We start from the raw sequence: 57251 nt of genomic DNA, 5'->3' as shown, positions 1-57251 counted from the left end.
TCCATTGCAGAAATTGAATGTGCAAGCGATGCATGCCACCGCTGATTTTGGGATAGATTTCGGGTGTCTGCACTTCGATCTGCAGGAGGGAAACGGGTTGTCTCGGGTTGAGTGGTGTTCCAAAGCGTCCATGTTCCGCGCTTTGGAAACTCCAATCGAGGGATTCCCGCAGAAAAAGCAGGATGACTGCGGCACTGTCTTCTAGCAGGTCGAAGTGGGCACGCCAGCGTTGCATCTGTGCGACGCGAAAGGCCGGCTCCTGTTGCTCCCAAAAAGCCAGCAAGGGTAGATCGGCGCCGCTGAGGCCGCCAGCCACGGCCTGGCGTCCCCGCGCCAGTTGCAACAGTTCTTGGTGTCGCAAGCCCTCGGCGAAGTTTTGCGGGCCACTACGCAAGGCCTGCTGCTGTGCGTGCAGCCGATCTTCCCAGGCGCTCAGCGCGCCTTGATCGACCAGCTGCGACTCCTTCCATGCATGCAAGGCCTGGATCATGCGGTCCAGCTCGAGAAGCAGATCCACGCGCAACTCGGGTCGCTGGCAAAAATCGAGGAGTTCCAGAAAGGTCCGTAGCAGGGCGCGCAGGCTCTCTGGCGCTGAAAAATCCTGATCCAGACAGTGGAACAGAGTTTCCAGGCGTAGCAAAGACCTTGTCCTCTCTTGTAGAGCAGTCTCGTATCGTGCCATCACAATTTTCTTTCCAAATTTCTTGTTCGAGAGTGCCACAAGCCTCGTCCCGAAGCAAAAAGCCTTATGGGTGCAGGGCTTGCCACCAGCGTTGCAAATCGAGTTGTAAATCGGCTGGTGATTTCCCGTTGGGAAGGATCCAGGTAGCAACCAGACGGCGTTCTTCGGGATGGATCTGTTGCGCGATCGCGGCCTGCGCCGTCTTCAGATCCCAACCCCGCTGCGCCAAGCGTTCGATCTGCAGCGAGACGGGGCAATCGATCAGCAACACTCCGTCTAGAAGCTCTGCGTAACGGTTCTCCACCAAGAGGGGTACGACCCAGAGAATGGTCGCCGCGGGGTCCTGGTTGCCAATCGCGGTGCTTTCCGCCAGAAAGCGTTCCCGGATTTTCGGGTGTAATAGTTCTTCGAGCCACTGTTTGGCTTGGATGTCGGAGAAAATGATTTGACGCAGCTGCGCGCGATCCAGACTGCCATCCGCATGCAGGATGCGCGCACCAAAATGCTTGGCAATCCGTTCGAGATTGGGATGACCAGGAGCCACCAGCTCGCGCGCAAACAAATCAGCATCCAGAATTTTCGCCCCCAGCAACTGGAGAAAATCCGCAGCGAGGCTCTTACCGCAGGCAATACCGCCCGTCACGCCGATACGACGGCTCATCCCGGAGCGGCCAGATGCAGGAATTGCTCGATCACGGCTTGCGGCCAGAGCAGCAGGATCGCTCCACCCAGAGCGAGGTAGGGACCAAAGGGAATGGCGTAATCGCGGCCCTTGCCGATGCCAAGGAAGACGATCGCCACCAGTCCCCCGCTCAGGGCGGCGATGAACAGCGCCAGAAACATATCCTGCCAGCCCAGCCAGGCGCCAATCATGCCCAGCAGCTTGAAATCGCCATGCCCCATGCCCTCCCGTCCGCTCAGACGCAGATAGATTTCTGCCAGACCGCGCAGCAGTCCGTAGCCAAGCAGTAGGCCGAGGAGGGCGTCGAGGGGGCGGGTCAGTGCGAAATCCGGACTGAAAAAGGCCGTGGCGTTGACGAGCAGGCCGAGGAGCATGCCCGGTTTGGTGATGCGATCAGGGAGAAGGTGGGTCTCGAGGTCGATGAGCGTCAGGGCGAGCAAGGCCCAGAGCAGAATCAGTGCGGGCAGGAGTTGTCCACGCCAGCCGAGGACCGCTGCGGCGAGGAGCGCCAGCAACGCGGCAGCAAGCTCGACCAGGGGATAGCGCCAGGAGATGCGGGCCTGACAGTAGCGACAATGACCACGCAGGAGCAGCCAGCTGAGCAGGGGGATATTGTCCCAGGGACGCAACGCATGCCCACAGCTCGGGCAATGGGAGCCGGGGAATGCGATCGACTCCTGCCGCGGCAGGCGATGGATGACCACGTTCAGAAAACTGCCGACCAGAAGGCCGATGATGGCGACGAGTGTCCAGGCCAGAGGCTCAAGTATTGTCGGCATGTGGGCCTCTCTTTTCGCAGAGTTGCAGACGCAGGGCCAGCGAGCGTTGGCCGATGCCCAGGTTTTGGGCGCAGATCGTCACATCGTTCCGGGCAGCCGCGAGCTGCGCGCGCAGAAATTCCTGCTCGGCGCTCTGCAGTCGCTCTGCCAGGGGGGAAAGACGCGCCATGCTGGGCATCTGCGCGGGACGGATCGTGCCCTCCGCGCTCAGATCCTGCAGCGTAATCTCCGCCCCTGCATGGAGGGCGAAGGCGCGTTCCAGGAGGTTTTCCAGCTCCCGTACATTCCCGGGAAAGGGTTGTTGCGCAAGCCAGTGGAGAGCACCTGCTTCCATACTCGGTGGGGCCTTCCCCTGGCGTTGGGCGATTTTGCGCAAGAGGGCAGCGACAAGCAGAGGAATATCTCCCTGGCGCTGCCGTAGAGGGGGAATCTGCAGGGGTACCACATGAATGCGGTAGTAGAGGTCCGCGCGGAAGGTGCCAGCATGGACCATCTCTTGCAGATTCCGATGGGTGGCGGTGATCAGACGGATATCGACAGGAACTTCGCTGCTCGCACCGATCGGTCGAATACTGCGCTCCTGCAGGGCGCGTAACAGCTTCACCTGCATCGCCATAGGGACGTCACCGATTTCGTCGAGAAACAGGGTGCCGCTATCGGCGGCAAGAAAGAGGCCTTCGCGCTTCTGGTTGGCGCCGGTGAATGCCCCCTTCTCGCTGCCGAACAACTCGCTTTCCAGCAGTCCTTCCGGAATGGCCGCGCAGTTCACCGCAATAAAGGGTTTGTCGCGGCGTGGCCCCGCGTCGTGTATGGCGCGCGCACTGAGCTCTTTGCCAGTACCTGATTCGCCCGTCAGGAAGACCGGTGCATTACTGCGGGCCAAGAGTTGGATCTGCTGGCGCAAGGCGCGCATCGCTTCGCTGTCGCCTACCAGGCGTTCGATCCCGTTGTTGGCTCCGTCGGGCGTCAGCACGGCCAGCGCCCGTGCCTGTTCGACCAGGCGGCGCAGACGTTTGAGGTCGATAGGCTTGGTCATGAAGTCGAAGGCGCCGGCCTGCATGGCTTCCACCGCACCCTCCGTGGAGGAATAGGCGGTGATGACGGCAACGGGAACTTGCGGTGCATGGCGGTGAATATGCCGGACGAAGTCCAGCCCACTGCCGTCCGGTAAACGCAGGTCAGTCAGGCACAACGCGTAGCTATGCAGTTCGAGGGCCTCGCGTGCGCCGCGCAGATCGTGCGCAACCTGCACGGAAAAGCCCATCTCCGCGAGGGTGATATCGAGTAGTTCTGTAATCGTCTGTTCATCATCCAGGACTAGCGCCCAGGAAGCGGCCTTCTCATTCATAACGGTGTACCCAGATTCCACTCCCGCAGCCGGAACCAGAATTCCGCACCACCGTTACGATGATTCTGGACGCCAATATCCCCGTGGTTGGCACGGAGCAATTCGCGCACCAAAGGCAGGCCCAGTCCTGTGCCTTGGGATTCCGTCGTGAAAAAGGGTTCAAAAATACGCTCCAGGTTTTCTTCGGGAATACCCGGGCCGTGATCGCGCACGCGGATTTCCAGTTCTTCCGGGTCACGGAAAGCCGCAACCGAAATATCCACTTGCCGGATATGGTTTTCGCCTTGCCCGTAGCGCGCCGCATTCACCAGCAAATTGGCGAAAATTTGCTGAAGTTGCTCTGAATCACAGCTGGCCAGGGGAAGACTATTGGGGATATCGAGTTTCACCTGAAGATCTCTTAGCAACGGATCCTCGCGTAGTTGATTCAGGACTACCGGCAACCAGGCGCTGAGAGCAATGGGTTCCGGGTGGGCCGCCCGCGGGCGCGCCATTTCCAGCACGGAGTCGACGATGCGGTTCAGACGCTGCGACTCACGATCGATGATGCTCAGCAGGCGGCTTTCACTCTCCTTCAGTGCCCGTTCCCCCAACAGTTGTGCGGCATGGCGAATGGCGCTGAGCGGATTGCGAATCTCATGCGCAATGTTCGCCGCGAGCCGCCCCAGTGCCGCCATCTGTATTTCCCGTTGTCGTTCCCAAAGAATCGTTGCATCGCGTAATGTTAGGATCGTATATGGGGTATTCGGAAGTGGAATACTCTGCACCCAAAAACTCCGTTTGCCGCCATCCGCTGCGGAAAGAACCAGTTCCTTCTCGCTCTGCGGCGCTTTGGCGTAGAGGAAGTCTGCCAGCTCCGGGCGCAACAGATCGAGCGCTTCCGGGAATCCAGAATCCTGCGGCAGGTTGATCATGGCGCGGGCAACGGGATTGCTGAATAACGTGCGATGCTGCCGGTCGAGGACCAGAATCCCGACATCACTTTGTTGAATGATTTCTTGATTCAGAGCGTTTAAATCGAGAATTTCCTGTTCTCTGGCGGCATTCCAGATGGCCGCACGCTCGCGATTACGCACGAGGTTGTCGGCAAGAAAGGCAACGGTGAGCAGAGCAACCAGATACATCAGCGTGCGGCTAGAAAACCATTCAATCTCCTGCCAGCCGCTGAGCAAAAAAATGAACAGGATCAGGATCCAGACAAAGGCGAGGGCCGCTTTGCCGCGCAACTGATAGGCATTGGCAATGAGCAGCAACAGAGGAAGTATAACGAGGGTTCCGGATAACCCGCCAGTGAGGGCAAAAAGGGTCAGAACCAACGCCATATCGATGCTGCTGATAAAAAGCTTCTTTCTTTCCTGCCAGAAACCTGGCCACAACTGCAATGTGAAGAGAATACCCAGACTCCAGAGGAGGGCGATGACGCTGGTATCGCGAACCGCAGCGCTTGGCCCGGCAGGCTCGAGGATCAGGGTCTTGCTGGATAGCGTACTGATCAGGACGAGAGCGGTACTTACCAGAAGGCGCGAAAGGGCGAGGCCCCAAACCCCCATCGTGAGGCGATGCTGGTTGTCAGCTTGCATGGTACCGTCAGAGGTTGGTGACGCGAAGGACTTCTTCAAGACTGGTTATGCCTTCTTTGACCCGCAATAGTCCGGATTGGCGCATGCTGAGAATGCCTTCCGCCGCGGCCTGGCGGGACAGGTCCATTGCCGATCCCCCTCGCAGAATGACCTCGCGCATGGCCTCGCTGATAGGCATGACCTGATACAGGCCCATACGGCCGCGATAGCCGCCGTTGCACTGCTCGCAGCCGACCGGCCCCATGGGTTGCAGACCGGGGAGATCCTCGGCGGTGAAGCCGGCTTCCAACAGCGCGGCCTCCGGGACTTTTTCGGGCTTTTTACAGGCGACACAAAGCTTCCGCACCAGGCGCTGTGCCATGACCAGATGCACGCTGCCAGCGATGTTGTAGGTCGGAATCCCCATGTTTTCCAGTCGGGTGAGGCTTTGCGGCGCGTCATTGGTGTGCAGGGTGGCGAGCACCAGGTGTCCGGTCTGGGCCGCCTTTACCGCAGTCTCGGCGGTTTCCAGATCGCGGACTTCACCGACCATGATCACATCGGGGTCCTGACGCAGAAACGAGCGCAGCGCCGCGGCAAAGTTGAGCCCGATGCGTTCGTTGATGTTCACCTGGTTGATGCCGTAGACGGGGATTTCTACCGGGTCCTCCGCCGTGCTGATGTTGACATCGCCGGTGTTGAGAATGTTGAGCGCAGTGTACAGGGTCGTGGTTTTGCCGGATCCGGTCGGACCGGTAACGAGGATCATCCCGTAGGGCCGGTGGATGGCATCGTCGAAGGCACGCAATTGTTGCGGCAGGAAACCCAGCGCTTCGATGGGCACCTTGGAGCTGGCCGGATCGAGCAGACGCAGGACAATGGTCTCGCCGAAATTGGTCGGCAGGAAAGAGACGCGGAAATCGATGATTCTTGCCGGGGGAACGCGAACCCGCAGGCGTCCGTCCTGGGGCAGGCGCCGCTCGGAAATGTCGAGACGACAAAGGATCTTCAAGCGAGAGGTGATGCCATCGCGCAGGCCGATCGGGGGGTGGAGCATGTCCTGCAGCACGCCATCGAGGCGATAGCGCACACGAATATCCCGTTCGTAGGGCTCGATGTGAATATCCGATACGCCCTTTTGGATTGCATCGAGGAGGAGCTGCTGGACAAAGCGCACAACGGGGGCATCCTCTCCGCGGGCATCGCCGGCCAGATCAAATTCATCCTGCTCTTGCTGAGCGTCATCGGGGGCGAAGAATTCTTCCAGCTGATTCTTGAATCCGCCGGAGAATTCCGCAACCGCCTTGGCCAGCTTGTCGGCCTCGACCAGGATGGGATTGATCTGCAGGCCGCCAGCGTTGAAGCGGATGTCTTCGGTCGCCTTGACATCGGTGGGGTCGGCCATCGCCAGATACAGCGTATCGCGATGCAGAGAAATGGGAAGGACCTGATGGCGCTCCAGAAGCGCGCGGTCGATGCGATGAATGACGGTTTCGTCCAGTTGTATGGCCGCCAGATCGAGCATCGGCATCTTGTAGCGTTCGGCGAGATATTCCACCAAGGCGCTTGCCGAGATAGCTTTCTTTTCGACCAGAAAAGGAAGCAACGGCTGCTTGCCGCGCGCGGGATCGTTCAGCAGGGCACGGAGAGCGCTCTCATCCGCCAGGCCTGCCCCCACCAGTCCACGCAAAAGGGGGGTCAAGGTTATCGCTTCGGGGTTTGCAGCCATGTCCGCAGGATTTCCTCCACAGCTCCGGCGTTTGGCAACTGACCGGTCCAGATACGAAAACTTTCCGCCCCCTGCTCCACCAGCATGCCCAGGCCGTCCACACAACGCAGCCCATGAACCTTGGCCGCCACCAGCAAGGGGGTCTGCAAGGGTTTATAGACGATATCACAAACAATGCCGGATGCAGGCATCTGCTGCAGATCGATTTCCGGGTGACCTTCGCCACGCAGACCCCGACTACTGGTATTCACCAGTAGTTGGATGCTGCGCAAGTGTGGTTGGATGGCCGTGCGGGAAAGAGCCAGCGGACGGATGGGTAGGGTCGGAAACTCGGTTGCCAGGGCCTCGGCGCGGGCCAGAGTGCGGTTGGCCAGGTAGATGGGAGTGGCGCCTTCCCCCGCCAGGGCGTGGAGAATGGCCCGCGCCGCCCCGCCCGCCCCAATCACCAGGCTGGGGCCGCTGATCGTGCCGGCATGGCGGCGCAGGGAGCGGGCAAAACCGGTGACATCGGTGTTTTCGCCGAGAATGCGCCCGTGCTCGAAGAGCAGGGTGTTGACGGCACCGATGGCAGCAGCCCGCGGCGAGAGCTCATCGACGAATGGCAGCAGCGCCTCTTTGTGCGGAATAGTGACATTGATGCCGCGCACTCCGAGCGCCTGTAGCCCGCGAAGGGCAGTGGGCAGATGCTCTGTAGCGACGGGAAAAGGCGCGTACAGAAAATCCAATCCCAGTTGTTCGGCAAACTGCCGCTGCATCCAGGGGGACAGACTGTGCTGCACGGGATCGCCAATAATGCCGCAGACCATGGCTCCACCACTGGGCGTCAGCATAGTTGCTCCCGCAAGTGCAGAACCTGGGACCAGTTTCTCCCTGGATACAAGCTACCGAGAACGACCGCCTCCCGTTGCCCGGTAACCCCGTGCAGATCAATCGGACGGCCGAGCAGACACTGTCCGCCCAGCCAGGCGAAGGCCAGGGCTTCCATGGCAGCACTGGGGATTCCACTCGCCTGTTCACCCATTTCCACCGCCACATCCGGCAGCGCGGTCTGCAAGTTCGCAAGCAGGGTACGGTTGCAGGCGCCACCGCCAAAAACCAGCATCCGTGCCGCCGACGGCAGCCAGCGCTGCGCCGCCTGGGCGATGCTGCGGGCGGTCAAGGCGCAGAGGCTCGCGAGAAAGTCCGCTTTCCCGCTTTGCCAAACCGACCATTGTGCCTCTATCCAGCGGGCATTGAAGAGCTCCCGTCCGGTGCTCTTGGGTGGTGGCCGTTGAAAGTAGTCGAGGGCAAGCCACTCCCGTAGCATGTTCTCCTGCACTCGACCCTGTGCCGCCCAGGCGCCGTCGGCGTCATAGCGCAGTTTTCCGTCGCTCAGGAGTTGCACTGCGGCATCGATCAGGACATTGCCGGGACCAGTATCGAAGGCGCGGATCCTCCCTTCACTGCCCCGTGCAGGAATCCAGGTCAGGTTGGCCATGCCTCCGAGATTCAGGACCAGCAGGGGCCGCTCCGTGGCGAGCAGCGCGCCATGAAAGGGGGGTACCAGGGGCGCGCCCTGTCCACCGGCTGCGAGGTCGGCACGGCGAAAGTCATGGGCCACGCTGCAGCCGGTTGCCTGTGCGAGCTCATAGGCAGAGCCGATCTGCCAGGTGTAGCCGTCGGGTCCATCGGGCTGGTGGGCGACGGTTTGCCCATGCAGGGCAAGCAGATCGAATTGCACCCCAGAGGCAAGAATTTGCTGCGCAAATTCGCCATGCAATCGCCCAATCTCCCGATCAATGGCTAGGAGCGGGCGCGCGGCGTCACCCTCCTGCAGGCGAAACAGGCGCTCCTGCAATGCTGGCGGATAGGGGGAGTGCCAATGACCGCGGAACTCCCCCGCACTCAGGGCCGAAAATTCCAGGAGAGCGGCGTCGATGCCATCGGCACTGGTGCCGGACATCATCCCCAGGATCCGCAAGAGCGCTCCCTGATCAGTCGTGCTCGTGTCCGTGCGGACCATGCACGTGGCCGTGCGCGAGCTCCTCGGCGCTGGCGGCGCGTACATCGAGCACCTTGACGGCAAAATGCAGGTTCATGCCGGCCAGGGGATGATTGAGGTCTACGGTGATGTCTTCCCCCTCCATCTCGATCACTGTGGCGATCCGTACGCCCTCGTCGGTGTCGACCTCGAACTGCGCGCCGACCTCGAGTTCTTCGGGATCGTCAAAATCTTCCTTGCCCACGACGTCGACCAGGTCTTCGTCCCAATCGCCGTAGCCATCTTCCGGGCTCACGTCCGCCTCGACCTGATCGCCAACCTGATGACCATTGAGGGCGCGTTCCAGCCCCGGCACGATGTCGCCATGGCCATGCAGGTAGACCAAAGGCTCGTCGCCTTCGGAGCTATCGAGGATTTCACCGTCCTCGTCGGTCAGGGTGTAGTCCAGGGTGACAACGCAGTCCTTGGCGATCTTCATGGCGCAGCTTCCTTCGTGGGTGGATTTTCCAACGGCAGTGTAGCCGTTGCCGCTGGGCTGCGCAAAAGCTTGTCATCCCAGGGAATACGTTCATCGAGGATGGCGCGAAAATCCGCGATCCACGCAGTATCGGCATTGAGACAGGAGATATAATGCAGTTGTTCGCCCCCCGCATGGAGAAAGATCTCCTTGCCGCCGATGGCGATCTCTTCCAGCGTTTCCAGGCAGTCGGTCACAAATCCGGGGCAGAGGCAGTCCACCCGGCCGACGCCGGCCTTGCCCAGTTCCTGCAGCGTGACCGAGGTGTAGGGTTCGAGCCAGCGCGCCGGACCAAAACGGCTTTGAAAGGTCTGTATCCATTGCTCTGGTTGCAGTCCCAAGGCGTTAATCAGCAGTTCCGTGGTCCTTTCGCATTCCGCGCGATAGGGGTCGCCGAGGGCGACATTACGCGCCGGCAGGCCATGGAAGGACAGCAGCAGACGATCTGGACGGCCGTTCTGTTCCCAGTGCGCGCGCACTGAGCGGGCAAGGGCATCGATATAGCGGGGATGCTGGTGCCAGTCGCGCAGAAAGACCAGTTCGGGAAGATTGCGCCAGTTGCGCAGTTCGGCGCTTACGGCATCGAAGATCGCTGCCGTGGTGGTGGCGGAATACTGTGGGTACAGCGGCACCACGACGATCTTTTCGCAGCCGGCATCGCGCAGGGCACGCAGTCCCGTGGCCACGGAAGGTTGCCCATAGCGCATGGCCAGACGCACCAGGACAGTGCCCGGCTGGCGGGAATCATATTGTTGCTGCAAGCCCGCGGCCAGATTCTGGCTATGCACGAGCAGTGGCGAACCTTCATCCAGCCAGATACTGCGGTAGGCGCGCGCCGAGCGGGCCGGTCGCGTCAACAGGATGGGGCCGTTGAGGATGGGCCACCAGAGGATGCGCGGGATCTCCACCACCCGGGGGTCGCTGAGAAACTCGCGGAGGTAGCGTCGTACGGCCGGGGTAGTGGGCGCCTCAGGGGTACCCAGATTGACCAAGAGAATACCAATCATACGGATTCCTTCAGAGTGAGGCAGACCGGGGCATGGTCCGAGGGGCGTTCTGCCGCCCGCGCGGCGCGGTCGATGTGCACTTCCTGCAGACGGGGTAAGAGGGTTTTGCTGCCCAGGAGCAGATCGATGCGTAGACCAATGTCACGGCGAAAGCCGGCAGCGCGATAATCCCACCAGCTCCAGGCGCGCGTTTCTGGATGCTGGTGGCGAAAGAGGTCGATGAGTCCCAGATCGAAAAGTCGCTGCAGGGCGGTGCGTTCGGCCGGCGAGCAGAGGATGTCCTCGCCCCAGGCAACGGGATCGTGGACGTCCAGGTCAGTGGGGGCGATGTTGAAGTCACCGAGCAGCAGCAGATTGGGCGATTGCTGCAACTCCTCGCGCAGCAGCCCTTCCAGGCGCGCGAGCCAGGCGAGTTTGTAGCGATATTTGTCGCTGTCGACGGCCTGGCCATTGGGCACGTAGACATCGATGATGCGCAAATCGCCGATGCTGGCAGCACAGATGCGTGCCTGGCCGTCACTGCCATCCGGCCAATCGCAACGCGGATCCTGCAGCGGCAAACGACTGAGGATGGCGACGCCATTGTAGGTGCTTTGTCCGTGGTACAGGCTCTGATAGCCGATCTCCTGCAGCGCTAGCACGGGAAACCGTTCATCGGTGAGTTTGGTTTCCTGCAGGCAAAGTACGTCTGCTTCTTCCGCCTGTAGCCAGTCGAGCACCTGCGGCAGGCGTACCTTCAGGGAGTTGACGTTCCAGCTGGCAATTTTCACGCGGACAGGCTCATTGTGGGGTGGTTTCGGCGACACTGGGGCGGTCGCGCAGGGATTGATACCAGCGGTGCAGGTCGGCATAGGGGACGAGCAGCTCGGGGGCGCGCAGATCGACGTAGCCAATGGCAGCAATCGCCGCGATTCGGCCCAGATCGAGAGGGCTGTCCGGGCTCCAATCCCGGCTTTGCGTCTGCAGAAAGGCGAGACCATCCTGTACCTTGCCGCGCTGCTTCTTCAGTAGACCCGGATCCTGACAATCCTTGCTGCGACGATGCTCCTGCACCCAGGCAATGGTGGCGTCCATGATACCGTCGGCCAGGGCCTCCAGGCGCAGGCAGCGGATCTTCTCCATGGGATCGCTGGGGAGCAGGGGCGGTTGCGGATGCAATAGCTCCAAGTACTGCAGAATGACCGCGGAATCATAGATCGCCTCGCCGTCGTTGCAGAGCAGGATGGGGATCTTGCCCAGCGGATTTTGTTCCTTGCCGGCATGTTCCGGATCGCGCAGATCGACAATTTCGATCTCGCATGGGAGATTCTTTTCCCGCAGGGCGATGTGGACCTTGCGGGCGTAGGGGCTGGTGGGCGTGCTGAGGAGTCGCATGGCAGGGTTCCTTTGCGCAATGGGCTTGACCCTATGATGACCAATGCCCGCCAGCAAGCCAAGTGCGCGGCCCTTCCTCAGTTCGGCCGGCGGTGTTGACCAACTGCTCTGTGATGGTTCGGCGTATGTCGCCGGGCGCTACGATATCGTTCGCCGAGTCGTTTGGCATCAGGAATCAGGGCGCGTGCGCCGTGGTTTCGGGCATGGCGAATGCTGTGCTGCACGATCTGCGCTGCCGAACGTAGGCGAAATTGGACCGCGAGATCTGCCTGTGCCAAATACAGAATACTCGCACCAAATTGCCACACGCTGGCGACTGTGCGGGTATGCTGGCGGATGCGTCGCAGTGCCGTGGGCGCGCTGCATAACCCTTGTCTACCCTTTCCCCAGGCTTCTATAGCCAGAGTGAAGGTGTGCCAAAGTACAAAGCCCTGCTGCGAGCTAACGGCGAGGATCCGTGGACAACGTTGCAGGGTATCGGCGCTGTCACCGGTCCACAGGCCCATGGTGGCGCGCATGACCTGAATGAACAGCCACATGTTGAGCTGCCGCTCGGGCGACAAACGGTCCTCCGCCTCTTGAAAGAGACCCAGACCAAACTGCGATTTTCCTTCTTTGATGGCAATGAGCCCCAGATAACCCAATGCAGCCTCAAAGGGGCGTTCGCCAGTAGCAAATTGTAAAAGCCCCGACCATTCCTCAGACGATAAATCAACAGACTGGCGCAGATGCACCTTGGCTGCGGCCTGATTTCCCTGCCAGAACTCGGTCCAGCCCTGGGCATACAGTCCAACCGCTCGCGCGGCGGCAGTCGGGATGTCATCGTATTGCGCGTCCAGAATAGTTTTTGCGGACTGGAAGGCACCGCTGATATTCTGCTGGGAGCTTGCGGCGATCCATTGCCCAAAATGCAGGCCCAGTAGAATGCTATCCTGGCAGTCGAGTTGTTGGGTGATTTCCCTCAATTCCTGGGCGGCCAGAAGAACTTCCTCGGCGCTATAACCCAAGAGGGCACGCAACGAAAAATAACGATCGGCAAGAAGTTCGCGCCGAGTTGCCAGCGCCACACTACTGCAGACGAGACCATTTTGCGTGAGATTGATACATTCCCTATAGGCGCCGAGGAATAGAGCCGTGCGACTGGCTTTTGCGTAGTACTCGCCAGCGCGGGGTTCCTGCCCGCTGGCACGCAAGTGCTTGGCAATGATCGCCGGGTTCGTTTTTTCCTGACCAATCAAATAGGCAGCCCATTTGCCATGGAGATTTCTTTTTTCCTTATCAGTGAGCAAGTTTTGTGCGCCCTGCCGCACTAATTCATGGCGAAATTGCCAAAATCCGCTTGGCAGTCTCTCCAATAAGTCATGCCGGAGAAGATGCTCGAATATTGTTGGGAGGCTGGTGTCCGGCTCAGCCAGAAACGCGAGTTGTTGAGGAAGAAAGGCGTCTTCGATGATGCTGGCGCATTGCAGTAAGCGCCGTGCCGATGGATTCAGGCCTCCAAGAGATACTTGAATCACCGCTTCCGTCGTATCTGGCATGGGTGCTGCAGCGCCTTGCGTACGCGCCAGACTGTCGAGATACAAGGGCAAGCCACGCGCTATCCGAATCCAGGTGTCGCGGACAGATGTTAGCAAGTTATCATCGCTCAGGCCCTGCAGCAAACGTTCAGCATCTTCGTCTCGTAGGGGGTTGAGCTGCCACAGTGTACTGTTGGGCCCCGCTGCGAAGCTCGGCGCTGGTCCGCGAGAAGTAATGAGTAAAATCAGGGGGAGTTGTTGCAGATTGCTGAGGAATTTTTCTATCAAAGTCAGAGAGCTGGCATCCGCCCAGTGAACATCTTCCATGACAACCAAACGTGGTCCCGGTACCAGCTTGGCGATGAGATCCAGCGCGCTTTCTTCCAGCAGGTGACGGTAGGCCGATAAATTCACCTCTTCGCTAGTTGGTGCGGTATCGATCTCCAGCCATTGGCTCCACAGCTCCAGTAACAAGGGATCGACTGGTTCCATGATTCGGCCGATATTTTCCTGTAAATGGCGTCGTGCGGTCTGGGGATCCAGACTGTCCAATGCGAGGAGTTGGCGCAAGGTCACGGCCAGTGGCTTGAGAGGAAGATCCTGAAAAATTTCCCGACACTGATACTGTAGGATTGGATAGCTTGAGTTGGCCGATTGCAGTGCTTGTCTGACCAGAGAGCTTTTGCCGATACCTGGGGGGCCGACCAGCCAAAAGGCCTGGCCAGTGCCAGAGCTCAGGCAACTTTGGATCTGTTGCGCGAGCCTTTCCAGAATCTGTGGGTGAGCAATTGCTTTATTCGCGGCTAATGACGTTGGCGAGTTGCTGACCGTCTCCTGGGGTAGCAAATTCTGGAGGCCAGCGCTGAGGATCAGCCGGTCCTGGGTATTCGCCGATCGGGCAATATCCCGAAGTTCCTGAAAGATTTGTCCTGCAAGGCCAGTGCTGTCAGAGCCAAGCACCGGTCCATGGGTAATGACAAAAAGCGCAGCGCCTTGGGGGCATTGTTCCTGAATGGCGCGCACGGCGCGGAGGGCGACCTGCGGCCCCTCATTTGGTGTTTCTGCACCAAAAATCAGTTCCAGCACGCCATCACTGGCAATTCGCCAGCTCCCTCGCAAATGCTGTGCGACTTGTCGTGCGGCGTTCTGATAGAGTTCCAGGTGTTCCTCTACCCTTACTTCGTTGCTGACCGCCGGCGTTGTGGCGGGGAAGACGCCGAGCACCGTGACCAGGCGGCGCTGGACCGTGGGCGTTGTGGAACTGTTTGGGCTGGCGACGGGAGCAGCCGTACCGCTTTGGCAAAGGCGCGTATACAGAGCAGTCAAGCTCTCGCTGGGCTTCTGACCAAGTTGTGTCACTTTGGCTTCGCGAAAGGCCTCGTAATGGTAGATGGCCTGCTGGGCCTGCCCTTCCACTACCAGAAGACGCATCAGCCAGAATTGCGCCCGGTCAGAGAGTGGAACGGCATCGATCCAGGATCGTACCCGTTGTCGAGCGGTTTCTAGTTGATTTTGGGTCAGTAAATGGTCGAGGAGGGTATCGTAGTAGGCTGCCAGCTTCTGCTGACTTTTCTGGCGCTGCTCCGTTACCCAACGCGCAAAAGGGCTACCAGATTCGAGTTCTTCTCCTGCGAGAAACTCTCCCTGATATTGTTGAATGCCTTGTTCGCAGGACGAAAAATCGTCGCTATCGCCAGTGATGAATGATAGGAAATCGATTTGACAGGGAACATTCGGGCACCAGCGTAGCGACTGCCCCTTACTCTGAAAAAATACTACATCTGGGAGCAACCTGTTGACCTGGAATATTGCCTGCCGCAACAGGTTGCGGCTTTGCGATTCTGTTTCCGACTGACAGACTGTGCGCGCTAGCTCGCCTCGGTTGGCCCCGTCTGTCTGTAAAGAGAGGAAAACCAGCAGGTTGCGGGCCGATCGGTAGGGAGAGGTAACGGTTTTTTCATTCCATGAGAGCCGGAAGCCACCAAAAAATTCCAGGGAGAGAGAATCTGTCATCGGCGTTGGTATCACTTCAGAAACCTTCCAAGCAGGATAAGAAAAATGGAATTAACGGTCAATTAACGCTCGATTCCGGGCGCTCTTGTTACACTCGGACAAATTTGTAAACCAAGTAATACGTTAGTGTATTAGCAAAATCTAAAGGATGAATTGCCAATGAACAAAATCTACCGGATTGTTTTCAGCCGTGTCCTGGGTTGTTTGCGGGTGACGTCAGAACTGGCGCGGGGCGGGCGTGCTGGACAGGGCAGCACGTCTGCCGTGTCGATGCATTCTGCCCCCAGCGAGAAGGTACTGCTGGCATGCCTGCGTGCGGCTCTGCCCATGATCGCACTGGGTGCCTGTAGCGCAATGCCGGCCATAACCGACGCTGCGACGGCAAAAACCGTCAGTTCGAGTATCAGCAACCTCACCATTACCGGCAGCAATACCAGTCAGGTTCGCTTGATTCCCGGTGGCACCATCTCCGGAACCCTCGCCAACCAGGGGACCATCAGCGGCGCTTCGGCAGCCATCAGTCAGGTCGCGTCTACCGGTGGTATCGGGACGCTGAGCAACGTCGGGACCATCTCAGGTAGCAAGTATGGGGTGCTCAATGGCGGTAGTATCGGCGTCCTGCAAAATAGCGGCGGTCTGATTCAGGGCGGTATCGTTGGGGTCTCCAACAATAGCAGCACCAGTCAGATAGGTACGCTACTCAATCAGGGTGTGATCGATGGTAAACACTACGGCATTTTCAACTCTGGAGCCATCTCCAGCCTGACCAATGCCGGAACCATATCGGCATCTGGCAATTCTGCAAAAGCGGCTCTGGCCGATTACGGTACTATTGGGACTCTGCTCAATCAGGGTCATATCAGCTCTCCGAGCAGTGTAGCAGTTTCTGTGAAGGGTAGCATTGGCACCTTCACCAATACGGGCACCATCAGCGGCTCATCTTTTATGATCATTACCATCGCCCCTGGAGCGAGTATCGGGCAGCTCGTCAACTCTGGGCTGATCGGCCTCGGAACCGCCGCGGCGGGCGGGATCTACGTGAACGGGAGCGTGGGAAATCTCAGCAATAGTGGGACGATTAATTGCAATATCACTGATCAATTCTTCATTGGAACGCTCAGTAACAACTCTGGGGGTACCATCACTGGCGGCTTCGATACTGGTGGGGCAGGTTTTGTGGGGACTCTCAACAATGGCGGATTGATCCAAAACGGCGTGGCAATTAATACGAGTTCTCGTTCTGCCGGTGCGCCCGCAGGCGCTAGTGCGGTTCTCAATAATACCGGAACTATCATGGGGGGAACGACTACCCCCGCCATCAGCATTTCTGGGCGCCCGGTTACGGCTTATCTGGGAAGTGGCAGCGACATCATTGGCACCGTCAACGCCGGCACTACGGCCAGCACCTTTTTGTTGAGTGGTGCGCAAAGCTGGAGTTCTGGCTCTCCCATCATCGCGCCCGACAGTACCCTGACCATTGCGCCAGGAGGCGATGTGGCCGTGGACGATACCTGGAGTGTGGCGACGGTGAATAATCAGGGTACCTTGGCGGTGGGCGTGTTCGCAACGCCGACGGGGGGCGGCATTAGCCCGGCGAGCCAAACCATTGTCGGAGACTATGCTCAGAGCGCTGGCGGCACCCTGCAAATGGCCATCACACCCGCCGATACCACGGCAGGCACGGACTATAGCCAACTGATCGTAACGGGAACCGCCAATCTGGCGGGAACCCTGGATGTCGTTCCCGGCGGCACGGCTTCGGCGTATACCGTTGGGGCGAGCTATGATCTGATCCATGCTGGTAGCCTAGTTGGTAGTTTTGGCACGGTCACCGGCATGGCGGCATTGGCGAATTATGTCTCGCCGCAGATGAGTTACAGCGGCACCGACGCAACACTGACGATGGCAGCGGTAGGAACGCCAACGCCAACGCCAACGCCAACGCCAACGCCAACGCCAACGCCAACGCCAACGCCAACGCCAACGCCAACGCCAACGCCAACGCCAACGCCAACGCCAACGCCAACGCCAACGCCAACGCCAACGCCAACGCCAACGCCAACGCCAACGCCAACGCCAACGCCAACGCCAACGCCAACGCCAACGCCAACGCCAACGCCAACGCCAACGCCAACGCCAACGCCAACGCCAACGCCAACGCCAACGCCAACGCCAACGCCAACGCCAACGCCAACGCCAACGCCAACGCCAACGCCAACGCCGACGCCGACGCCGACGCCGACGCCGACGCCAACGCCGACGCCAACGCCAACGCCAACGCCAACGCCAGCACCGGCACCGGCACCGGCACCGGCACCGGCGAGTGGTGCTAGCCTCAGTAAAGCAAATCTGTTCTACCAGGGGCGGGTGGTTGCGGCTTCGACCTTTGCCGTCAACATGGGAGTCAACGCCGAGATCAGCACCCTGCTCGACGGTGCCGGCCAAGTAGACGGTCGCCAAGGTCCGCGCTTTACCGAAACCCGCATCGGCGCCTGGGTGAAGGGCTTTGGTGGAGTGGGTCGCTCCGATGGCGCATCCATGGAGAACTACGGCGCAGTGGCTGGTTACGGGCTGGCGTTGAACCCCCATCTGGTTGTGGGCGCCGCTCTAGTCGGCGCCGGTACCGGAGCCAGTACCTTCTACCAGCGGGCCACGACCAATAGTTTTGGTGGCTTCGCCTATGCCATCGATACTCTGGGTCAGCTGCGGATCTCCGCAAGTTTGGGTGCGGGCTACCTGCACCAAAACAGTACCCGCGGCCTGTACAGCCCGAGTAATGATCTGGTCGAAACCGCTACCGGCACCACCAATGGTTGGTACTTTGGTACCGGCCTGCAAGGGCAGTATTTGATCCCGTTGGGGCAGAATTTTCTTATGCCCTATGGTCGGATCAACTATGTCCATACCCAGTTGAATGGCTTTACCGAAACCGGAGCGGGGCAACTCGTCAATCTCAACATCGAGTACGGCGGTCTCAACACCAATGTGGCGGCCTTTAGTGGTGGGCTGCGTGCGGGTACCGATGTGGATCTGGGTGACATGACCCTGATCCCCTGGGTCTCGCTCGGTGGCACCGCGTACGCGGGCACGCTGCATGTTGCCCAGGCGGAAACGGTCGGCCTGCTCAGTACCTCGGAGATTGGCCTGGTGGCTCCCAACGGTGCTCTGGATACCGGGGCCGGGGTGACGTTGCAGGGACGTAGTACCCCGTGGTCTGTCAAATTTGCCTACAACGGTCAGTTTGCCGGAGATACCCACTGGAATCAGTTTGACCTGTTAGCCAACTACCGCTGGTAGTATTGCGATCCAGTTCGTGGACGGCGCCAATAGGCGCCGTTTGAAAGCGGGTTTTTCGATCAGATTAGGATAATATATGTCATCTATAGCTGAAATTATAAGACTTTTTTGGAAAGAAAGTGACCTATAAAATGAAGGACTTTCATTGTATCAGCGGATTGCCACGCTCTGGCTCGACTTTGCTGGCCGCTTTGCTGTCTCAGCACCCTGATGTGCATGCTGGTATGAGTAGTCCAGTGCTAGACATGTTAGAAACTCTTTTAGTGACTATGAGCGGGCGGAGCGAGTATTCTGTTTTTGTCGATGATGAGCGCCGAGAAAAAATCTTACGTGGTGTCGCTCACTCATATTACGAAGATGTCGAGAAACCCTGCATTGTCGATACCAATAGAGCCTGGAATTCCCAGCTTGCGCTCCTTGGGCGGATTTTTCCTGGAGCCAAAGTGGTGGCCTGTGTCAGGCAAGTGCCATGGATTCTGGATAGCATTGAACGACTGGTGAGAAAAAACTGCTTGCAACCGTCGCTGATTTTTAATTACCAGACTGGTGGCAACGTTTACTCTCGAGTCGAGGGGTTGGCTGGAGCAAATGGTTTTGTTGGCTTTTCGTATAATTCATTGAAAGAGGCCTATTTTAGTCCGGAAGCAAGAGGCCGTTTGCTTTTGCTGCGTTATGAAAGATTTACCGCTGACCCAGTAAGAGCTATGGCCGTCGTTTCTAAATTTCTGGGGTTATCAGAATTTCAATACAACCTGAAAAAAATAAGTCTAGACTGTTGTGGCTTTGATGAAAAGATTGGAATGCCTGGTTTGCATTTTGTTTCTGGTCCGGTGCGCCCCTGGTGTGAGCGTGAATCGATACTTCCTCCAGATTTGTTCCAGCGTTTTACAGGGGATGCCTTTTGGGAAGATAAAAACTTTCTTCCTGCGATCGGAATTTTTTAAAATTGGCATGTCGAGGGTTATATGAATCATGTATTTCGAGTGGTTTTCAATCGTAGTTTGGGTTTGCTGCAGGTTGTTTCGGAGTTGCGGCGCAGTCGAACGAAAGAAAACTCTCGAAGCGAGAGTGCTACTCGTGGTGCGCCGGATAGATCGCGATCAAAAAAATGTTTGGTTTTGGCTGTCGTTGCGGCTATCTCCATCGATACCTCGTATCCGTTGGTCGCGTGGGCTGGGGGTACGCCATTGTCCAGTCAAACGGGAATCGCTGGCGGTGCGGGTGGGAATGCCAGTGGAAGCATAGCCGGTACCCTTGGAACTGGCACGGGAAGTGGCTCGATTTCCAATGCCGGTGGGGGTGGGGCCGTTTCAGGCGCTGGACCAGCAGGGCAACCTGGTGGGGGCGGTTATGGGGCCGGTGGCGCAGGTGGAAATGGATTCAGTGGCGCTGGTGGTGGCGGCGGCGGAGGCGGTGCGCCCGGACAGGCGTTTTCGGGTACGGGAAGCTATTCCTTGTCGAGTGTTGTGACGATACAGGGCGGAGCTGGAGGAGCCGCTGGGTCTGGCGGTTTGGGCGGGAGCGGCGGTAAAGGAGGCCAAGGCGGAAGCGGTGGTGGCGGCGGTACAGGTCTCTACGGTCTTGAATTTTCCCTGGCTAATTACGGCAACGTCAACGGCGGCCGCGGCGGTGCGGCTGGGTCGGGGGGCGCAGGGGGTGCTGGTAAGCTCGGGGGCTACGGCGGCTCTGGAGCTGGCGGCGGACTCGGTGGAGCTGGCGGCTCTGGTATTGGTGGCAACAGTTTTTCGCTAAACAACTATGCGAACATTACCGGTGGTGCTGGCGCAGCTGGGGGAAATGGTGGAGCCGGTGGCGCTCGAGGCTCTGGAACTTTTGGCGATGGAAGTGGTGGGGGTGGCGGAATTGGTGGAGCGGGCGGGGCGGGTGTCTATGGCGTAGGGTTCACAGTCCAGCAGAGTGTCGGCGGCATTGGCATTATTACCGGAGGTGTTGGCGGGACTGGCGGGGCGGGCGGGAATAGTGGTGGCAACTATGCTATTGGCGGTACCGGCGGCCAAGGGGGAAGTGGTGGAGCGGGGGTGTCCGGTAGTCGGTTCGTTCTCACCAACAGTGCGGGCGATAGTGTTTCTGGCGGTACCGGCGGTGATGGCGGTACTGGTGGGGTATACGCTGGTTCTGGCGGCAAAGGGGGGGCAGGCGGATCGGGCGCGTCTGGTAGTGGATTCGTCCTTAGCAACGATGCAGGCGCCATAATTTCCGGCGGCAATGGCGGGGGCGGAGGTGCCAACGGAACCAGTGGTGGCATTGGCATGTATAGCGGTGCGGGTGGTGCTGGCGGGGGGGGCGCGAGTGGGACGAATGTCACCATTACCAACGTAGGGTCTATCTTCGGTGGCACTGGCGGCAACGGCGGAGCTGCCAGTTATGGCGCCAATGGAGGAAATGGAGGAAATGGAGGAGCAGGTGTAAGCGGAACGCAAATTTCCCTTACAAATAAGGGAAACATTTATGGTGGCGCCGGCGGCGTGGGAGGTAGTGCTGTTTCTATCTATAGCGCCGCCGGAGGATATGCCGGCAGAGGAGGGAATGGAGGAGCGGGAGTGATTGGAACGCTGCTCTCGCTGACGAACGCTGGGACTATCCAAGGTGGAGCTGGCGGTGCGGGTGGTGCGACTGGTAAGAGTGCCAACAGAAGCGGAAGCGGTGGAGTTGGAATAGCGTTGACAGGTTCCTCCACCATCACCAACTCTGGCACGGTCAGAAGTGGTGTTTTGGCTTCCGGCGCAACAGGCAACGTTACGGCAATTTCGTTGTCCGGTTCGCTCAATACTATCAGCAACACCGGAAGTATTTTGGGAACTGGCGTTGCTATCACCATGACAGGTGGTCCCAATACTCTTATCTTTGGCACGGGCAGTGACGTACAGGGCACCATCAATGCTGGCACCACGGCCAGCACCATCGAGTTGCAGGGCACCCCAACGCTCGGAACCCTAGCGCCCATCAGTCTGGCGAAGGGTACTCTGGTGAATCAGGGGACCTTGAGCGGGCAGAGTTATGGCATCGTCAACGCCACGACTATTGGTGCGTTTGCCGCGAATGCTGATGTGTTGGGTGGTTTGGCGAGCCTGCAAAACAGCGGAAGCATTAACGGCACCACTGCTGGTATTCTCAATAACGTCGGTAGCAGCATCGGAGCCTTGCGCAACAGTGGTGTCATTAGTGGTCAAACAGGCGTCTCACTGCGCGGTGCCAGCACGACCCTGACCAATACTGGCACCATCATTGGCAGTGGTGGCACGGCCATTAGCGTTGCCAACAGTGCGAGTACGATCATTCTCGGCACCGGCAGCGATGTGCAGGGCACCATCAACGCCGGTACCACCGCCAGCACCATCGAGTTGCAAGGCACCCCAACGCTCGGAACCCTGGCACCTATCAATCTGCCAACTGGTACTCTGATGAATCAGGGGACGCTGGGCGGCGCGCAATTTGGGATCGTCATTGCTAATGCGGCAAGTATCGGAACCCTGTCTGCCAATACGGACTTGCTGGGAACCGTGGTGAGTTTGCAAAACACTGGCAGCATCAATGGAACACTGAATAGCGGTAGTTCCATGTCCTACGGGGCCGGTGTTTTTAACTTGGGTGGCAGTATTGGCAGCTTGAGTAATGCTGCAGGAGGGAATATTGCTGGCACACGGGGTATCTACAACGATTCGGGCAATATCGGTACGGTAACGAATGGTGGTAGCATCGGTGGCGCTCACTCCGCATCAGGCCTCTACAATTACCTCTCTGGCACCGTGGGTGTCCTGCAAAACACGGGAATGATCAGCGGGGTAAATAATGGAATTATCAATTATGGAAGTATTGGCAGCCTAAATAACTCCGGTACTATCATAGGAACGAGCTCTGCCGGCATCAGCGATATGGGCACTATTAGTGCGCTGACTAATAGTGGGCTGATTTCTGGTAAAGTCGGCCTGGAGTTGGGAGATGCTAGTACGACGCTGACCAACACCGGCACCATCATTGGCACGGGCGGCACGGCCATCAAGGTCACGAACAATCTTCCCGACACCCTCATCTTCGGCACCGGCAGCGATGTGCAGGGCGTCATCGATGCGGGCACCACGGCCAGCACCATTTTGCTGGAAGGCGACCCGGTGATGGGCAGCACGACGCCCATCAACGATCCGAACGGCAGCCTGACCATAGCCCAGACGGGTAACTGGACGGTGAACGATACCTGGTCGGTGGGGACGGTCAGCAATGAAGGGATCCTCACCATTGGTGCCGTATCGAGCACTACCACCAGTCCAGGGATGCTGAACCTGACGGGCAACTATCTCCAGACTTCCACCGGCACCCTGGCAATGATCGTCACACCCAACGGCACGGTTGCGGGCACGGACTACAGCCAGTTGGCCATTACCGGCAGCGCCCAGTTGGCTGGCGTGCTGGATGTGCTCGATGAAGGCAGCTTTGTCCAGAACGGCAGCAGCAACGTTTACGACTTGATCACCACGAGCAAGGGCCTGAGCGGCAGCTTTGCCACGGTGAACTACGACCCGGCCTTTGCCAGCTATCTCACGCCGACGCTGAGCTACACGGCCAACGACGCCATCCTGACGCTCACGGCAGCCGCAGCAGGCCCAACCATCGCCACTATCTCCACGAGTATCGGGAGTTTTCCGGTCCATGTCGCTACCACCAGCGGTGTGGTCGTGACTTCCACTGGAACCATCAGCGGCACCCTGAGCAACAGCGGTAGCTTGCTCTCCAAGCAGTACCTGGGCATCAGCAACAACGGTTCAATCGCCGCGCTCGATAATACCGGCACCCTTAGCGCCCAAACTAATGGTGTTCAGAATGCCGGCAGCATTGGCAGCATCAGCAACAGTGGCTCCATCGTCGGCAGCAAATACTACGGTATCTTTAACCAGGGCACGCTGGGCAGCGTCAGCAATACTGGGACCATCAGCGGCGGCAGCGAGGGTTTATCCGACAGCGGCGAACTGGGTAGTGTGAACAACAGCGGGGTGATTTCTGGCAAAGCGGGGATCAATCTGAGCGGTACGGGCACAACTTTGACCAATACAGGTACTATCATCGGCACCGGCGGTAACGCCGTCGTCATTTCCGGTAGTAATCCATCGACGCTCATCTTCGGCGCCGGCAGCGATGTGCAGGGCACCATCAATGCCGGTACGACGGCCAGCACGGTGGAGTTGGATGGTGCGACTCTGGGGACGTCGGCGCCCATCGTGCTGACGAATGGTGCGCTGATCAATGTGGGCACCGTGCAAAGCAGTGCCATAGGGATTTGGGTCACTCCGACGCTGGGATCAATAGCACTGGGCGCCGAGGTGTTGGGTAACCTGAGGATCCTGAACAACCAGGGTCTGGTGCAGGGATCGGACGCCTTCGCGGTGAACAAGGGCAGCAGCGTTGGTACCTTGGTCAACAGCGGGCAGCTCATTTCCAATAGCACCATCGGTAATGCTGCAGCCAACGGCGGTAGCATCACTTCGTTCACGAATACGGGGACAATATTGGCAACTCTGGGCACCTTCAGCTCCGGGTTGGAAAACTTCGGGAGTATGGGAACCCTCGTGAACGGCAGCTTAGGGCTGCTGAAGGGCAGTGCTACCGGGCTCAGCAATGGCAGCAATTCCGTGCTGGGTAGTTTGAACAATAGCGGTAGCATCGTTGGTGGCGGCGAAGGGTTGGACAACTTGGGCTCTATTGTGGCGTTGGTAAACAACGCGAGTGGCTACATCAGCGCCCTACGCAATGCTGGAGCGGGAACGATTGGCGCTGTGGGCCAGAAAACGGCTTTGCATAACGTGGGCACTATCGGATCGTTGTCGAACTCGGGTGTGATCCATGGCACTGTTTTCGGTTTGTACAATACCGGCAATATTGGCACAGTGAACAACCAGACGGGTGGGCAGATCAACGAAGTTTCTCTGAGCTCGGGCAATGTTGGCCAATTCAACAATCTGGGAACGATCAGCACTGTCGGTACTGTTGGGTTGGAATTCTATAATGCCGGGACCCTCGGCACTTTCAACAATAGTGGGACCATTAGCGGCGGCAGTAACGCCTTTACCAGCCAGGGCAGTATTGTAGCGTTGGTCAATAGCGGAATCATAACTGCCAATGGCACGGGTCTGACCGATGGCGGGACGATTGGCACGCTCAGCAACAGCGGGAGCATTGGCGGCAATCGAACTGGGCTGGCAAACGTCTATGGCAGCATCGACCAGATGGAAAATGCCAGTACGGGCTTGATCACCGGTGGCACCTACGGTGTGGCCAATAACGGCACGCTGGGTAGCTTCGACAATGTGGGTACCATCACGGGTAGTGTCTCCGGAATTTACAACCAAGCCCTTATTGGTACGATGAGTAACAGCGGTACGATCAGTGGCGGCGCGAACGACGGTGTGAACAACGATGGCGGCCTCCTGGGAAGTCTGAACAACACCGGGCTCATTACCGGAAAAACCGGACTGAATCTGGCGGGAGCTGCCAGTACAACGGTAAGTAATACCGGCACCATCATTGGTACCGGCGGTACGGCCATCAGCATTGCCAACGGCGCGACTACGATCATCCTGGGTACCGGCAGCGATGTGCAGGGCACCATCAATGCAGGCACCACGGCCAGCACGGTTGAATTACAAGGTACCCCGACTCTCGGCACGTTGGCCCCCATCAGTCTGGCGGATGGCACGCTGGTCAATCAGGGAACGCTGAGCGGGCAGGCCTATGGCATCGTCAATGCCGCGGCCATTGGTGCCTTTGCCGCAAATGCAGATGTGCTGGGTGGCTTGGCAAGCCTGCAAAACAGCGGAAACATCAGTGGTAACACTGCGGGCATTCTCAACAACAGTGGTGGCAGCATCAGCAGTCTGAGCAACGAAAACGGCGGAATCATCAGCGGTACCAACGCAGGCATTCTCAACTATGAAGGCAGTATCGTCAGCCTGAACAATGCTGCCGGCGGTACTATCAGTGGTGGCTATTATGGCATTACCAACAGTGGCAGCATCGGAGCTTTAGGCAACAGTGGTGCCATTCAGGGTAAGACAGGTATTTCCCTCAATGGGGTCAGCACGACGCTGACCAACACCGGCACGATCATCGGCACGGGCGGCACGGCGATCAGCATGGCCAATAGCCCCGATACTATCATTCTCGGCACCGGCAGTGATGTGCAGGGCACGATCAATGCGGGCACCACGGCCAGCACGATTTTGCTGGAAGGTGACCCGGTCATGGGCACGAGCACTCCCATCAATGATCCCAACGGCAGCCTGACCATTGCCCAGACGGGTAACTGGACGGTGAATGACACTTGGTCGGTGGGCACGGTGAGCAATGAGGGGATCCTCACCATTGGTGCCGTATCGGGCACTACCACCAGTTCAGGGATGCTGAACCTGACGGGTAACTACCTCCAGACTTCGACCGGCACCCTGGCGATGATCGTGACCCCCAATGGTTCGATTGCGGGCACGGACTACAGCCAGTTGGCCATTACCGGCAGCGCTCAGTTGGCTGGCGTGCTGGATGTGCTCGATGAAGGCAGCTTTGTCCAGAACGGCAGCAGCAACGTTTACGACTTGATCACCGCGAGCAAGGGCCTGAGCGGCAGCTTTGCCACGGTGAACTACGCCCCGGCCTTTGCCAGCTATCTCACCCCGACGCTGAACTATACGGCCAACGACGTCATCATGACGCTCACGGCGGCACCGGCGCCCGTGGCAGCGCCAACCATCGCCACCATTTCGACGTCGATCACGGACTTTGCCATCAACAGTAGCAAGACTAGCGGTGTGGTCGTGACGCCCACAGGCACAGTCAGCGGCAGCCTCAGTAACACCGGCAGTATCAGTACGGCAGGGAGCGCCATAGCCAATAGCGGGAGTATTGCACTGCTGACGAATGCGGCCAGTGCTACCCTGCATGGTGTCAATACCGATGGTGTCAGTAATAGTGCCACTATCGGCAGTTTGAGCAATAGCGGGACTATTTCCGCTGGTAATTTGGGAATCGCCAATACCGGCTCTATCGGAGCCTTAGGCAACAGTGGCGCCATTCAGGGCAAGACAGGTATTGCTCTTGATGGCGCTAGTACGACGCTGACCAACACGGGTACCATTATTGGTACGGGCAACGGGACGGTGATCAACGCCATCTCCATTGCCAATAATCCGGACATTCTGATTTTTGGTACTGGCAGTGACGTGCAGGGCACCATCAATGCCGGTACCACGGCCAGCACGGTCGAACTGCAGGGAACTCCGACTCTCGGCACGCTGGCCCCCATCAGCTTGGCGGATGGCAAGCTGGTCAATCAGGGGACGCTGAGTGGACAGGCCTATGGCATCGTTAATGCCGCGACGATTGGTACCTATGTAGCGAATACGAATGTTTTGGGTTCCCTCGCTGTTTTGAGCAATAGCGGGACGCTTTCTGGGACCGAAGCGACACTGTTGAATGACGGTTCTGTTGGTACACTGACGAACAGTGGCCTCATTTCTGGAAATGGTACCGGCATAATCAATCAGAGCAATATCGGTAACGTGGGTAATAACGGAACCATCACTGGAAAATTCGGTATTAACAACTTTGGTACCATCAGCCGTCTGGGTAATGGTGGGAGCGTCAGCGGGAGCATCGATGGTATTAGCAATGAGGGATATATTGATGTTCTGAGCAACAGCGGGAGCATCAGTGGCGCTATCAGCTATGGAATTTATAATGGAGGTAGCATCAACTCAATCAGCAATGAGGCTGGCGGTACCATCAGCGGTCGCGGTTACGGCATTTTCAATAGTTCCCAATATAGCGGCGGCGGTACTCTAGGCTCCCTGAGCAACGGCGGCGTCATTAGTGGTCAGACCGGCATCTATCTGGATGGCTTCAGCACGACGCTGACCAACACCGGAACGATTATTGGGACGGGGAACGGAACGGTGACCAACGCGATCTCCATTGCCAACAATCCGGACACATTGATCTTCAGCACCGGCAGTGATGTGCAGGGCACGATCAATGCGGGTACCACGGCCAGCACGATTTTGCTGGAAGGCGATCCGGTGATGGGCACGAGCACTCCCATCAATGATCCCAACGGCAGCCTGACCATTGCCCAGACGGGTAACTGGACGGTGAATGACACTTGGTCGGTGGGCACGGTGAGCAATGAGGGGATCCTCACCATTGGTGCCGTATCAGGCACTACCACGAGTCCAGGGATGCTGAATCTGACGGGCAACTATCTCCAGACTTCCACCGGCACCCTGGCGATGATCGTCACGCCCAACGGCACGCTTGCGGGCACGGACTACAGCCAGTTGGCCATTACCGGCAGCGCCCAGTTGGCTGGCGTGCTGGATGTCCTGGATGAAGGCAGCTTTGTGCAGAACGGCAGCAGCAACGTCTACGACCTGATCACCACGAGCCAGGGGCTGACGGGTACGTTTGCCACGGTGAACTACGACCCGGCCTTTGCCAGTTATCTTAGCCACACGCTGAACTACACGGCCAACGACGCCATCCTCACGCTGACGGCGGCTCCCGCACCGGCTCCCGCACCGGCTCCCGCACCGGCTCCCGCACCGGCTCCCGCACCGGCTCCCGCACCGGCTCCCGCACCGGCTCCCGCACCGGCTCCCGCACCGGCTCCCGCACCGGCTCCCGCACCGGCTCCCGCACCGGCTCCCGCACCGGCTCCCGCACCGGCTCCCGCACCGGCTCCCGCACCGGCACCCGCACCCGCACCCGCACCCGCACCCGCACCCGCACCCGCACCCGCACCGGCCCCCGCACCGGCCCTGGCCCTGATTCCGCACCCCACGCGGCAGCCGGAGCTGGTGTCCAAGGTATTCTCCACCGGCTACAGTGCCGTCAATCTGCCCTACGTTACCAATGAGAGTTTGCACAGTGCCCTCAGCACCGTACTAGACGGCTCTCAAGGAGTGTTGGGCAGCGACGGCCAGATGCATTTTACCAGCACCCGCCTGGGTACCTGGGCCAAGGGCTTTGGCGGTTTTGGTCGCGCCAATGGCAGCAATGTAAGCGAATACGGTGGTGTGGTGGGTTACGGTACAGCCATCAACCCGCATCTGACCCTGGGTGTTGCCTTGTCCGGTAGCGGTACCAATACCGGCTCGGTATATCAACGGGCTGATGGGCACAGCTTTGGCGGCTATGCCTATGGTATCTATACCGATCAGCATTTCCGCATGTCTGCCGACATCGGTGCCGGTACCCAGAGCATCAATGTCAATCGGGACTTGCTGCCCACCTCGTTGCAGGCCGACGCTCAAAGCCATGGTTGGTTCTTCGGTACGGGCGTGCAAATGCAATATCTAATTCCTCTGGATCAGGCCTTCTTGGTGCCTTATGCACGTTTTACCTTTCTACATTCGGCCATTGGAGCCCTCGATGAGCAAGGTGCTGGTCTACTTGATCTGCAGACTGGCGCCATGCGAACCAACATCGGTAGCTTCAGTGGAGGCCTGCGAACAGGAATCGACTTGCGGGCAGGCAGTCTTACCTGGATCCCGTGGGCGGAAGTGGGCGGTACTGGTAATGTCGGCACCTTGCACCTGAATGTTCTGCAGCAGACCCGGTTCCTGGGTGACAATCTCGCGCGGACGCTGGTTGCGCCTTCTGGCACTCTCGATACGGGTGCTGGCATAACCCTCCAGGGCAAGGGTCCCTGGACGGCCAAGATCGCTTGGCAGGGTCAGTACGCGGGAGACATCCACTTCAATACCTTTGACCTGATCGCCCGCTATCGGTGGTAGCATGATATCTTTTCGGCTCAACTGCGGGGAGGTGGCATGGCGCAGCGTCTGCTAGAGGTAGAGGCAATTGGGCTTGAGTTCTGGGCAGGACTACTCAGCCCAGAATACTGCCAGAACCTCATTGCCATTGGGCAGGAATTATTGCAGCCGGCACTGGTGACTGATGAGCGCAGTGGTGCGGAAATCTCGCACCCCGAGCGGATTTCGAAAATGGCTTGGCCCAAGCGGGATGATTATCCCATTTTGCAATCGTTGGCCGAGGGTATCGCACAACTCACCGGCGTTCCGGTTGCCTGCCAAGAGCCTCTGCAGATCCTCCACTATCGTCCCGGTGGGGAATACAGGCCACATTTCGATGCTTTTGCGGCCGATGCTCCCACACTGCGGCAGGGCGGGAACCGTAGTCTCACCCTGATTCTCTACCTCAACACAGTAGAGGCGGGCGGTGAGACCGCTTTCCCAGAGCTCGGAGTGCGAATCTCTCCCCTTCTGGGTGGTGGTGTCCTGTTTCGCAATCTCGATGACGGAGGCAATCGCCACCCTCGCTCCCTGCATGCCGGCCTGCCGGTTCTGCGCGGCGAAAAATGGATCGCCACCACTTGGATACGTCAGGAAGCCTATGTCTGAACAACACCATGCCCCACAAGCCATGACCCTACCCGAGGCCCTTGCATGTGCCAATGCCCACTGGCAGGCGGGCCAGGCGGTTCAGGCAGAGCAGATCTGCCAACGAATCCTGGCGACTTTTCCCGGACAGGCAGACGCCTTGCATTTGATGGGCCTTATCGCCCATGCCTACGGCCATCTCGACCGCGCCATTGATCTCCTCCAACATGCTTGCAGTTCGTTGGATGTTGCGCCTGTCTATGCGAGCAATCTGGCAGAAATGCTGCGGCAACGGGGTCGGCTGCCAGAGGCCGAAAGGGCCGCCCGATCAGCCCTGGCGCGGGATCCGAATTTATCCGGCGCCTGGAACAATCTCGGGATCATTCTGCAGGAAATGGGACAGTTTGACGAAAGCCGAGAATGGTTGGAAAAGGTTCGCGCTGCAGAGCCAGAAAATCCGCGGGTGCTCAATAATCTTGGTAACACCTGCTTGCGCCAGCGCGATCTTGCTGCCGCGGAGTCTTATTGGCGTGCGGCGATTGCCATCGATCCCAATTATCCGCAGCCCTACAGTAACCTCGCCAAAATGCTGACCGATCGGGGAGAATTGGAGGAAGCCGTGGAGGCTGGGCGTCGGGCCATCACCCTGGATCCGCATCTGAGCGATGCCTACATCAACCTCGCGGCGGCGGAGCAGGAGCGCAAAAACTCACAGACAGCATTGCGCTGGATCGAGGCGTTGCTGGCCTTTGCCCCGCAGAACGCTCAGGCCTGGGCAACCAAGGCGACCTTGCTCAAGGAGGCAGAACATCTGCCAGAGGCCCTGCAAGCAGCGGAGCAGGCGATTGGGTTGGCGCCAGCGCTTGCCGATGCCCACTATGCGCACGGCAGCATCCTGCAGGCGCTTGGTCGGCATGCAGAAGCGTTGACGGCTCTGCAAAAAGCTGGGGAGCTGCCAGGAGTAAAGGCCGAAGAGGCGTTGATCAGTCAAGCCGTATTGCAAATGGAATTGGGATCCAAAAAAGATGCAGAAGGCTTCTTCGAGACAGCCATAGCGCGTTTTCCACGCTCTGCCAGCGCTTGGTACAATTGGGCCGACCTGCATCGCTTCGACGCGGACGACCCGCTTCTGGAGCGGATGCTCGGGCTTTTGGCGCAGGATATTCTGCCGCGCGACCGAATGCTGTTGGATTTTGCCCTGGGCAAGGCATATCTGGACGTGGGTGACTCGGAACGGGCCTTCCGGCATCTGCACGCGGGCAATGCGGAAAAACGCAAAAGCTTCGACTATGATCCAGCGCACACGGATGAATTTGTCGAACGCATCCAACGCAACTTTCCGCTGGGGTGTTTTGATTCTCATCCAAAAGGGACTGAACAAGCCGGAAGCGTTCCCCGCCCGATTTTTGTGGTGGGTATGCCGCGCTCTGGCACCAGCCTGGTTGAACAGATCCTTGCCTCCCATTCCGCCATCCATGGCGCGGGGGAATTGTCGCTACTGCAGAAGCTGATCGGCGAGCTGTACCCCGAAGGTCTCCACGCACTTCCCGAGGAGAGACGGCAAACGGCTACCAGAACCTATCAGGAGTACATCGCTAAGCTAGCGCCCCAGGCCCTTTTTGTCGTTGATAAAATGCCCGCCAACTTTTTTTATTTGGGGGCAATATCCCTGCTATTCCCAGGGGCCAAAATCATTCATTGCCGACGAAATCCCGTTGATACCTGCCTTTCTTGCTACAGTAAGAACTTCGCTGGGGAACAGCGTTTCTCCTACGATCTTCGGGAACTGGGACGTTTCCATCAGGCTTATGCACGTTTGATGGAGCACTGGCAGCAGGTCCTGCCGGAGGGAGTTTTGACTCACGTCGACTATGAAGGTTTGGTTGCCGATCAAGAAGGGCAGACGCGGCGTTTGATCGAATTCGTTGGCCTGGGCTGGGAGTCGGGTTGTCTGCAGTTTTATCAGACCGAACGTGCGGTAAAAACCGCGAGCGTCAATCAAGTACGAGAACCGATCTACCAGCGTTCCGTGGGTCGTTGGAAGCCGCACGCGGCGCATCTGGGTCCGTTGCTTGAGGCTTTAAACGTTACCGCCGACGAGTGACCATGCAACGCAGCGTCCAGGAAATCCTGAACCACGGCCAAGCCCTGATTGCCGCCGACCTGCCGGAGGCCGCGGAGGTGTTGGTCGCTCCCTATCTGCGCGATGGTACGGGCCCTATCCCTCTCTGGAAGCTGTTGGCCTTGGCTTGCCGTAGGCAGGGCAAATTCGAAGCGACGAGAAAAATCCAGGAGATGATTGTCGAGACCGTCCCGGGCGACCTGCCGGCACGTTATGATCTGGCCGATACTCTTCTGACCCTGGGGGAATTTACCCGAGGTTGGGAGGAGTACCGTTTTCGCTATCACCTGCCGCATACCAAGGCTCTGGCCCGCCATGTACAGGCCGCTCCGCGCTGGGATGGGCGTCCGATGCCCGGAAAGACTCTCATGGTCCACGATGAGCAAGGCTACGGCGACACGTTTCAGTTCATACGTTTGCTGCGTGCCGCACGCGATCGCAGTCAGGCGACTGTGATTGTTGATGTCAACCAGGAAGCGCTGCCCCTGGTCCGGCGCGCCTACCCTGAGTTTGCCGTCCAACTCCGGGGTAGCTTGCCGCCGCGTTTCGATGCCCACTGTGAGCTAATGAGCCTGCCGCACGCCATTCGCCTGCAGCTCTCTGATCTCCCTGGAGAGATCCCTTATCTGCGAGCAGACCCGACACGACTGCAGCGCTGGGAACAGCGCTTGCAGCTGCTGCCCAGACCTTGGATTGCCCTTACCTGGGCGGGGCGCCCAACACATCCGAACGACGCGAATCGTTCCATGCACCTCTCGCAATTCGTGCCGCTGGCCCGCCTCGATGCCTCCTTTCTTGCGATCCAGAAAGGCCCAGCGGCGTACCAGAATGCCCCTGCGGGCATGACGGTCCATCGACTGAGTGATGAGATTCAAGATTTTGAAGACACCGCAGCCATTCTGCAGCTGGCGGATCTACTGATTTCTGTGGATTCCTCTCCAGTGCACTTGGCCGGGGCACTCGGTCAGCCGGCCTGGGTGCTACTTCCCTTCGAGCCAGAGTGGCGTTGGATGACCGAGCGCGAAGATACGCCTTGGTACCCGAGCCATCGGCTGTTTCGTCAGCAGCGGCGCGGGGATTGGGCACAAGTGCTGGAGTGCGTGGCAGACGCCTTGTCGCCACAAAAACAATGAGATCGGCACGATGGTCTTGGCTAGGGTAGGCTGCTTAGGCATTGGCAAGCGCGCCAGGTCCGGTTGCGAGAAATAACAGCTGATGAGTCTCCCGGTAATCGAAGCGGGTTAGAGCGGCCCTTCCCACGCGCACGGGAATGTCGCACCATCGCGGGCATGAACTACCGACATCAATTTCATGCGGGCAATGCTGCCGATTGTATGAAGCATCTGGCCCTGGTGCTGGCCTTGACCCGGCTGCTGCAGAAGGATCGCCCCCTGTATTTTGTCGATACCCATGCGGGCGCTGGTCGTTATACCGTGTCTGCGGAGGGCGAAGCGAAGGACGGCATCCACCGTCTCTGGCCGCAGCGGCGGGAGCTGGCGGAGTTGCGTCCCTGGCTCGATCTCCTGCTGCCAGACAATCCCGGCAAGGAGTTGCAGCACTATCTCGGCTCGCCGCTCCTCGCCGCCCGCCTGCTGCGTCCCCAGGACCCTCTCTTCCTGCTCGAAAAGGTGCCGGAAATCGCGCAGGAGCTGCGCGAGGCGCTGGTCGGTCGGGGACAGACGAGCATTCTCCAGGAGGACGCCTATCAGTTCCTGCGTCGGCCGGCGCCGCCGGCGGCGGGGCGGGGTCTGGTCCTCGTCGATCCCGCCTTCGAGGCGGCAGAGGAATGGGAACGTCTGGCGGAGGCCTTGATTTCAGCCCTGCAGCACTGGCCGCTGGCGAGTTTTCTGGTGTGGTACCCCATCAAGATCCGCGGTAAGATTTCACGCCTGCTGGCGCAGTTGCAGGCACAGACGGCACTCCAGAGTATAGAGCTGCTATGGGAGTCTGACGCCGGGCAAGAGCGGCTGCGCGGTTCTGGGTTGGTGCTCCTGCGACCGGTGTGGGGCTTTGTCGAGCCCTTGCTTGCCGTCCTCGGTCGCATGGCACCCTCGCTTGCCCTGCAGGGAGAGTGGTCGGTACAGCTGCGTGGCTTGCCGCAGGTCGCCCGTCGTGTGTACGCCCCCAGTGAAAGCATAGGAAAGAAAAGGAAATGAACCCGTTGCCCCCAGTCGATCAGATCCGCACCCTGCATTTTTATGGCGGACCCAAGGCGGAGTTGCAATTGTCACTGCCGCAGCGGCCCGACAACCGCCTGTCCATCCAGGTGCTTTATCAGCTCGCCCTCCGCCATGGCGTCATCAGCCCCAGCGGCGCACGCGAGACCCTGTCTGCATTGCCGGCCGTAGCCGAGGCCGCAGATGCTCGGGCGCTCCTGCAGGGCGTGCTGGATCGTGGGGAATTTCTCGCCGTGCGGGTACAGCGCTGAATGCGTCTATACAGCTGGAATGTTAACGGCTGGCGGGCGGCCTTGCGCAAAGGTTTGCGGGACTGGGTCGCAGAGGCCCAACCCGACGTTCTCTGCGTGCAGGAAACCAAGGCCGACCCAGAACGACTCAGCAAAAGCGAAAGCGAGTTGCCGGGATATCAGGGGGACTGGGCTGTCGCCGAGCGCGCCGGATACAGCGGTGTTGCTACCTTCGCCCGCGCCGACCTCCCCCTGGCGCAGCGCGGCTTGGGGAATCCCCGCTATGACCGGGAAGGGCGCGTTTTGGTCCATGACTGCGGCGACTTCGATCTCTACAACATATATTTCCCCAATGGCAAAAAAGACGCCGAACGGTTGGCCTACAAGCTCGATTTTTACGCCGACTTCCTCGCCCAGATAGAGGCACGGGTGGCAGCTGGGCGTCCGATCGTATTTTGTGGCGACGTGAACACCGCCCATCACCCCATCGATCTCGCCCGTCCCGCGGAAAACGCCAGGATTTCGGGTTTCTTGCCGCAGGAGCGGGCCTGGCTCGACCGCTGGGAGGCCGCCGGGTGGGTGGACAGTTTTCGCTACCTGCATCCGGAAACGCAGTGCTACTCCTGGTGGAGTCAGCGTACCGCGGCGCGGGAGCGGAATGTCGGCTGGCGTCTCGATTACTTTTGGGTACACCGCAGCCTGTTGCCCCGTCTGCGTGGCGCTGGAATCGCTACGGAGGTCCAGGGCTCGGACCACTGCCCTGTCTGGCTGGAAATCGACTAGGAGAAGGCCATGCGTTGGCAGCAATATCGGGAACTCGCAGCAGGGTTGGAGAGCATCGAGGATTTCTGGCGCTACGGGCAGAGTCGCTTCTCGCGGGCGGGCATCGATTGCAGTCAGGGGTACCAGACCCCGCGGGCCGAGGCCGCTGCCCTGCTCGCCCGTCGCCTGGCCCTGGAGCCGGAGGATCTGCCGGAGCTGCGGGCAGCAAGGCTCACCACTAGCGAGCGCGGTGCTGTGCTCGATGCCCTCTATCAGCGGGAAATTCTGCGCCGGCCCACGGCGTACATCCTGCAGGAGGCCTGGTTTGCCGGCCTGCGTTTTTTTGTCGATGAACGGGTCCTGATCCCGCGCAGCCTGCTCGAACCGTTCATCGAAGAGGGCTTTGCTCCCTGGCTGCAAGCGGAACGGGTATGGCGGATTCTGGAGATCGGCACCGGCTCCGGCTGCATGGCCGTTGCCCTGGCGCAGCGCTTCCCGGAGGCGCAAGTCGATGCCGTCGACATCTCCCCCGCGGCCCTGGAGGTAGCGAGGCACAATGTCGCGTTGCATGGTCTCTCGGAGCGGGTACAGCTGCAGCAGTCCGACCTTTTTGCCGCCCTTGCCAGGCAGCGTTACGACCTGATCGTCAGTAACCCGCCTTACGTCGATGCGGCCGCCATGGCGGAATTGCCGCCGGAGTATCGCCACGAGCCGCGCCTGGCCTTGGCCGCCGGCGAGGACGGCTTGGATTACCTCCTGCCTCTATTGCAGGCTGCTCCGGCGCATTTGCGCCCCGGCGGGATTCTGGCCCTGGAGACCGGCGATGCGGAGGAGGCTTTGCTGAACCAATATCCTGACCTTCCCCTGATTTGGTTGGAGCATCCCGCGGGCGGCTACGGCGCCTGCCTGCTCCTCGCCGACGAATCGTCGCAGTGATCGACGCCAGTCGGCGCAAGTAGCTGGAGAAAAGCGTGCAGGGCATGCGAGGCATAGGCAAGCTGCGGATGCACTAGATACAAGGTCCAGAATAACCCTCGCGGTGGCTCCAGGCGCAGGGAGGCCAAGGGCCAACGCACCTTATCCAGGGCCTCGACCGAGGCAAAACCAATGCCGAGACCGGCGGCTACGGCCTCGCGCAGCGCCTCCACCCCCGTGACCTCGACCGTGTACGTGGGTTTGAGCCCAGCGGCGCGCAACGCCGCCGCAACGCGCCGGCGAATGCCGGAATGTGGCTCGCGCCAGACAATGGGTTCCTGCAAGATCTCGGTCCAGGTGGCACTTTGTTTTCCCGCCAGCACCCAAGGGTGTTGCAAGGGTAGGATCGCCACCAGTTCGTCCTCGCGCCAGGGACTCTGGCAGAAGTCTTCGGGTAGCTGCTCTGGTGCTATGGCCTCTTCGGTAAAGAGCAGATCCCAATCCTTCCAGTTCCAGTCTTCCCAGGCCAGGGATCCGGTCTGCAGACGGAGCTCGACACCGGGGTAGAGACTGCGAAAGCGCGCCAGGTGTTCCATCAAAAAATAGTTGGCGACGGTACTGCTGGCAGCAATGCGGAGCTGGCCTTCCTGCTGTTGTTGGCGGCGGCTGACCCAGTCCTCGATACGCTGCAGGTCGCCGCGCAGACTGCGCAGGAGGGGAACCAGCGCCTCACCCGCGGGGCTGAGGCGAATGCCCCGTCCCTCACGCAGATACAGGGGCTCACCGACAATGTGCTGGAGCCGTTGCAGGCGGCCGGAGATGGTCGGTTGACTGCGATGTAGTCGCTCGCTGGCTTGCGCAACACCGCCTTGTTCTGCTACCTCGAGAAAACTCAGCAGATCTTCTGGGGATATTTTCATTGAAAATCCCGATCAATAACGCAAAACAATTCCATTGGACCAATATAAGACGCAGCGCTACCGTTGCCTAGACCAGTTTTGGGGAGAGCGATGACGCAGCGCAGCGAGACAATGCCGTGGATGTTGTTTCTCGGTGTGGGCCTGGGGCTTGCAATGGGGTCTTTCGACGGCGCTGCGGTGCAAGGCATCTTTCCCTATATTGCCGGCGGTGTTGCTACCAGCAGCGACCACGCGCTGTGGGCGCTGACGTATTTCATTGTCAACTGGTCGGTGGGCATTACCCTGATGCCGTGGACCCATGCCCGTTTTGGCGCGCGGCAGGTATTTCTGGGCGCTTGTTCTCTGGCCACCCTGGGCAGCGTGATCAGCGCCAGTACCGGCAACCTCTGGATTTTGCTCCTCAGCCGCGCGATGGAAGGGATGGCGGCGGGTTTGCTGGTGCCCCTCAGCCAAAGCTTGTTTCTGCGGGCCAGCCCGGCAACGCAGCACGGGCTGGTTATGGTGTTGTGGAGTAACGCCATGCTGGTGCCCTTTTTTATCGGGCCGGCCCTTGGCGGTTATTTCGCGGTCACCTCGGGTTATCGTTGGATCTTTGCTCTGTCGGTCCCCTTTTGGCTCCTCGCCGCCTGGATCGGCAGTGGACAGATTCGCGAAGAGCGCGGACCACGACCGCCAGGCTTCGATCTTCCCGGCTTTCTCCTTCTCTATGCCGGTCTGATGGCCTTGCAGATCGTTCTCGACAATGGCGAGCAATACGGCTGGTGGCATTCGCGTTTCATCTTGCGCACCAGTCTGATGGCTATTGCCTTCCTTTCTCTCTTCGCCTGGCGCGAAGCGACTGCTCGCCATCCCCTCCTGCGTTTTCACTATCTGCGCCAGCGTAATTATTGGCTTGGCCTGCTTTTGCTCTGCCTCGGTTGGGCACTGTTCATGGGCTGGGCATCCTTGCTGCCGCTCTGGGCGGAGGAAAACCTCGGCTTCAATGGCTGGTGGGGCAGTAGTATCCTCATTCCCATCGGTCTCGCCGCGGTACCCCTCTCGATCCTGATGGATCGCTTGCATGGGCTGTTGGGGCTGCGGCGTCTGGCCAGCGCCTGTTTTCTGCTTTTTGCCCTTGCCTACGGCACCGCCTATCTCAGTCCGATGATGAGTCTGGGTGATCTCTTCTGGCCCGTCTTTCTGCTCGGCCTGGGCGTTGGCGCGCTTTTCGTGCCCCTCACTCTCCTCATTCTCTCTGGAGTGGAAAAAGAAGAAATTCCCGCCGCCAGCACCACTAGCAACTTCATTCGCGTCTTCAGTGCCAATATCGGCGTGACCCTGCTGGAGGTCTTTTGGACCCGTGGCACGGCCCTGGCACAGTCCAATATGCGCGCCGACGTGCAGCCCTTGCCGGGCCTGCCCTTGCCAGTGCTCGTTCAGCATTTACAGAGCCTGACTGCCACCTTGAGTCTCGACAATCTGCTGCGCCTGTCGATGTGGATCGCCCTGGCCGCTGCGGCAGTGGCCTACCTCTTCCTCATCTCCCCACGGCGGCTGGCAGCTACCGCCGCAAACAGCTATGTCGAAGAAGTGGAGCGGGAAAGCTCTTCGGCGTAGACCTTGGCAGTATCAGATCGAGCAAAGCTGATCTCCTGACGCGGACGTGGAATCTCGATGCCTGCCTTCTCCAGTGCCTCGGCCAGTAACCAATGGTATTCGGCGCGGGTGCCGCCGGGGCGCATCAGGGCATTGCGCGCGACCCAAACGATCATCTCGCAATCATAGCCTGCCTCACCAAAGGCGCTGATCCATAGATTCGGCTTTTTACCGTCCACATCCAGGGTATGCTCCGACTGGTGCGCGGCAGCAATGACCAGTTCGCGCAGCGCCTCGCGGTTGGTGCCATAGGGGACGCGGAAGGGGATGTGCAGGCGCATGGTATTGTCGCTGAGGCTCCAATTGATGACCTCGCCGTTGATGAACTGGGAATTGGGTACCAGAATATCGACGTTGTCATTGGTACGCACCTGGGTGTAGCGCACCCCCAGATGGACCACCGCGCCGTGTAGGCCATTTTCCTTGAGCTGGATGTAATCGCCGACCTTGATGCTCTGCTCGATGAGGATAATGAGGCCGGAGGCGAAATTGCTGAAGATATTTTGCAGACCGAAACCCAGCCCGACGCCGACCACGCCGCCCAGGATCGATAGGCTGCTCAGGTTGACACCCATGCTCTGCAGGGCAATCAGGACGCCGAAGGCGAGAACGAAGTAGTAGCCGATGCGGGAGATGGCATAGGCCAAAGAGGGATCGAGACGCCGACTGAGCAGAATACGGGTCGCTTTGCGCAACCAACGCGCACCCCACCACAGGAAGATCAGAACGATGATGAGTTCAACAATCCGCACCGGTTCGATGGCAATGCCGCCCGGGAAATGGATTGGCGAGAGGAACCAGGTCCAGATGCCTTCCAGTTGTTTCACAGGTACGTTCTCACAGCATTCCCCAAATAGCCCGTAGCCCCTGACGAAAGGGGCAGCTTGGAGTACACTGCAGCAAAAATTCCTTTTGCTCAAGGTTTGTTTTGTGAAAAACTTCGTTGCCGAACCCCTTTTGCTGGCCTTGCAGGCCCTGCAGCAGCAAGGCTTGCTACAGGATGTCCCTACCCAATTGGACTTCGACCGTCCGCGCCAGGCGGAGCATGGTCACCTAGCCAGCAATGTCGCGCTGCTCCTTGCCAAGGGCGTGGGCAAAAAGCCCCGCGATCTCGCCACTAGTATTCTCGGCGCCCTACCCGAGTCGCCCTGGATCGAGCGGGTGGAGATTGCGGGCCCGGGCTTCCTCAATTTTTTTCTGCGGCCAGCTGCTTTCCACGCCGTAATTGCTGAGGTACTGGAGCAGGGGCGGGATTTCGGGCGACAGAATCTGGGTAGCGGCCAGCGCTTACATCTGGAATTCGTCTCCGCCAATCCTACCGGCCCTTTGCACGTCGGGCACGGTCGGGGCGCCGCCTACGGAGCCAGTTTGGCAGAGATCCTGCGTTTTTGCGGTTATGACGTCTTTTGCGAGTACTACGTCAACGACGCCGGACGGCAGATGGATATCCTTGCCGCCAGTGTCTATCTGCGTTACCTCGAGGCTGCAGGTCATGGCCTGCCCTGGGATTTCCCGCAGAGTGCCTACCGGGGCGACTATGTCCGCGAGATCGCCGCGCATCTTTTGGCGAGGGAGGGCGGTGCCTTGGCATTTGCGTCCAAGAACATGCCCGATCTGTCCGCCATTACCGATGGCGACGCGGCCATCGACCAGCTGATTGCCCATTTGAAGGATGTTTTGGGGGCTGCAGCCTATGGAAGATTGCATGCTGCAGGCCTGCAGGAAATCCTCGCGGACATTCGCGACGATCTCGCCGAGTTCGGTGTCGTCTACCAGAATTGGTATTCCGAGCGTTCCCTCATGGAGCAGGGCGCGGTGGAGCGCGCGATTGCGCGGCTGGAAGAGGGTGGACACTGCTACCGTGCCGAGGGCGCCCTGTGGTTTCGTTCTACCGATTTCGGTGATGACAAGGACCGGGTACTGCAACGGGAAAATGGCGCTTATACTTATTTTGCCTCCGATGTTGCCTATCACTTTGAAAAGGGCACGCGCGGTTTCTCCCAGCTCATCGATATGTGGGGTGCCGACCACCACGGCTATATCCCGCGTGTGCGAGCGAGTTTGCAGGCCCTCGGCGCGGATGCGAACGCCCTCGAAGTATTGTTGGTACAGTTCGCCATTCTCTATCGCGGTACGGAAAAGGTATCGATGTCCACCCGCGCTGGCGAGTTCGTCACCCTGCGCCAGTTGCGCGAAGAAGTGGGAAATGATGCGGCACGGTTTTTCTACGTACTGCGGCGCGCCGATCAGCACCTGGATTTCGATCTGGAGCTGGCGACCAAGCACTCCGAGGAAAATCCGGTTTTTTACATTCAGTATGCCCATGCGCGGGTACATTCCTTGCGGCGCCAGGCGCTGGAACGAGGGCTGTCTTTGCCCACCCAGTGTCCCGATCTGGCCTGTCTTGCGGACCCACGCGAACTGGAGCTTGCGGATCGGCTCTGGCGTTTTCCCGAGCAGGTGGCCGCTGCGGCCCGGGCTCGCGAGCCGCATCAGATCGCTTTCTATCTCAAAGAGTTAGCGGCAAGTTTTCATACCTACTACAACGCTACCCGCGTCCTGGTGGAAGAGGATGCGCTGCGGTTCGCGCGCCTGAGTCTTGCCGACGCGGTCGCACAGACCCTCGCAAATGGTCTGGCCCTGCTCGGGGTTTCGGCGCCGGAGAAGATGTAATCGACAATGCGTGACTACAAGGGCCATAGCAGCCGCCAGCCGCCAGCAGAAGAGCATCGCCCTCCCATTCCGCGCGCGCAGCCCGCTCCGCTAGCGGCAGAAACGGATGACGATGTCGACATCGCCCCCGTCCCGCGCCGATCTGGTCATGGCTGGATCTGGTTGCTGCTGATCGCCTTCCTGCTGCTTAGTGGTGCGGTCTGGTGGTGGGTGGCCAGCCTGCCCATGGCCAGTGGCCAACTGGGCCTGCTCCCCAGCGTTGCCAAGCGCCCGACGAGCTCTGCCAACTCCCCTGCGACACGGCCGGCATTCTCCGTGAGTAGCACCATTGCGGCAGCGAAATCTTCGAACAACACAGCGGCTGCGCAGAACAACGCCGTCGCCGCCCCCGTCAGCAGTGCGACCGCTTCCACGCAGAGTACCGTGCACTTCAACTTTTACCGCATACTGCCACAAATGAAGGTGGATATTCCCGCGGATATTCTCGGCAGTGGGCCGGGCATCCCCAGCGCGCCGACCAGCAGCGCAGCTGCCGGAGTGCCAGTGCGCATACAGGTGGGGGCGCTGAATAATCTGGCTGGCGCACAAGTGATCCGGGAACGTCTGGAACTGCTCGGCATCCCCAGCTATCTGCAAAAGCTGCGCGGCAATGACGGTGCCAGCTACTACCTGGTATTCACCCGCCGCTACGCCTCTCCCGCCGATGCACAGGCGGCTCTGACAAAGATTCGCGGCATGGGGGTAACCCCCCTGTTGCAGCCCGTCAGCCCTGCCCTCAGTGTGCCGTCGGCACCTCCAGCGCCTTGATCGCCGCCGCGGCGCTCTGCTTGCCTTCGGCCACTGCCCGCAGGCCGGGAAGGTAGTGATTGCAGGTCTCCACCGCCGACAGAAGGTACCCCTGCAGTAATCCGGCGTTGACGCAGGACTCCGGGACCTGCACGCTGCTCTTGCAGTTCAGTTCCAGATCTTCCCAGTCGAGCTCGAAATTCCCCAGCGGGAGTCCATAGTTGGCCCGGGTCAAAAATTCGGCGACGGCTGGTAGGCGTGCCGCGGGAAGCTCCAGACCCTGCGGTCGCACATAGAACAGGATTCGCTCCAGCTCGGCATGGACATGACAGAATACGTCCAGGGTACCGTTGGGTACCGCCACGGCACAGGTGATGACCGGATAGTCCTGTAGGGTCTTGGCGTTCCAGCCAAGATGACGAAACAAGGCCTCAGCGGCCTCCAGATGCTTCACGATGTCGCTCCTTTCTGCGCGAGTGCCTCGGCGAGGCGAACAAAAGTTGCAAAATCCAGGGTCTCGGCGCGGGCCGAGGGGGCAATGGCCAAGGCCTCCAGCATAGCGCCATCGAGAACGCCCTTGAAGTTATTGGCTAGCGTCTTGCGTCGTTGCGCAAAGGCAAGGCTGACGACCCGGCTGAAATGCGGCAAGAGCTCTGGCAACAAACGAGAGGGGCGGTAGGGGCTGAGGCGGACAAAGGCGGAGTCTACTTTGGGCACCGGACGGAAATTGCCGGGGGCTACGGGAAACAGCAGCTCTACTCGGGCTTGCGCCTGGACCATCAGCGACAGGCGGCCATAGGCGGAACTACCGGGGCCGGCGGCCAGACGATCGGCTACCTCTTTTTGCAGCATGAAATGCATGTCGACAATCGCGTCCTTCTGCGCCAGCAAATGAAACAGCAGAGGTGTAGAGACATTATAGGGCAGATTGCCGACCACCCGCAGGGGCTCGCCTGCCTCCGCGGCAAGACGGGCAAAATCGACCTGCAGGGCATCGCCGGCAATCACCTGCAGGCGCTCGGCAGGGGCCAAGGCGTGCAGATTGGGCAGAAGATCGCGGTCGAGCTCGATGACCCGCAAAGGGCGCGTAGCAGCCGCTTGTGCTGCCAGCAGTGCTTGGGTCAGAGCGCCCGGTCCGGGTCCGATCTCGACGAGAGCGTCGCCTGGGCGCGGCGCGATAACCGCCACGATGCGGGTGACGATCGCCGGCTGCACCAGAAAATTCTGACCAAAACGCTTTTTTGCCTGGGGCAGTTTTGCTACTTGCAATTCTTGCCGTCCTTCATGGTATATTGGCTTGACGCCCCCAGTGGGCGCTAAGCAACGGAAAGCCAATGCATCTCGTGCTTCGTCTCGACGTCAGCGGCCGCCCCATGGCTTGGGAAACCTGGGAAGAAGCTGCTGCCCATTATGCCCGCGGCAATGTTGCCTGGACATTGGGAGATCCTTTTTTCACCGCACATGGTGGCACGTCGCGGCACAGTGGGGAAATCTCCCTGCTCGATATCCACCCGCTGATCGCAGTGCGTGGGCGGCATCAGGGTAAGATTCGTCCCCCGGCCCTCAATAACCCTACCCTGTTTCATCGCGACCGCCATCTTTGCCTCTACTGTGGCGGCAGCTTTCCGCAACGAGATCTCACCCGTGATCATGTCGTACCTCTGTCGCGCAAGGGGCGGGATGTCTGGACCAACGTCGTCACCGCCTGCCGCTGGTGCAACAGTCGCAAGGACAACCGCACGCCGGAGGAGGCCAACATGCCTCTGCTGGCCGTACCCTTCACCCCTACCTGGGCAGAGTACCTGCTGCTCAGTAATCGCCGGATTCTCGCCGACCAGATGGAATTTCTGCTGGCGCAGGTACCGGTCTCGCGGCAGCACGTCTTCTAGGCCTCCGGCGTCCTGTTCAGGCGGCGCTGGCGCACGATTTCCGCGGCTACCTGAATGGCATGCAGCAGGCTGTGGATCTCGGCCCGGCCCGTGCCCGCCAATTCCAAGGCAGTACCATGATCGACGCTGGTACGCACGATCGGCAAGCCAAGGGTGATGTTTACGGCCTCGCCGAAGGCATGATATTTCAGCACTGGCAGGCCCTGGTCATGGTACATCGCCAGTACGGCGTCGGTGTCCTCCAGAAAGCGCGGTGTGAAAAGCGTATCGGCGGGCCAGGGTCCAGTGATGGCCCAACCTTCGCTCTGCAGTTTGTTGATCACCGGTGCGATGACCTCGATCTCCTCGCGTCCCAGGTGACCACTCTCGCCCGCATGGGGGTTGAGTCCCGTAACACGGATGCGTGGCTCTGCCAGGCCAAAATCCTGCTGCAAACCCTGCTGCAAAAGGCGCAGGCTGCGTTCCAGAGCGTCGGCATTGATGGCGGCGGCAACGTCCCGCAGAGGGAGGTGAGTGGTCGCCAGGGCGACGCGCAGTCCGCGCCCCGCCAACAGCATCAATACCTCGCTTTGCCCACAGCGGGCGGCCAGATATTCGGTGTGGCCGCTGAAGGGGATGCCCGCGTCATTGATCACGCCCTTATGCACCGGGCCAGTAACCAGCGCGTCGGCCAGTCCGGCTTGCAGCAGGGATACGGCGCGTTCCAGTCCCTCCAGAACGGCAGGCGCATTGGCCGGATCAAGCTGTCCGGCGCGACAGGGGCGTGCGAGTGGGACCGGCCAAACGGCCAGTACATGCCGGTCCGCGGGCCAGGGCATGTCGGGATCCCAGGGCTCCAGTGCCACTGGAATCCCGAGTTGCAGGGCGCGGTGGCGCAGGCAATCGATGTCGCCAATCAACACCAGAGGCGGCAACGCATGCTGCGCGAGGGCAACGCAAAGATCCGGTCCGATACCCGCGGGTTCGCCGACGTTGAGCAGGAGTCGCGGTTGACTCATGTGGATTCCGCTGTGCTCAGGATGCTGACCACCCCATCCGGCCCTTCCACCCGCATGGGCAGGCGCACTACCTCCACCTGAACCATACCTTGCGGTAGGTCCAGGCGCAGGCGATTGCCCGCTTGCACCAATGATCCCGCCTTGGCAGTGCGCCCGTTGATCTGCACCCGTCCGGCATCGCAGAGGGCTTTGGCGACGCTGCGTCGTTTGATCAGACGCGACATCTTCAAAAACAGGTCGAGGCGCTGGCCCTCAGCCATGGCTACGGGCCTCTTGCAAGAGGTCGGTAAAGACCTCCTCCAGACGGGGCTCCTGCAGGTGCAGATCGATGATCTGGGCGGGCAGTCCCTGCAGGATGTGCAGCACTTCGCTCATCGGGTGCAATACTTCGTCGACCTGCAGGACCCGAGTATTGCCATTGGCTCCCAACAGCACCTCATTGAGGCCACTGGGCAACTCCCCGGGGTCGCGATCAAATTCGAGGGTCAGCGTGCGTTTGCGTCGATTTTTGGCGAGCAGACGCTCCTTTCGGTCGAGGGCAATGATCTGCCCATGTTGCAGGATGGCGATACGTTCACAGAGCTCTTCCGCCTCCTCCAGATAATGGGTTGTCAGAATGACGGTATGGCCAAGACTGTTGTACCGTCGCACGAAACGCCAAAGACTCTGGCGCAGCTCCACGTCGACCCCTGCCGTCGGCTCATCGAGAACGACGACTGGCGGCTGGTGTACCAGCGCCTGGGCGATGAGCACGCGGCGTTTCATACCGCCGGAGAGTGCGCGCAGGTTGGTATCGGCCTTGTCCGTCAGGTCCAGCTCGGCCATCAGTTCATCGATCCAGTCGTCATTGCGGCGCAGGCCAAAGTATCCCGATTGCCAGCGCAGAAACTCGCGAACGGTAAAGAAGGGATCGTAGGCCAGCTCCTGGGGTACCACCCCCAGCAGTTGCCGACTCTGGCGATACTGGCGTTCGACATCATAGCCGAATACTTCCGCGACGCCGCTGGAACGGTGCACGACGCCGGAGAGGATATTGATGAGGGTGGACTTGCCCGCTCCGTTGGGACCGAGAAGGCCAAAAAACTCTCCTGGCGCGACGTCCAGGTCGATGCCGGCAAGGGCAAGGAAACCAGTGCCATAGGTCTTGCGTAGACTGCGAATGTGGACGGCCGTCGCCTCAGGCATGGATATTTTCCTGCCAGAGTTGCGTCAGGCCATACAACTTTGCCAGATCGAGAAGCGTCTGCGGCGGGTCGCGGAGTTCCGCCGGGCTGCCCAGGGCGCGCTGGGCACTTTGCCAATCCAGAACAAAGGCCAGCGTGGCACTATCCAGCGCCGTGACCTTGGTGAAGGACAGATACTCCCAGCGTTGCCGAAGAAGGCTCCCGGCACCGCGTCTCAGCACCTGATCGAGGGGGCGCAGGCGCCAGTCTCCGCATAGCAGCAACCCGCCGCCACTGTCCCGCTCCCAGGTTGCCTCAGCTGGCATGGGCGTTGCTGCTTCCCGCATCCGCTACCTTGTGTTTCAGTTCCTGCAGAAGGGCGGGAATGCCCCGTTGTCCGGCGATATTGCCGAAGGCCTGACGATAGTTGAGGACCAAGCTCACCCCATCCACGTAAATATTGTAGATCTTCCATTGGTTCTGGTTCTCGATCAGGGCGTAGATGACCGGGATGGTTTTGCCCTGGCTCTGCTCGATGTCCATGTTGACCTGCGCGACCGGAGGATTCTGCGAAATTTGCTGGCTGCCCTCCACCCGGACCTCCTGCCCGTGGTACTGGTTCAGCGCATTGCTGTAGGTCTTGACCAACAATTCCTGGAAGAGCTCAGTGAATTCCTTTTTCTGGGCAGCGTCCATCTGGCGCCAGTAGCTCGCCATCACGTAGGCCGACATGGTGTTGAAATCGATATGCGGAATGATCGCCGCGGCTACCTCTTTCTTGAGTGCGGGAGTGACGGGTTTTCCTTCATTCTTCTGCAGAATCTGCAGAACGCTATGGGTCATGTTCTGGACGACGCCTGCAGCCGCCTGTGCGTCGCTTGTCGCGGCAAAGGAGGTCTGTCCCAGCAGGAACGAGAACAGAAACACCGCCAGAAACCAGAATGGTTGCGCCCGCTGAATCTTGTGCATGGTAATCTCCGGAATCAATGTGTGCTGGAGCCAGAGGAGCTGCCACTGGCCTTGTCAAAAACCATCTGTCCAATGAGCTGATCGATATTGACGGCTCCCTGGGTCAAGGTGATGGTGGCGCCTGGCTTGAGGTTTTGCGGCATGCCGCCAGGCTGAATGGCGACGTACTGCTCACCGAGCAGTCCCTGCGTGTAGATCGATGCGCCGGTGTCGATGGGGAGCTTGATGCTGGGCTCGATGCGCATCGTTACCTCGGCGCGAAAGGTCTGCGGATTCATGCCGATGTGGGTGACCTCGCCAATGGTCACACCCCCGAGCTTGACCGGGCTACGATCCTTGAGGCTGCCAACATTGTTGAAATCGGCGTGCAGCACATAGCCGTTACCGTAGGCAAAACCCGAGAGATTGCCGACGCGCAGGGCCAGTACTGCCAGAGCCGCGATCCCCAAAAGAACGAAGATGCCCACCCACCAGTCGATTGCCCGTTGACTCATAATTTCTTCCTCAAAACAGTAGCGCGGTCAAAATGAAATCCAGGCCCAGAACGGCCAGTGATGCCATGACCACACTGCGCGTAGTGGCGGCACCGACTCCCTCCGCCGTTGGCTTAGCGGAAAAGCCCTGCCAAACCGCGATCCAGGTCACGATCAGACCAAAACAGAGGGCCTTGAGCAAGCCGTTGAGAATATCTCCGCTGAGGGTGACATTGGACTGCATCTGTGCCCAAAAGGTGCCCCCGTCGACGCCCAGCACCGGCACCGAAACCAGATAGCCGCCGAATATTCCCACCAGATCGAAAATGACACACAAAATCGGTACGGCGAAAATCCCCCCCCAAAGCCGCGGTGCTACCACCCAGGCAAGCGGATTCACTGCCATCATCTCCATTGCCGCGAGCTGCTCGGTCGCCTTCATCGAGCCGATCTCGGCGGTCAGGGCCGAGCCGGCGCGGCCGGCGAAGAGCAGGGCAGTGAGTACCGGCCCCAACTCGCGCAGCAGGGAAAGAGCGATCAAGGTTCCCAAGGCCGAAGTGGCACCAAAGCGGACCAAGGCGTAATAGCCCTGAAAGCCCAGCACCATTCCCGTGAACAATGCCGCGACGATCATCAGCGCCAAGGACAGGACACCAAGCCCGTATACTTCCCGGAGCCATTGACGGAAGCTGAAATGACGGTTGCCAACTGCGCCCAGGCCACCCAGCAAGAGACGGGTGGCGGCACCAAGACGCGGTACGCTCTCCCAGACCACGTGGCCGAGACGAGGGATGAAAAACTCGTTCATTTGTTCACCTGCAATCCCAGATCCTGGGCAAAGGTCGTCGCCGCTGGATAATGAAAGGGCACCGGTCCTTCCGGACTCCCCTGCAGAAACTGCTGTGCCATGGGAGATTTGCTGCTGCGCAAGGCATCGGGGCTGCCTTCGGCAATCACCTTGCCGCCCCCCAGGATGTAGCCATAATCGGCAATTGCGAAAGTCTCCTTGACATCGTGGCTGACCAAGATGCTGCTGGCCCCGAGGGCGTCATTGAGTCGGCGAATCAGACTCGCGATGATTCCGACGCTGATCGGATCGAGACCGGTGAAAGGCTCATCATAGAGGATGAGCAGAGGATCCATGATCACCGCGCGAGCGAGGGCAACGCGGCGCGCCATGCCGCCGGAAAGCTCCGCTGGCATCAGCTGCGCGGCGCCGCGCAGGCCCACCGCCTCGAGTTTCATCAGCACGAGCTTTTGCAGCAGGGACTCGGGCAGGCGAAAATGGCGACGCAGCGGGAAGGCGACGTTCTCGAAGGCGCTGAGATCGGTAAACAGGGCGCTGTGCTGAAACAGCATCCCCATCTGTTGCCGCAGGCGGTACAGTTCGGCGCGGGTAAGGCTGGTGGTGTCCTTGCCGGCCACGAGCACCTGGCCGCGTTGACCCTGCAGGCTGCCGGCGACGAGATTGAGCAGCGTGGTCTTGCCCCCCCCGCTGGCACCCATGACGGCAACGACGGCCCCGCGCGGAACATGCAGATCGATCCCATCGAGGACGACATGCTCTCCCCGCGCAAAGTGCAGGCCGCGTATCTCTACCAGGTTTTCCTCTGCCAAAATTCCTCTTCCACTCCGCCACTCATCCGCCAATTATACGGGGTCGAGGCACTTCTAGGCCAATCGCGGATGTTACAGGATTTTTCGTCATGGAAATTCGTAGCAGTTGCTGATAAACCTTCTTTTTCTTGAGGAGGTTGCGATATTTTTGGGAGCCCTTGCATCGCCGCGCAAAACCTGTATAGTTGCGAACCTGTTTCCACGGCACCGAAAGCAGTTACGGAGGGGTCAGTCCTTAAGAGACTCGGAGCGCGGCACTGCCGGTTCCAGCAAGGTAGGGCATAAAACCAAGTACTGTCTGGGGGTGCACGGGAGCTACTTCTTAACCTTTATGCTAGTTAGGGGGGGCACCTATGCGCTCATTGGGACATCAAATCGTCGCAGACTTTTACGGATGCGACAGCAGTACCTTGTCGGATGTAGATTTTGTTACCGATGCTATGCTCGAGGCCGCTCGTCGTGCCAACTGCACCATCGTCACCCAGACCTTCCATCACTTTTCTCCGTATGGAGTCAGTGGGGCGGTCATTGTCGCTGAATCCCATCTGGCCATTCATACTTGGCCGGAATATGGCTACGCTGCGGTGGATGTCTTCACTTGCGGCGACGTCATCCAGCCGGAAGATGCCCTGAGTTTCCTGCGGGAGGCTTTTGGCGCGGCGCAGGTCTCCACCATGGAGATGAAGCGCGGGCAGGTAGAAATGATGGGCGTGCCCAGCCATGAGCTGCGCGTTAAGCCCGCACTCTGCGCCTAGGGATTCGCAACGCAAACGCAGGCACCTCGTCGAGGTGCCTTTTTTTATTGGCGCCGTCGGAACGCTCGTTCCTCTCCACTGCGCAGACGCTGAATGTTGCTGCGATGACGCCAGAGTACCCAAAGCGCCAGCACCAAAACGAGCCCGCGTAGGCTGGGCTGTGGCAGCAGGAACCAGGCATAGGCCGGTGCCGCAACTGTGGCGCTGAGTGCGGCAAGCGAGGACACCCGGCTGACGGCAAATACCAGTAACCAGGTGGCTAGGGTGGCGAGGCCCAACAGCGGAGCGATGGCCAACAGAATGCCCAGGGTCGTGGCTACACCCTTGCCGCCGCGAAAACCGAAATAGAGGGGATAGAGGTGGCCGAGGAAGGTCGCCAAGGCCACCAGGGCCACGGCCCATGCCGGCAATCCTGCCAGACGAGCCGCCAGGACCGGCAGCAAGCCTTTGCACAGATCCCCGAGCAAGGTCAATGCCGCCGCCTTCCTCCCGCCCAGGCGCAGTACATTAGTCGCCCCAGGATTGTGCGAACCAGCCTGTCGCGGATCAGGCAGTCCCAAGGCACGGCTGACAAAGATGGCCGTGGCGAGGGAACCGACAAGATACGCGGCCAGACACCACAACAGGACTAGCCAGGAAGAGAAAAATAGCAAAACTGGGTCTCTCAGTGCATGGCAGCCGCCGGAGAAAGCGGTATCATAAAGCATTCGCTGGCGAAGAACAGGCTTTGCCCGGCAACAGAATGGAGAGTCCATGGATATCCTTTTCGTGCGCGAACTCAAGGTCCAGACCCGAATTGGTATCTACGACTGGGAGCGTGAGGTGCCGCAGACGGTCCTGATCGACCTGGAAATTGCCGCAGACGCAGCGCGGGCTGCCGCGAGTGACAGGGTGAACGCCACCATCAACTACCAAACTGTTTGTGACCGTATTGTCGAATATCTGGAAGCAACGGAAACACAGTTGGTGGAGACCGTGGCGGAAACCCTTGCGCGTATGGTGCGCGAGGACTTCGGCGCGTCCTGGGTGCGGGTAAGTGTGCACAAACCGGCGGCGGTACGCGGTACCCGCGACGTGGGCGTACGCATCGAGCGGGGAACGCTACAGACTGTCAGTTGACTGCCAGCGGAGCTGGGGTCAAGCGATCTCACCCGCGTGCTTGCAATCCCCCTGCTGAGGGGGTAGGGTGTTGTCAAGAGTATCGGAAAACTAACGTAACTTGCTGATATACCGGTTTATTATTGTTACTGTTTGGGAGGAGAAAGCAGATGCAGAATGTATCCATTTCGTCGCTACGCGCGGGCATCCTTGGCGTCGTATTCCTGGGCCTTGCTGGCCTTGTCAGTGTTCCCGCGTTAGCCGCTACAGCCGGGCAGGTTCAGGACTTTGCCCGGGCCGCAGAGCAGATCAAGCCATTGAACGAACAGGTCCATGCCGCGATCAACAAGCCTGGGGTCACAGACGCGCAGAAGCAGGCGATGAAGAAATCCTACATGGACAAGGTGAATGGCATTTTGGCGAGTCATCACCTGACGGCGGAACAATATTCCAGCATGTTGCAGGAGACACAGAAAAATCCTGCCTTTGCCAAGGAAGTCGAAGCCGCTATGCGCTGAGGGCGCTTCCTCGCTGTGGGCAGATTTTTATTGACAGGGGCGGTGCTTCACTTTATCCTCTCGCGCCTTGACGTACAGGTAGAGCGGAGTGCTGCATGAAAACCTATTCTGCCAAATCTCATGAAGTACAAGGGGATTGGTTTGTTGTCGATGCCACGGACAAGGTCCTTGGCCGTCTTTCCGCGGAAATTGCCAAGCGCCTGCGCGGCAAGCACAAGCCGGAGTACACTCCACATGCCGACATCGGCGATTACATTGTCGTCATCAATGCCGACAAAATCGCGGTGACTGGCAACAAGGCCAAGGATAAGATGTATTATCGACACACCGGTTACGTCGGCAACCTGAAGAGCGCGTCTTTTGAGAAAATGATGGAGACGCACCCAGAGCGAGTCATCGAGATCGCCGTCAAGGGCATGCTTCCCAAGAATCCCTTGGGGCGAGCGATGTATCGTAAACTCAAGGTCTACACCGGCGCGCAGCACCCGCACGCGGCGCAGCAGCCCCAACCCCTGCAATTCTAAGGCGGATTTCGTATGGAACAGTATTACGGTACCGGTCGTCGCAAGAGTGCTACCGCGCGTGTCTACCTGCGGCGCGGCAGTGGTAAGATCAGCATCAACAAGCGCAGTCTGGAAGAGTATTTTGGTCGCGAAACCTCGCGCATGATCGTGCTGCAGCCCCTGGAGTTGACCGGTAACGGCAGCCAGTTCGATATCCTTGTCAACGTCAGCGGCGGTGGCGCCAGTGGTCAGGCGGGTGCGATTCGTCATGGCATCACCCGTGCCCTGATGGCTTACGATGAGACCCTGCGGCGTCCTCTGCGTAGTGCGGGTTTCGTGACCCGTGACGCACGCGAGGTGGAGCGTAAGAAGGTTGGCAAGCACAAGGCGCGGCGCAGCCACCAGTTCTCCAAGCGCTGAGGGATATCGCGCTCGGTCCAGCCGCCTTCGGGCGGCTTTTCTATTTGTTCGGGGGACGACATCATGATTCGCGTCGGTATAGTAGGTGGTACCGGGTACACGGGCGTCGAGCTCCTGCGCTTACTGTTGCCGCATCCGGAAGTCGAAGTCGCTGTTATTACCTCCCGAGGCGAAGCAGGGCAGCGGGTCGATGGTCTGTTCCCCAGTTTGCGTGGGCATACCGATCTAAAATTTTCCGCGGTTTCCGGCAAGGATCTCCAGGGTCTGGATGTGATATTCTTTGCCACTCCCCATGGTGTGGCCATGGAAATGGCGCCTGAGCTTCTGGCAGCGGGGGTCAGACTGATCGACCTTAGCGCCGATTTCCGTCTTTCCGATGCTGCACTCTTTGCGGAGTGGTACCATCAGGAGCACTCCAGTCCCGCGCTTCTGCCGCAGGCCAGTTACGGCTTGCCAGAGCTCTTTCGCGACGAAATCCGCGGTAGTCGCCTGGTCGCCAATCCTGGCTGCTACCCGACGGCGGTTACCTTGGGCTTTGCCCCGCTGCTGGAGGCGGGCCTGCTGGAAGCAGGCGGCTTGATTGCCGATTGCAAGTCCGGGGTGAGTGGCGCTGGCCGCACGGCCCGTCTGGGCCTGATCTTGCCGGAAAGCGCCGATAGCGTAACTGCTTATGGCGTGAGTGGGCACCGCCACCGTCCCGAAATCGAGGCGACTCTGAGCCGGATCGCGGGCGCAGATATCCAAGTCCAGTTCACGCCGCACCTGATGCCGATGATCCGCGGTATTCACGCGACCCTCTATGGCCGGTTGCACAAGCCGATGAGCAACGAAGCATTGCAGGGCCTCTTTGCGCAGCGTTATGCGCAAGAACCCTTTGTCGACGTGCTGCCCTTCGGCGAGCATCCCAGTACCCGGACGGTGCGCGGCGCCAATGTTTGCCGCATTGCCCTGCACCAGCCACGCCCGGGGCAAGTGGTGGTCCTCTCGGCTATCGATAATTTGGTGAAGGGTGCCGCCGGGCAGGCGGTGCAAAACCTGAATGTACTCTTTGCCTGGCCAGAAAACCTGGGATTAGCGCAAATCCCGCTCTTACCATAGCCGTAAATTATCAAAAAAGTTACGCCATGTACCATCTATTTTATTAACCAGGCCCTTAAATATCTAACATCGCGTAGCGTGCTGCGGGGTGGTGGAAATAGCGCGCGACTTTCTCGGGCAGTTTGCGTAGCCCGTTCATGAAAGTTTTTGCCTTCTCCAGCAAGCTTTGGGTATCCGTGCTCATGGGGCCGGTACGCAAAGCGGTTTTGAAATCGCGATTGAGATACTCGTCGGGGTTGGACTCTGGCGCATAGGGCGGCAGGAATATGAGCTCAATGCGGTCCTGCTTGTCGGCCAGCCACGCGGTGACCAGCTTGGCGTGATGTACCCGCAGGTTGTCCACTACCAGGAAGACCTTCTGCGGCGCGCCTGTGATCAGCTTCTCCAGAAAGGCGAGAAAACGCTCCGCATGGATGCTCCCCTCCACGATCTCGAAGGCGATCTCTCCGCGCGGGGAAATTGCCGAAATCATCGACAGGGTGGTCCAGCGTGCCGGATGTTCGAGGATCGGGGTCTGCCCCTTGGGGGCATATCCCCGGACCCAGTGGGCATCCTCTTTGACCGCAGTTTCGTCGCCCCAGTAAATGACCGCACCTTCCTGCAGGGCACGCGCCCGAAGCTTGGGGTACTCCACCTCCAGCCACTGCCGCACGGCTTCTGGGTTCTGTTCCAGCGCCCGTTTGACGGGACGTTGGGGAGTAAACCCCCAGCGCTTGAGATACTTGCCCACCAATCGCACCTGCAAATCGATCCCGAAATGGTCCCGAATGAGTTGCCGGATAGCCGGTCGCGTCCAAAGCGCAAAAGGCATCTGCAACTGCCGTGGATCCTTTTGCACGATCTGGTCCCGAATCCAAGCTTCCGCTGCTAGCGTCAACTTGCGACAGGCGCCAACCGGCCGCCCCCGCGGGCGTTCTTCAAGGCTCTTGGTTCCTTCTCGTTTGGCTCGCGCCAACCAGCCGCGAATCGTCGAGGGATGGGCACCAGACACCTTGGCCAAGTCCTCTACTCGCATGCCTGACTGTTGGCGCAATCGCAGCACCATCTGCCGAAGCATGTTCCGACCCTCTACCGTCAATTTACGCACATCTATCCGTTCCATGGCCCTCAGCATACCACATTACTATCGCATATTTAAGGGCCTGGTTAATAAAAGCGTGATGTAAGCTTGCTGAATCACGTTTTTCGACTATAGTAATTGGTATGGGGGAGCTGGCTCTGCGTTCTGGGGTCTGGCGACTGATATCATACTGGGAAGAGTGGCGCTTCTAAATGTTTAATGACTGTAGTGTTTTTTCAGGCGTTACTCCGGTTTGCAAGGGATCCAATCAGGCCTGCAGTAATCAGATTCTGGAGGCCGTATTTTTGCTTCCGGGGGGGAGCTGCAACTGGCGATTTCCCGAAGACGTGCTGGCCTATTTTCAGCCGATCTACTCCGTGTATCAGGAACGTATCGTTGGCGTCGAGGCGCTGGCGCGCGTGCGAGCGAGCAGCGGAGAAATCTTGTCGCCCATGCAATTTCTCCCTTCTCTTTCTCTGGCGCAACGGCGGGAGCTCAGCCGGCAGATGCTCCTGGCTGGCATCACCCTGCTGGAAACGCTGGATGCCAAGGGTATCTCTCTCGACTTGTCCTTCAATGTAGATCCCGACTTCATGGAGGATCAGGACTGCGTGCCCTGTTTTCTGGGGGTGCTTGGCGGCACCTCGATCACTCCGCAGCGGATTACGCTGGAACTCCTGGAGAGCGGCGACTTTTTGCAGGGTGATATCGCAGTACGTCGTTTACAGGCGCTGCGCGATACGGGGGCAAACATTGCCCTGGATGATATTGGTAGTGCCTATTCTTCTTTGCTGCGCCTGAAAAACCTGCCCATCCAGAAAATCAAGCTCGACCAGGAACTGGTTCGCGACCTTGAGCGGGAGCCGAAAATCATGGCCTTTTTGCAAAGTATGAAGTTTCTGGCCGACGGGTTGGGCGCCACCCTGATTGTCGAGGGAGTAGAGACCGCCACGATCCTTGATGCGGTAGCGCAACTGCAGCAGGATCTTGTGCAGGGCTATGCCATTTCCCGTCCCATGCCGGCCGAGGCGTTTGTGGCCTTCGCCCGAGACCACGCGCGGCCCTCTCACAGCGCCACCCCCGGCTCACTTTTGGGGGCCTACGCGGCCCATGTACTCCGCCGTCCCCTGATGTACAGCCTGCAAAACAACCACGATGTCTCATCCCTGATCAAGTATCTGGACGAGTGCCCCCTATTGGATTACCTCCGTGCCCATCCGTGCCAGGCCAGCGCCCCGGTGCTGGATGCCTATGCGGCATTGCTGAACGGGGTCCGGAATCGTCAGCACAGTATGTCGGTCCATCAACAGATATCGGAAACCGAGGGGCGACTACAGGCAATACTCTATGATGCCATTCGGGCAGAGCGCCGCGATGCCCCCGGAGGTTGAGGCTTCTATCCAGCGGACTGCAGGAACTCTCGCCTTGAAGGCGGACTCCGATGCAGCTTTGCTCACGGAAATTCGCCTACCGGTCGCGGATTCTTCGATCTCCGCGCGGCGACTGTGGTGGATAAACGTCTGGCTGTTTTTGGCAACCGTTCTGGCGGGAGCGTTTGCCGGCTTGCTTTTTCACGACGTCTTGTCAAGCCAATACTGGCCCATATGGCCCGCCGAGGGGGTGATCGCCTACGGCATTCTGGCCTGGGGACCGCGGGTGATTCCCGGGCTGCTGCTGGCGCGCATTTGCCTCAATTTGATCTCTTTGCATTATCCCATGCCCATTGCCCTATGGGCCGACCTGGGCGGTATCCTGGCCCCGTGGCTGGGGCGCTGGCTGCTATATCGCGCCAGCCCCGATTGGCGGGGTTTCGGCAATGTTCGCCAGGCGCTCAGCTTTCTACTGCTCTTCTGCCTGGTCCCTGCTTTCCTCGGCGCCGCCTGGTTGCTTGCCGGCAGCAAACTTCTGACCCTTGTGGCTGGGTTGTCCTCGTGGCACATGCTTATTTACTGGACCCTCGCCCAAACGGCAACCTTTCTGAATATCGTTGGGGTAGCGTTGGTGGTATTGCACGGGCACAGCCAGGTGCCATGGCGCTTTCCGCGTAGTTTTCTGTTGCTTGCCCTGCCGACGCTGGCCATTGCGGTTGCGCTCTTTTTTCAGCATTTTTCCGCCAATAGTCTGCCGGAGGCAGGCGTGGTGTTCCTGGTCCTGCCGTTCATCTGGATGTTATCCCAATACCCGGTGCAGTTGGTTTACCCGTTGGCGTTTCTGAGTTTTCTGCTGGCCTTGCTGGGGACCAGCCGAGGATTTGGTCCGTATGAACATAACCAACTGATTCTGCCAGAAGGGTTGGCCCTGATCATTGGCCTGGTTCTTGAGGTGATAGGATTGCTCGCCGGGGCTATGATTGCAGAACGGAGCGCGGCCCGTGTGGCCTTGGAGCGCTTGAATCGCGATCTGGAGCGGCGGGTCTTCGTGAACTCCCAGGACTTGCGGCAGCGCAATCGCGAGCTACAGGTGCGCGATGCCTTTCTGCAATCGGTTACCGAGATCAACCGCTTGTTCTCCGCTCCGGCAGTGCCGGGGTTACCGCAGATACTGGAACAGTTCTGCGCTATCCTGGCCTCCCGAATGCCACTTGCT

53 protein-coding genes and 1 pseudogene (2 of these 54 only partly in view) are annotated in these 57251 nt (G+C 59.4%); 27 read left to right on the top strand and 27 right to left on the bottom strand.

The window, feature by feature from the left end; translation table 11 throughout:
• The 13 genes from zapD to ACQAYK_RS11760 all read right to left on the bottom strand — a co-directional run.
• Positions 1–640, bottom strand: partial view of a cell division protein ZapD gene (gene zapD / locus ACQAYK_RS11820; RefSeq protein WP_226827686.1) — the 5' portion only. The gene continues 68 nt to the left of window position 1, outside the view; only the first 640 of its 708 coding nucleotides appear in the window; the start codon lies at positions 638–640; its stop codon lies beyond the left edge, outside the window.
• A 106-nt stretch (positions 641–746) separates the two neighbouring features.
• Positions 747–1343 carry a dephospho-CoA kinase gene (coaE, locus tag ACQAYK_RS11815; protein WP_215872049.1) on the bottom strand — a complete coding sequence of 199 codons (597 nt, stop codon included), beginning with the start codon at positions 1341–1343 and terminating at the stop codon, positions 747–749.
• Positions 1340–2143 carry a prepilin peptidase gene (locus tag ACQAYK_RS11810; protein WP_215872048.1) on the bottom strand — a complete coding sequence of 268 codons (804 nt, stop codon included), beginning with the start codon at positions 2141–2143 and terminating at the stop codon, positions 1340–1342. The genes coaE and ACQAYK_RS11810 overlap by 4 nt, the downstream gene beginning before the upstream one ends.
• Positions 2127–3491: a sigma-54-dependent transcriptional regulator gene (locus tag ACQAYK_RS11805; RefSeq protein WP_215872047.1), complete on the bottom strand. Its 1365-nt coding sequence runs from the start codon at positions 3489–3491 to the stop codon at positions 2127–2129. The genes ACQAYK_RS11810 and ACQAYK_RS11805 overlap by 17 nt, the downstream gene beginning before the upstream one ends.
• Positions 3488–5071, bottom strand: a complete 1584-nt coding sequence (locus tag ACQAYK_RS11800; protein ID WP_215872046.1) for a two-component system sensor histidine kinase NtrB — start codon at positions 5069–5071, stop codon at positions 3488–3490. The genes ACQAYK_RS11805 and ACQAYK_RS11800 overlap by 4 nt, the downstream gene beginning before the upstream one ends.
• Positions 5072–5078: 7 nt before the next feature.
• A complete protein-coding gene (pilB, locus tag ACQAYK_RS11795) occupies positions 5079–6779 on the bottom strand; it encodes a type IV-A pilus assembly ATPase PilB (protein ID WP_215885412.1) in 1701 nt (566 codons plus the stop codon).
• Positions 6755–7609: a shikimate dehydrogenase gene (gene aroE, locus ACQAYK_RS11790; RefSeq protein ID WP_215872044.1), complete on the bottom strand. Its 855-nt coding sequence runs from the start codon at positions 7607–7609 to the stop codon at positions 6755–6757. Before aroE ends, pilB begins: the two co-directional genes overlap by 25 nt.
• A complete protein-coding gene (locus ACQAYK_RS11785) occupies positions 7603–8781 on the bottom strand; it encodes an anhydro-N-acetylmuramic acid kinase (protein WP_226827683.1) in 1179 nt (392 codons plus the stop codon). The genes aroE and ACQAYK_RS11785 overlap by 7 nt, the downstream gene beginning before the upstream one ends.
• Positions 8753–9238 (bottom strand): FKBP-type peptidyl-prolyl cis-trans isomerase, encoded by a 486-nt coding sequence (locus ACQAYK_RS11780; RefSeq protein WP_215872043.1) that lies wholly within the window; start codon positions 9236–9238, stop codon positions 8753–8755. Before ACQAYK_RS11780 ends, ACQAYK_RS11785 begins: the two co-directional genes overlap by 29 nt.
• Positions 9235–10284, bottom strand: coding sequence for a ferrochelatase (gene hemH / locus ACQAYK_RS11775; protein WP_215872042.1), 1050 nt, complete (start codon positions 10282–10284; stop codon positions 9235–9237). The genes ACQAYK_RS11780 and hemH overlap by 4 nt, the downstream gene beginning before the upstream one ends.
• Entirely contained in the window at positions 10281–11054 is a 774-nt protein-coding gene (gene xth, locus ACQAYK_RS11770) for an exodeoxyribonuclease III (protein ID WP_215872041.1), read from the bottom strand. The genes hemH and xth overlap by 4 nt, the downstream gene beginning before the upstream one ends.
• Positions 11055–11064: 10 nt before the next feature.
• The gene (locus ACQAYK_RS11765) at positions 11065–11658 is read right to left on the bottom strand and encodes a glutathione S-transferase family protein (protein ID WP_215872040.1); all 594 of its coding nucleotides are present in this window, start codon (positions 11656–11658) and stop codon (positions 11065–11067) included.
• Between the two features lie 77 nt (positions 11659–11735).
• Positions 11736–14966, bottom strand: coding sequence for an AAA family ATPase (locus ACQAYK_RS11760; protein WP_483167633.1), 3231 nt, complete (start codon positions 14964–14966; stop codon positions 11736–11738).
• 381 nt (positions 14967–15347) lie between these two features.
• Between ACQAYK_RS11760 and ACQAYK_RS11755 the strand changes: the two genes are divergently transcribed.
• The 15 genes and pseudogenes from ACQAYK_RS11755 to prmB all read left to right on the top strand — a co-directional run bounded on the left by ACQAYK_RS11755 (position 15348) and on the right by prmB (position 36111).
• Positions 15348–18485 (top strand): autotransporter domain-containing protein, encoded by a 3138-nt coding sequence (locus tag ACQAYK_RS11755; protein ID WP_483167632.1) that lies wholly within the window; start codon positions 15348–15350, stop codon positions 18483–18485.
• Positions 18486–18604: 119 nt separating this feature from the next.
• Positions 18605–19429: a sulfotransferase family protein gene (locus ACQAYK_RS11750; protein WP_483167631.1), complete on the top strand. Its 825-nt coding sequence runs from the start codon at positions 18605–18607 to the stop codon at positions 19427–19429.
• 21 nt (positions 19430–19450) lie between these two features.
• Positions 19451–19549, top strand: a pseudogene (locus ACQAYK_RS11745) (ESPR domain-containing protein); the annotation flags it as partial.
• A 208-nt stretch (positions 19550–19757) separates the two neighbouring features.
• Complete coding sequence (locus ACQAYK_RS11740; protein ID WP_483168038.1) at positions 19758–19955, top strand: hypothetical protein; 198 nt, start codon at positions 19758–19760, stop codon at positions 19953–19955.
• An 84-nt stretch (positions 19956–20039) separates the two neighbouring features.
• Positions 20040–20237, top strand: a complete 198-nt coding sequence (locus ACQAYK_RS11735) for a hypothetical protein (RefSeq protein WP_483168037.1) — start codon at positions 20040–20042, stop codon at positions 20235–20237.
• A gap of 6 nt (positions 20238–20243) precedes the next feature.
• Positions 20244–20384, top strand: a complete 141-nt coding sequence (locus tag ACQAYK_RS11730; protein ID WP_483168036.1) for a hypothetical protein — start codon at positions 20244–20246, stop codon at positions 20382–20384.
• A 30-nt stretch (positions 20385–20414) separates the two neighbouring features.
• Positions 20415–20699, top strand: coding sequence for a hypothetical protein (locus tag ACQAYK_RS11725; RefSeq protein ID WP_483168035.1), 285 nt, complete (start codon positions 20415–20417; stop codon positions 20697–20699).
• 467 nt (positions 20700–21166) lie between these two features.
• Positions 21167–29278: a hypothetical protein gene (locus ACQAYK_RS11720; protein ID WP_483168034.1), complete on the top strand. Its 8112-nt coding sequence runs from the start codon at positions 21167–21169 to the stop codon at positions 29276–29278.
• A 36-nt stretch (positions 29279–29314) separates the two neighbouring features.
• Entirely contained in the window at positions 29315–29905 is a 591-nt protein-coding gene (locus ACQAYK_RS11715; RefSeq protein WP_483167630.1) for a prolyl hydroxylase family protein, read from the top strand.
• Positions 29898–31988, top strand: coding sequence for a tetratricopeptide repeat-containing sulfotransferase family protein (locus ACQAYK_RS11710; protein ID WP_483167629.1), 2091 nt, complete (start codon positions 29898–29900; stop codon positions 31986–31988). Before ACQAYK_RS11715 ends, ACQAYK_RS11710 begins: the two co-directional genes overlap by 8 nt.
• A 2-nt stretch (positions 31989–31990) precedes the next feature.
• Complete coding sequence (locus ACQAYK_RS11705) at positions 31991–33139, top strand: glycosyltransferase family 9 protein (RefSeq protein WP_483167628.1); 1149 nt, start codon at positions 31991–31993, stop codon at positions 33137–33139.
• A gap of 156 nt (positions 33140–33295) precedes the next feature.
• A complete protein-coding gene (rlmJ, locus tag ACQAYK_RS11700) occupies positions 33296–34162 on the top strand; it encodes a 23S rRNA (adenine(2030)-N(6))-methyltransferase RlmJ (protein WP_483167627.1) in 867 nt (288 codons plus the stop codon).
• The gene (locus ACQAYK_RS11695) at positions 34159–34434 is read left to right on the top strand and encodes a DUF2322 family protein (protein WP_483167626.1); all 276 of its coding nucleotides are present in this window, start codon (positions 34159–34161) and stop codon (positions 34432–34434) included. Before rlmJ ends, ACQAYK_RS11695 begins: the two co-directional genes overlap by 4 nt.
• Positions 34435–35196 carry an exodeoxyribonuclease III gene (locus ACQAYK_RS11690; protein ID WP_483167625.1) on the top strand — a complete coding sequence of 254 codons (762 nt, stop codon included), beginning with the start codon at positions 34435–34437 and terminating at the stop codon, positions 35194–35196.
• A gap of 9 nt (positions 35197–35205) precedes the next feature.
• Positions 35206–36111 carry a 50S ribosomal protein L3 N(5)-glutamine methyltransferase gene (gene prmB, locus ACQAYK_RS11685; protein ID WP_483167624.1) on the top strand — a complete coding sequence of 302 codons (906 nt, stop codon included), beginning with the start codon at positions 35206–35208 and terminating at the stop codon, positions 36109–36111.
• Here prmB and ACQAYK_RS11680 read toward each other — a convergent pair.
• Entirely contained in the window at positions 36069–37010 is a 942-nt protein-coding gene (locus tag ACQAYK_RS11680) for a LysR family transcriptional regulator (RefSeq protein ID WP_483167623.1), read from the bottom strand. The genes prmB and ACQAYK_RS11680 overlap by 43 nt on opposite strands.
• Positions 37011–37100: 90 nt before the next feature.
• Here ACQAYK_RS11680 and ACQAYK_RS11675 point away from each other — a divergent pair, with 90 nt between their 5' ends.
• Positions 37101–38606: an MFS transporter gene (locus ACQAYK_RS11675; RefSeq protein ID WP_215885410.1), complete on the top strand. Its 1506-nt coding sequence runs from the start codon at positions 37101–37103 to the stop codon at positions 38604–38606.
• Here the strand turns inward: ACQAYK_RS11675 and ACQAYK_RS11670 are convergent.
• Positions 38567–39472 (bottom strand): mechanosensitive ion channel family protein, encoded by a 906-nt coding sequence (locus tag ACQAYK_RS11670; protein ID WP_215885409.1) that lies wholly within the window; start codon positions 39470–39472, stop codon positions 38567–38569. The two genes, ACQAYK_RS11675 and ACQAYK_RS11670, sit on opposite strands and share 40 nt — an antisense overlap.
• Before the next feature lie 103 nt (positions 39473–39575).
• On the opposite strand from ACQAYK_RS11670, the gene argS reads away from it, so the two are divergent.
• Entirely contained in the window at positions 39576–41318 is a 1743-nt protein-coding gene (argS, locus tag ACQAYK_RS11665) for an arginine--tRNA ligase (protein WP_215872928.1), read from the top strand.
• Positions 41319–41324: 6 nt separating this feature from the next.
• Positions 41325–42125, top strand: coding sequence for an SPOR domain-containing protein (locus ACQAYK_RS11660; protein WP_215872929.1), 801 nt, complete (start codon positions 41325–41327; stop codon positions 42123–42125).
• Here ACQAYK_RS11660 and ACQAYK_RS11655 read toward each other — a convergent pair.
• Both ACQAYK_RS11655 and rsmA read right to left on the bottom strand, forming a co-directional pair.
• Positions 42094–42558 (bottom strand): YbjN domain-containing protein, encoded by a 465-nt coding sequence (locus tag ACQAYK_RS11655; RefSeq protein WP_215872930.1) that lies wholly within the window; start codon positions 42556–42558, stop codon positions 42094–42096. The genes ACQAYK_RS11660 and ACQAYK_RS11655 overlap by 32 nt on opposite strands.
• Positions 42555–43373, bottom strand: a complete 819-nt coding sequence (gene rsmA / locus ACQAYK_RS11650; RefSeq protein WP_215872931.1) for a 16S rRNA (adenine(1518)-N(6)/adenine(1519)-N(6))-dimethyltransferase RsmA — start codon at positions 43371–43373, stop codon at positions 42555–42557. The genes ACQAYK_RS11655 and rsmA overlap by 4 nt, the downstream gene beginning before the upstream one ends.
• Positions 43374–43438: 65 nt before the next feature.
• Between rsmA and ACQAYK_RS11645 the strand changes: the two genes are divergently transcribed.
• The gene (locus ACQAYK_RS11645; protein WP_215872932.1) at positions 43439–43993 is read left to right on the top strand and encodes an HNH endonuclease; all 555 of its coding nucleotides are present in this window, start codon (positions 43439–43441) and stop codon (positions 43991–43993) included.
• On the opposite strand, the gene pdxA is transcribed toward ACQAYK_RS11645, so the two are convergent.
• From pdxA to ACQAYK_RS11605, 8 genes are read right to left on the bottom strand one after another with little or no spacing between them, the layout of a single operon-like run.
• A complete protein-coding gene (gene pdxA, locus ACQAYK_RS11640) occupies positions 43990–44991 on the bottom strand; it encodes a 4-hydroxythreonine-4-phosphate dehydrogenase PdxA (RefSeq protein WP_215872933.1) in 1002 nt (333 codons plus the stop codon). The two genes, ACQAYK_RS11645 and pdxA, sit on opposite strands and share 4 nt — an antisense overlap.
• Positions 44988–45251, bottom strand: coding sequence for an RNA-binding S4 domain-containing protein (locus tag ACQAYK_RS11635; protein WP_215872934.1), 264 nt, complete (start codon positions 45249–45251; stop codon positions 44988–44990). The genes pdxA and ACQAYK_RS11635 overlap by 4 nt, the downstream gene beginning before the upstream one ends.
• Entirely contained in the window at positions 45244–46176 is a 933-nt protein-coding gene (locus tag ACQAYK_RS11630; RefSeq protein WP_215872935.1) for an ABC transporter ATP-binding protein, read from the bottom strand. The genes ACQAYK_RS11635 and ACQAYK_RS11630 overlap by 8 nt, the downstream gene beginning before the upstream one ends.
• Positions 46169–46480 (bottom strand): STAS domain-containing protein, encoded by a 312-nt coding sequence (locus tag ACQAYK_RS11625; protein WP_215872936.1) that lies wholly within the window; start codon positions 46478–46480, stop codon positions 46169–46171. The genes ACQAYK_RS11630 and ACQAYK_RS11625 overlap by 8 nt, the downstream gene beginning before the upstream one ends.
• The gene (locus ACQAYK_RS11620) at positions 46470–47123 is read right to left on the bottom strand and encodes an MlaC/ttg2D family ABC transporter substrate-binding protein (RefSeq protein ID WP_215872937.1); all 654 of its coding nucleotides are present in this window, start codon (positions 47121–47123) and stop codon (positions 46470–46472) included. Before ACQAYK_RS11620 ends, ACQAYK_RS11625 begins: the two co-directional genes overlap by 11 nt.
• A 14-nt stretch (positions 47124–47137) precedes the next feature.
• Entirely contained in the window at positions 47138–47617 is a 480-nt protein-coding gene (gene mlaD, locus ACQAYK_RS11615; protein WP_215872938.1) for an outer membrane lipid asymmetry maintenance protein MlaD, read from the bottom strand.
• 10 nt (positions 47618–47627) lie between these two features.
• Positions 47628–48404, bottom strand: a complete 777-nt coding sequence (gene mlaE, locus ACQAYK_RS11610) for a lipid asymmetry maintenance ABC transporter permease subunit MlaE (RefSeq protein WP_215872939.1) — start codon at positions 48402–48404, stop codon at positions 47628–47630.
• A complete protein-coding gene (locus ACQAYK_RS11605) occupies positions 48401–49213 on the bottom strand; it encodes an ABC transporter ATP-binding protein (protein WP_215872940.1) in 813 nt (270 codons plus the stop codon). The genes mlaE and ACQAYK_RS11605 overlap by 4 nt, the downstream gene beginning before the upstream one ends.
• Positions 49214–49566: 353 nt before the next feature.
• Here ACQAYK_RS11605 and speD point away from each other — a divergent pair, with 353 nt between their 5' ends.
• Complete coding sequence (gene speD / locus ACQAYK_RS11600; RefSeq protein ID WP_215872941.1) at positions 49567–49968, top strand: adenosylmethionine decarboxylase; 402 nt, start codon at positions 49567–49569, stop codon at positions 49966–49968.
• Between the two features lie 44 nt (positions 49969–50012).
• Here the strand turns inward: speD and plsY are convergent, their stop codons facing one another.
• On the bottom strand, positions 50013–50621 hold the full coding sequence (gene plsY / locus ACQAYK_RS11595; protein WP_226827680.1) for a glycerol-3-phosphate 1-O-acyltransferase PlsY: 609 nt from the start codon (positions 50619–50621) through the stop codon (positions 50013–50015).
• A gap of 100 nt (positions 50622–50721) precedes the next feature.
• On the opposite strand from plsY, the gene folB reads away from it, so the two are divergent.
• From folB to argC, 5 genes are all read left to right on the top strand, one after another.
• Positions 50722–51087: a dihydroneopterin aldolase gene (gene folB, locus ACQAYK_RS11590; protein ID WP_215872943.1), complete on the top strand. Its 366-nt coding sequence runs from the start codon at positions 50722–50724 to the stop codon at positions 51085–51087.
• 149 nt (positions 51088–51236) lie between these two features.
• Complete coding sequence (locus tag ACQAYK_RS11585) at positions 51237–51584, top strand: DUF4168 domain-containing protein (protein WP_215872944.1); 348 nt, start codon at positions 51237–51239, stop codon at positions 51582–51584.
• Between the two features lie 95 nt (positions 51585–51679).
• Positions 51680–52108 carry a 50S ribosomal protein L13 gene (gene rplM / locus ACQAYK_RS11580; RefSeq protein WP_215872945.1) on the top strand — a complete coding sequence of 143 codons (429 nt, stop codon included), beginning with the start codon at positions 51680–51682 and terminating at the stop codon, positions 52106–52108.
• Positions 52109–52120: 12 nt separating this feature from the next.
• Positions 52121–52507: a 30S ribosomal protein S9 gene (rpsI, locus tag ACQAYK_RS11575; protein WP_215872946.1), complete on the top strand. Its 387-nt coding sequence runs from the start codon at positions 52121–52123 to the stop codon at positions 52505–52507.
• 63 nt (positions 52508–52570) lie between these two features.
• Positions 52571–53605 (top strand): N-acetyl-gamma-glutamyl-phosphate reductase, encoded by a 1035-nt coding sequence (argC, locus tag ACQAYK_RS11570; RefSeq protein WP_483167622.1) that lies wholly within the window; start codon positions 52571–52573, stop codon positions 53603–53605.
• Between the two features lie 55 nt (positions 53606–53660).
• Here the strand turns inward: argC and ACQAYK_RS11565 are convergent, their stop codons facing one another.
• The gene (locus ACQAYK_RS11565) at positions 53661–54707 is read right to left on the bottom strand and encodes an IS630 family transposase (protein WP_483167621.1); all 1047 of its coding nucleotides are present in this window, start codon (positions 54705–54707) and stop codon (positions 53661–53663) included.
• Positions 54708–54970: 263 nt separating this feature from the next.
• Here ACQAYK_RS11565 and ACQAYK_RS11560 point away from each other — a divergent pair, with 263 nt between their 5' ends.
• Together ACQAYK_RS11560 and ACQAYK_RS11555 are read left to right on the top strand one after the other, a co-directional pair.
• Entirely contained in the window at positions 54971–56056 is a 1086-nt protein-coding gene (locus ACQAYK_RS11560) for an EAL domain-containing protein (RefSeq protein ID WP_215873450.1), read from the top strand.
• A 34-nt stretch (positions 56057–56090) separates the two neighbouring features.
• Positions 56091–57251 carry the 5' portion of a bifunctional diguanylate cyclase/phosphodiesterase gene (locus tag ACQAYK_RS11555; protein WP_215872949.1) on the top strand. Its footprint extends 2601 nt past the window's final position, so the window shows 1161 of its 3762 coding nt (coding positions 1–1161); it begins with the start codon at positions 56091–56093; its stop codon lies beyond the right edge, outside the window.

The sequence above is a fragment of the Acidithiobacillus sp. AC3 genome (assembly GCF_050261095.1).
GTDB classification, from domain to species: domain Bacteria; phylum Pseudomonadota; class Gammaproteobacteria; order Acidithiobacillales; family Acidithiobacillaceae; genus Igneacidithiobacillus; species Igneacidithiobacillus copahuensis.
This window is presented reverse-complemented; position numbering and strand designations above follow the sequence as displayed.

What these genes read in the sequence shown, in the direction of transcription:
- ACQAYK_RS11585 (WP_215872944.1), top strand. Translation starts at nt 51,237, where the DNA reads ATGCAGAATGTATCCATTTCGTCGCTACGCGCGGGCATCCTTGGCGTC.
- pdxA (WP_215872933.1), bottom strand. Translation starts at nt 44,991, where the DNA reads ATGAGTCAACCGCGACTCCTGCTCAACGTCGGCGAACCCGCGGGTATC.
- folB (WP_215872943.1), top strand. Translation starts at nt 50,722, where the DNA reads ATGGATATCCTTTTCGTGCGCGAACTCAAGGTCCAGACCCGAATTGGT.
- ACQAYK_RS11710 (WP_483167629.1), top strand. Translation starts at nt 29,898, where the DNA reads ATGTCTGAACAACACCATGCCCCACAAGCCATGACCCTACCCGAGGCC.
- ACQAYK_RS11755 (WP_483167632.1), top strand. Translation starts at nt 15,348, where the DNA reads ATGAACAAAATCTACCGGATTGTTTTCAGCCGTGTCCTGGGTTGTTTG.
- aroE (WP_215872044.1), bottom strand. Translation starts at nt 7,609, where the DNA reads ATGCTGACGCCCAGTGGTGGAGCCATGGTCTGCGGCATTATTGGCGAT.
- ACQAYK_RS11805 (WP_215872047.1), bottom strand. Translation starts at nt 3,491, where the DNA reads ATGAATGAGAAGGCCGCTTCCTGGGCGCTAGTCCTGGATGATGAACAG.
- ACQAYK_RS11630 (WP_215872935.1), bottom strand. Translation starts at nt 46,176, where the DNA reads ATGCCTGAGGCGACGGCCGTCCACATTCGCAGTCTACGCAAGACCTAT.
- ACQAYK_RS11800 (WP_215872046.1), bottom strand. Translation starts at nt 5,071, where the DNA reads ATGCAAGCTGACAACCAGCATCGCCTCACGATGGGGGTTTGGGGCCTC.
- ACQAYK_RS11660 (WP_215872929.1), top strand. Translation starts at nt 41,325, where the DNA reads ATGCGTGACTACAAGGGCCATAGCAGCCGCCAGCCGCCAGCAGAAGAG.
- prmB (WP_483167624.1), top strand. Translation starts at nt 35,206, where the DNA reads ATGCGTTGGCAGCAATATCGGGAACTCGCAGCAGGGTTGGAGAGCATC.
- ACQAYK_RS11675 (WP_215885410.1), top strand. Translation starts at nt 37,101, where the DNA reads ATGACGCAGCGCAGCGAGACAATGCCGTGGATGTTGTTTCTCGGTGTG.
- rlmJ (WP_483167627.1), top strand. Translation starts at nt 33,296, where the DNA reads ATGAACTACCGACATCAATTTCATGCGGGCAATGCTGCCGATTGTATG.
- ACQAYK_RS11695 (WP_483167626.1), top strand. Translation starts at nt 34,159, where the DNA reads ATGAACCCGTTGCCCCCAGTCGATCAGATCCGCACCCTGCATTTTTAT.
- rpsI (WP_215872946.1), top strand. Translation starts at nt 52,121, where the DNA reads ATGGAACAGTATTACGGTACCGGTCGTCGCAAGAGTGCTACCGCGCGT.
- ACQAYK_RS11645 (WP_215872932.1), top strand. Translation starts at nt 43,439, where the DNA reads ATGCATCTCGTGCTTCGTCTCGACGTCAGCGGCCGCCCCATGGCTTGG.
- ACQAYK_RS11730 (WP_483168036.1), top strand. Translation starts at nt 20,244, where the DNA reads ATGCGAACATTACCGGTGGTGCTGGCGCAGCTGGGGGAAATGGTGGAG.
- speD (WP_215872941.1), top strand. Translation starts at nt 49,567, where the DNA reads ATGCGCTCATTGGGACATCAAATCGTCGCAGACTTTTACGGATGCGAC.
- pilB (WP_215885412.1), bottom strand. Translation starts at nt 6,779, where the DNA reads ATGGCTGCAAACCCCGAAGCGATAACCTTGACCCCCCTTTTGCGTGGA.
- ACQAYK_RS11620 (WP_215872937.1), bottom strand. Translation starts at nt 47,123, where the DNA reads ATGCACAAGATTCAGCGGGCGCAACCATTCTGGTTTCTGGCGGTGTTT.
- coaE (WP_215872049.1), bottom strand. Translation starts at nt 1,343, where the DNA reads ATGAGCCGTCGTATCGGCGTGACGGGCGGTATTGCCTGCGGTAAGAGC.
- ACQAYK_RS11635 (WP_215872934.1), bottom strand. Translation starts at nt 45,251, where the DNA reads ATGGCTGAGGGCCAGCGCCTCGACCTGTTTTTGAAGATGTCGCGTCTG.
- ACQAYK_RS11810 (WP_215872048.1), bottom strand. Translation starts at nt 2,143, where the DNA reads ATGCCGACAATACTTGAGCCTCTGGCCTGGACACTCGTCGCCATCATC.
- mlaD (WP_215872938.1), bottom strand. Translation starts at nt 47,617, where the DNA reads ATGAGTCAACGGGCAATCGACTGGTGGGTGGGCATCTTCGTTCTTTTG.
- ACQAYK_RS11715 (WP_483167630.1), top strand. Translation starts at nt 29,315, where the DNA reads ATGGCGCAGCGTCTGCTAGAGGTAGAGGCAATTGGGCTTGAGTTCTGG.
- rplM (WP_215872945.1), top strand. Translation starts at nt 51,680, where the DNA reads ATGAAAACCTATTCTGCCAAATCTCATGAAGTACAAGGGGATTGGTTT.
- ACQAYK_RS11780 (WP_215872043.1), bottom strand. Translation starts at nt 9,238, where the DNA reads ATGAAGATCGCCAAGGACTGCGTTGTCACCCTGGACTACACCCTGACC.
- ACQAYK_RS11565 (WP_483167621.1), bottom strand. Translation starts at nt 54,707, where the DNA reads ATGGAACGGATAGATGTGCGTAAATTGACGGTAGAGGGTCGGAACATG.
- ACQAYK_RS11680 (WP_483167623.1), bottom strand. Translation starts at nt 37,010, where the DNA reads ATGAAAATATCCCCAGAAGATCTGCTGAGTTTTCTCGAGGTAGCAGAA.
- argC (WP_483167622.1), top strand. Translation starts at nt 52,571, where the DNA reads ATGATTCGCGTCGGTATAGTAGGTGGTACCGGGTACACGGGCGTCGAG.
- ACQAYK_RS11690 (WP_483167625.1), top strand. Translation starts at nt 34,435, where the DNA reads ATGCGTCTATACAGCTGGAATGTTAACGGCTGGCGGGCGGCCTTGCGC.
- hemH (WP_215872042.1), bottom strand. Translation starts at nt 10,284, where the DNA reads ATGATTGGTATTCTCTTGGTCAATCTGGGTACCCCTGAGGCGCCCACT.
- mlaE (WP_215872939.1), bottom strand. Translation starts at nt 48,404, where the DNA reads ATGAACGAGTTTTTCATCCCTCGTCTCGGCCACGTGGTCTGGGAGAGC.
- ACQAYK_RS11705 (WP_483167628.1), top strand. Translation starts at nt 31,991, where the DNA reads ATGCAACGCAGCGTCCAGGAAATCCTGAACCACGGCCAAGCCCTGATT.
- ACQAYK_RS11625 (WP_215872936.1), bottom strand. Translation starts at nt 46,480, where the DNA reads ATGCCAGCTGAGGCAACCTGGGAGCGGGACAGTGGCGGCGGGTTGCTG.
- ACQAYK_RS11785 (WP_226827683.1), bottom strand. Translation starts at nt 8,781, where the DNA reads ATGGTCCGCACGGACACGAGCACGACTGATCAGGGAGCGCTCTTGCGG.
- ACQAYK_RS11765 (WP_215872040.1), bottom strand. Translation starts at nt 11,658, where the DNA reads ATGCGACTCCTCAGCACGCCCACCAGCCCCTACGCCCGCAAGGTCCAC.